The sequence below is a fragment of the Streptomyces sp. NPDC044033 genome (genome assembly GCF_056434425.1).
Genome location: NZ_JBWKFF010000038.1, coordinates 1 through 55,267, shown reverse-complemented (window position 1 = coordinate 55,267; position 55,267 = coordinate 1). Strand labels below are relative to the sequence as shown.

Annotated in this window: 57 protein-coding genes and 3 pseudogenes; 43 read left to right on the top strand and 17 right to left on the bottom strand. The window is 68.8% G+C overall.

Going from position 1 to position 55,267, the window contains the following annotated elements:
* Positions 1–168: 168 nt before the first annotated feature.
* The 7 genes from AC07AB_RS38455 to AC07AB_RS38425 form a co-directional block, all read right to left on the bottom strand.
* Positions 169–309: a hypothetical protein gene (locus tag AC07AB_RS38455; RefSeq protein ID WP_478576924.1), complete on the bottom strand. Its 141-nt coding sequence runs from the start codon at positions 307–309 to the stop codon at positions 169–171.
* A gap of 603 nt (positions 310–912) precedes the next feature.
* A complete protein-coding gene (locus AC07AB_RS38450; protein ID WP_478576922.1) occupies positions 913–1,440 on the bottom strand; it encodes a hypothetical protein in 528 nt (175 codons plus the stop codon).
* 5 nt (positions 1,441–1,445) lie between these two features.
* Entirely contained in the window at positions 1,446–2,582 is a 1,137-nt protein-coding gene (locus tag AC07AB_RS38445) for a hypothetical protein (protein WP_478576920.1), read from the bottom strand.
* Positions 2,579–3,523 (bottom strand): lactate/malate family dehydrogenase, encoded by a 945-nt coding sequence (locus AC07AB_RS38440; RefSeq protein ID WP_478576918.1) that lies wholly within the window; start codon positions 3,521–3,523, stop codon positions 2,579–2,581. The genes AC07AB_RS38445 and AC07AB_RS38440 overlap by 4 nt, the downstream gene beginning before the upstream one ends.
* Positions 3,520–4,740: a phosphotransferase gene (locus AC07AB_RS38435; RefSeq protein WP_478576915.1), complete on the bottom strand. Its 1,221-nt coding sequence runs from the start codon at positions 4,738–4,740 to the stop codon at positions 3,520–3,522. Before AC07AB_RS38435 ends, AC07AB_RS38440 begins: the two co-directional genes overlap by 4 nt.
* A gap of 121 nt (positions 4,741–4,861) precedes the next feature.
* A complete protein-coding gene (locus tag AC07AB_RS38430) occupies positions 4,862–5,335 on the bottom strand; it encodes an NUDIX domain-containing protein (protein WP_478576912.1) in 474 nt (157 codons plus the stop codon).
* A 481-nt stretch (positions 5,336–5,816) separates the two neighbouring features.
* Positions 5,817–6,086 (bottom strand): hypothetical protein, encoded by a 270-nt coding sequence (locus AC07AB_RS38425; protein ID WP_478576909.1) that lies wholly within the window; start codon positions 6,084–6,086, stop codon positions 5,817–5,819.
* A gap of 277 nt (positions 6,087–6,363) precedes the next feature.
* Here AC07AB_RS38425 and AC07AB_RS38420 point away from each other — a divergent pair, with 277 nt between their 5' ends.
* Complete coding sequence (locus AC07AB_RS38420; RefSeq protein WP_478576908.1) at positions 6,364–7,743, top strand: XRE family transcriptional regulator; 1,380 nt, start codon at positions 6,364–6,366, stop codon at positions 7,741–7,743.
* 33 nt (positions 7,744–7,776) lie between these two features.
* The gene (locus tag AC07AB_RS38415) at positions 7,777–8,676 is read left to right on the top strand and encodes a phosphotransferase (protein ID WP_478576905.1); all 900 of its coding nucleotides are present in this window, start codon (positions 7,777–7,779) and stop codon (positions 8,674–8,676) included.
* Positions 8,677–8,799: 123 nt separating this feature from the next.
* Here the strand turns inward: AC07AB_RS38415 and AC07AB_RS38410 are convergent, their stop codons facing one another.
* Both AC07AB_RS38410 and AC07AB_RS38405 read right to left on the bottom strand, forming a co-directional pair.
* A complete protein-coding gene (locus tag AC07AB_RS38410; protein ID WP_478576903.1) occupies positions 8,800–9,468 on the bottom strand; it encodes a class I SAM-dependent methyltransferase in 669 nt (222 codons plus the stop codon).
* Positions 9,469–9,612: 144 nt separating this feature from the next.
* Positions 9,613–10,053: a glycine-rich domain-containing protein gene (locus tag AC07AB_RS38405; protein ID WP_478576901.1), complete on the bottom strand. Its 441-nt coding sequence runs from the start codon at positions 10,051–10,053 to the stop codon at positions 9,613–9,615.
* Between the two features lie 191 nt (positions 10,054–10,244).
* Here AC07AB_RS38405 and AC07AB_RS38400 point away from each other — a divergent pair, with 191 nt between their 5' ends.
* Complete coding sequence (locus AC07AB_RS38400) at positions 10,245–11,534, top strand: helix-turn-helix domain-containing protein (protein WP_478576898.1); 1,290 nt, start codon at positions 10,245–10,247, stop codon at positions 11,532–11,534.
* On the opposite strand, the gene AC07AB_RS38395 is transcribed toward AC07AB_RS38400, so the two are convergent.
* The gene (locus AC07AB_RS38395) at positions 11,535–12,167 is read right to left on the bottom strand and encodes a hypothetical protein (RefSeq protein WP_478576896.1); all 633 of its coding nucleotides are present in this window, start codon (positions 12,165–12,167) and stop codon (positions 11,535–11,537) included. It lies immediately after the preceding gene.
* 63 nt (positions 12,168–12,230) lie between these two features.
* Between AC07AB_RS38395 and AC07AB_RS38390 the strand changes: the two genes are divergently transcribed.
* From AC07AB_RS38390 to AC07AB_RS38200, 39 genes and pseudogenes are all read left to right on the top strand, one after another.
* Entirely contained in the window at positions 12,231–12,596 is a 366-nt protein-coding gene (locus AC07AB_RS38390) for a hypothetical protein (protein ID WP_478576893.1), read from the top strand.
* Positions 12,586–13,017 (top strand): DUF6093 family protein, encoded by a 432-nt coding sequence (locus AC07AB_RS38385; RefSeq protein ID WP_478576890.1) that lies wholly within the window; start codon positions 12,586–12,588, stop codon positions 13,015–13,017. Before AC07AB_RS38390 ends, AC07AB_RS38385 begins: the two co-directional genes overlap by 11 nt.
* Positions 13,017–13,442, top strand: coding sequence for an HK97 gp10 family phage protein (locus AC07AB_RS38380; protein ID WP_478576888.1), 426 nt, complete (start codon positions 13,017–13,019; stop codon positions 13,440–13,442). Before AC07AB_RS38385 ends, AC07AB_RS38380 begins: the two co-directional genes overlap by 1 nt.
* Positions 13,439–13,894 (top strand): hypothetical protein, encoded by a 456-nt coding sequence (locus tag AC07AB_RS38375; protein ID WP_478576886.1) that lies wholly within the window; start codon positions 13,439–13,441, stop codon positions 13,892–13,894. The genes AC07AB_RS38380 and AC07AB_RS38375 overlap by 4 nt, the downstream gene beginning before the upstream one ends.
* Positions 13,895–14,013: 119 nt before the next feature.
* On the top strand, positions 14,014–14,613 hold the full coding sequence (locus AC07AB_RS38370; RefSeq protein WP_478576884.1) for a phage tail tube protein: 600 nt from the start codon (positions 14,014–14,016) through the stop codon (positions 14,611–14,613).
* An 80-nt stretch (positions 14,614–14,693) separates the two neighbouring features.
* Positions 14,694–15,176: a hypothetical protein gene (locus AC07AB_RS38365; protein ID WP_478576881.1), complete on the top strand. Its 483-nt coding sequence runs from the start codon at positions 14,694–14,696 to the stop codon at positions 15,174–15,176.
* Positions 15,131–15,538, top strand: coding sequence for a TFIIB-type zinc ribbon-containing protein (locus AC07AB_RS38360; RefSeq protein WP_478576878.1), 408 nt, complete (start codon positions 15,131–15,133; stop codon positions 15,536–15,538). The genes AC07AB_RS38365 and AC07AB_RS38360 overlap by 46 nt, the downstream gene beginning before the upstream one ends.
* A 350-nt stretch (positions 15,539–15,888) precedes the next feature.
* Complete coding sequence (locus AC07AB_RS38355) at positions 15,889–19,809, top strand: phage tail tape measure protein (protein ID WP_478576876.1); 3,921 nt, start codon at positions 15,889–15,891, stop codon at positions 19,807–19,809.
* Positions 19,806–20,765 (top strand): phage tail family protein, encoded by a 960-nt coding sequence (locus AC07AB_RS38350; protein WP_478576873.1) that lies wholly within the window; start codon positions 19,806–19,808, stop codon positions 20,763–20,765. Before AC07AB_RS38355 ends, AC07AB_RS38350 begins: the two co-directional genes overlap by 4 nt.
* 13 nt (positions 20,766–20,778) lie before the next feature.
* The gene (locus AC07AB_RS38345; protein WP_478576870.1) at positions 20,779–21,708 is read left to right on the top strand and encodes a hypothetical protein; all 930 of its coding nucleotides are present in this window, start codon (positions 20,779–20,781) and stop codon (positions 21,706–21,708) included.
* Complete coding sequence (locus tag AC07AB_RS38340) at positions 21,708–22,823, top strand: hypothetical protein (RefSeq protein ID WP_478576868.1); 1,116 nt, start codon at positions 21,708–21,710, stop codon at positions 22,821–22,823. Before AC07AB_RS38345 ends, AC07AB_RS38340 begins: the two co-directional genes overlap by 1 nt.
* Positions 22,824–23,267, top strand: coding sequence for a hypothetical protein (locus AC07AB_RS38335; RefSeq protein ID WP_478576865.1), 444 nt, complete (start codon positions 22,824–22,826; stop codon positions 23,265–23,267).
* 144 nt (positions 23,268–23,411) lie between these two features.
* Complete coding sequence (locus tag AC07AB_RS38330) at positions 23,412–24,614, top strand: peptidoglycan-binding protein (RefSeq protein ID WP_478576862.1); 1,203 nt, start codon at positions 23,412–23,414, stop codon at positions 24,612–24,614.
* 30 nt (positions 24,615–24,644) lie between these two features.
* Positions 24,645–24,890 (top strand): hypothetical protein, encoded by a 246-nt coding sequence (locus AC07AB_RS38325; protein ID WP_478576860.1) that lies wholly within the window; start codon positions 24,645–24,647, stop codon positions 24,888–24,890.
* A gap of 831 nt (positions 24,891–25,721) precedes the next feature.
* Complete coding sequence (locus AC07AB_RS38320; protein WP_478576857.1) at positions 25,722–25,880, top strand: hypothetical protein; 159 nt, start codon at positions 25,722–25,724, stop codon at positions 25,878–25,880.
* A 172-nt stretch (positions 25,881–26,052) separates the two neighbouring features.
* The gene (locus tag AC07AB_RS38315; RefSeq protein WP_478576854.1) at positions 26,053–26,595 is read left to right on the top strand and encodes a hypothetical protein; all 543 of its coding nucleotides are present in this window, start codon (positions 26,053–26,055) and stop codon (positions 26,593–26,595) included.
* A gap of 89 nt (positions 26,596–26,684) precedes the next feature.
* On the top strand, positions 26,685–26,888 hold the full coding sequence (locus AC07AB_RS38310; protein WP_478576851.1) for a hypothetical protein: 204 nt from the start codon (positions 26,685–26,687) through the stop codon (positions 26,886–26,888).
* A 109-nt stretch (positions 26,889–26,997) separates the two neighbouring features.
* Positions 26,998–27,339 (top strand): hypothetical protein, encoded by a 342-nt coding sequence (locus AC07AB_RS38305; protein WP_478576849.1) that lies wholly within the window; start codon positions 26,998–27,000, stop codon positions 27,337–27,339.
* A 23-nt stretch (positions 27,340–27,362) separates the two neighbouring features.
* Positions 27,363–28,301, top strand: a complete 939-nt coding sequence (locus tag AC07AB_RS38300) for a recombinase RecT (RefSeq protein ID WP_478576846.1) — start codon at positions 27,363–27,365, stop codon at positions 28,299–28,301.
* Positions 28,302–28,315: 14 nt separating this feature from the next.
* Positions 28,316–28,855 carry a hypothetical protein gene (locus AC07AB_RS38295; protein ID WP_478576844.1) on the top strand — a complete coding sequence of 180 codons (540 nt, stop codon included), beginning with the start codon at positions 28,316–28,318 and terminating at the stop codon, positions 28,853–28,855.
* A gap of 108 nt (positions 28,856–28,963) precedes the next feature.
* Positions 28,964–30,097: a PD-(D/E)XK nuclease family protein gene (locus AC07AB_RS38290; protein WP_478576841.1), complete on the top strand. Its 1,134-nt coding sequence runs from the start codon at positions 28,964–28,966 to the stop codon at positions 30,095–30,097.
* A gap of 88 nt (positions 30,098–30,185) precedes the next feature.
* Positions 30,186–31,097 (top strand): hypothetical protein, encoded by a 912-nt coding sequence (locus AC07AB_RS38285; protein WP_478576838.1) that lies wholly within the window; start codon positions 30,186–30,188, stop codon positions 31,095–31,097.
* 103 nt (positions 31,098–31,200) lie between these two features.
* Positions 31,201–31,491, top strand: a complete 291-nt coding sequence (locus AC07AB_RS38280) for a hypothetical protein (protein ID WP_478576835.1) — start codon at positions 31,201–31,203, stop codon at positions 31,489–31,491.
* Between the two features lie 76 nt (positions 31,492–31,567).
* Positions 31,568–32,182, top strand: coding sequence for a hypothetical protein (locus AC07AB_RS38275; RefSeq protein ID WP_478576833.1), 615 nt, complete (start codon positions 31,568–31,570; stop codon positions 32,180–32,182).
* 207 nt (positions 32,183–32,389) lie between these two features.
* Positions 32,390–33,889 carry a DNA cytosine methyltransferase gene (locus tag AC07AB_RS38270; RefSeq protein ID WP_478576831.1) on the top strand — a complete coding sequence of 500 codons (1,500 nt, stop codon included), beginning with the start codon at positions 32,390–32,392 and terminating at the stop codon, positions 33,887–33,889.
* A gap of 26 nt (positions 33,890–33,915) precedes the next feature.
* Positions 33,916–34,644, top strand: a complete 729-nt coding sequence (locus tag AC07AB_RS38265; RefSeq protein WP_478576829.1) for a hypothetical protein — start codon at positions 33,916–33,918, stop codon at positions 34,642–34,644.
* Positions 34,645–34,661: 17 nt separating this feature from the next.
* Positions 34,662–35,069 carry a hypothetical protein gene (locus AC07AB_RS38260; protein WP_478576826.1) on the top strand — a complete coding sequence of 136 codons (408 nt, stop codon included), beginning with the start codon at positions 34,662–34,664 and terminating at the stop codon, positions 35,067–35,069.
* Between the two features lie 30 nt (positions 35,070–35,099).
* A complete protein-coding gene (locus tag AC07AB_RS38255) occupies positions 35,100–35,888 on the top strand; it encodes a hypothetical protein (RefSeq protein ID WP_478576823.1) in 789 nt (262 codons plus the stop codon).
* A 162-nt stretch (positions 35,889–36,050) separates the two neighbouring features.
* Positions 36,051–36,383 carry an HU family DNA-binding protein gene (locus AC07AB_RS38250; RefSeq protein ID WP_478576820.1) on the top strand — a complete coding sequence of 111 codons (333 nt, stop codon included), beginning with the start codon at positions 36,051–36,053 and terminating at the stop codon, positions 36,381–36,383.
* A 62-nt stretch (positions 36,384–36,445) separates the two neighbouring features.
* Positions 36,446–37,039, top strand: a complete 594-nt coding sequence (locus tag AC07AB_RS38245) for a hypothetical protein (RefSeq protein ID WP_478576817.1) — start codon at positions 36,446–36,448, stop codon at positions 37,037–37,039.
* A 34-nt stretch (positions 37,040–37,073) separates the two neighbouring features.
* The gene (locus tag AC07AB_RS38240) at positions 37,074–37,703 is read left to right on the top strand and encodes a hypothetical protein (protein WP_478576814.1); all 630 of its coding nucleotides are present in this window, start codon (positions 37,074–37,076) and stop codon (positions 37,701–37,703) included.
* Positions 37,704–38,002: 299 nt separating this feature from the next.
* Complete coding sequence (locus tag AC07AB_RS38235) at positions 38,003–38,641, top strand: hypothetical protein (RefSeq protein WP_478576811.1); 639 nt, start codon at positions 38,003–38,005, stop codon at positions 38,639–38,641.
* A gap of 61 nt (positions 38,642–38,702) precedes the next feature.
* Entirely contained in the window at positions 38,703–38,996 is a 294-nt protein-coding gene (locus AC07AB_RS38230; RefSeq protein WP_478576808.1) for a hypothetical protein, read from the top strand.
* An 88-nt stretch (positions 38,997–39,084) separates the two neighbouring features.
* Positions 39,085–40,092, top strand: coding sequence for an N-6 DNA methylase (locus AC07AB_RS38225; protein ID WP_478576805.1), 1,008 nt, complete (start codon positions 39,085–39,087; stop codon positions 40,090–40,092).
* The gene (locus AC07AB_RS38220) at positions 40,089–40,616 is read left to right on the top strand and encodes a hypothetical protein (RefSeq protein ID WP_478576802.1); all 528 of its coding nucleotides are present in this window, start codon (positions 40,089–40,091) and stop codon (positions 40,614–40,616) included. The genes AC07AB_RS38225 and AC07AB_RS38220 overlap by 4 nt, the downstream gene beginning before the upstream one ends.
* Complete coding sequence (locus AC07AB_RS38215) at positions 40,613–42,256, top strand: DUF4192 family protein (RefSeq protein WP_478576799.1); 1,644 nt, start codon at positions 40,613–40,615, stop codon at positions 42,254–42,256. The genes AC07AB_RS38220 and AC07AB_RS38215 overlap by 4 nt, the downstream gene beginning before the upstream one ends.
* Positions 42,257–42,309: 53 nt before the next feature.
* Complete coding sequence (locus tag AC07AB_RS38210) at positions 42,310–42,615, top strand: DUF6349 family protein (protein WP_478576796.1); 306 nt, start codon at positions 42,310–42,312, stop codon at positions 42,613–42,615.
* Between the two features lie 831 nt (positions 42,616–43,446).
* Positions 43,447–43,680: a type II toxin-antitoxin system VapB family antitoxin gene (locus AC07AB_RS38205; RefSeq protein WP_073724608.1), complete on the top strand. Its 234-nt coding sequence runs from the start codon at positions 43,447–43,449 to the stop codon at positions 43,678–43,680.
* Positions 43,677–44,081 (top strand): annotated as a pseudogene (locus AC07AB_RS38200) (PIN domain-containing protein); the annotation flags it as partial. The gene AC07AB_RS38205 and the pseudogene AC07AB_RS38200, both read left to right, overlap by 4 nt.
* Positions 44,082–44,634: 553 nt before the next feature.
* Here the strand turns inward: AC07AB_RS38200 and cas2e are convergent.
* From cas2e to casA, 7 genes and pseudogenes are all read right to left on the bottom strand, one after another.
* Complete coding sequence (gene cas2e, locus AC07AB_RS38195; protein WP_478576793.1) at positions 44,635–44,994, bottom strand: type I-E CRISPR-associated endoribonuclease Cas2e; 360 nt, start codon at positions 44,992–44,994, stop codon at positions 44,635–44,637.
* Positions 44,991–45,943 (bottom strand): annotated as a pseudogene (gene cas1e, locus AC07AB_RS38190) (type I-E CRISPR-associated endonuclease Cas1e). Before cas1e ends, cas2e begins: the two are co-directional and overlap by 4 nt.
* On the bottom strand, positions 45,940–46,662 hold the full coding sequence (gene cas6e / locus AC07AB_RS38185; protein ID WP_478576790.1) for a type I-E CRISPR-associated protein Cas6/Cse3/CasE: 723 nt from the start codon (positions 46,660–46,662) through the stop codon (positions 45,940–45,942). The pseudogene cas1e and the gene cas6e overlap by 4 nt, the downstream one beginning before the upstream one ends.
* On the bottom strand, positions 46,662–47,471 hold the full coding sequence (cas5e, locus tag AC07AB_RS38180) for a type I-E CRISPR-associated protein Cas5/CasD (protein WP_478576787.1): 810 nt from the start codon (positions 47,469–47,471) through the stop codon (positions 46,662–46,664). The genes cas6e and cas5e overlap by 1 nt, the downstream gene beginning before the upstream one ends.
* Complete coding sequence (gene cas7e / locus AC07AB_RS38175; RefSeq protein WP_478576784.1) at positions 47,468–48,685, bottom strand: type I-E CRISPR-associated protein Cas7/Cse4/CasC; 1,218 nt, start codon at positions 48,683–48,685, stop codon at positions 47,468–47,470. The genes cas5e and cas7e overlap by 4 nt, the downstream gene beginning before the upstream one ends.
* A gap of 63 nt (positions 48,686–48,748) precedes the next feature.
* Complete coding sequence (gene casB / locus AC07AB_RS38170; protein ID WP_478576926.1) at positions 48,749–49,513, bottom strand: type I-E CRISPR-associated protein Cse2/CasB; 765 nt, start codon at positions 49,511–49,513, stop codon at positions 48,749–48,751.
* Between the two features lie 75 nt (positions 49,514–49,588).
* The gene (gene casA / locus AC07AB_RS38165; RefSeq protein ID WP_478576782.1) at positions 49,589–54,226 is read right to left on the bottom strand and encodes a type I-E CRISPR-associated protein Cse1/CasA; all 4,638 of its coding nucleotides are present in this window, start codon (positions 54,224–54,226) and stop codon (positions 49,589–49,591) included.
* A gap of 957 nt (positions 54,227–55,183) precedes the next feature.
* Between casA and AC07AB_RS38160 the strand changes: the two are divergent.
* Positions 55,184–55,267: pseudogene (locus tag AC07AB_RS38160) on the top strand (helix-turn-helix domain-containing protein); the annotation flags it as partial.

Below are 55,267 nucleotides of genomic sequence, written 5' to 3'. Positions count from 1 at the left end.
GTTCTTCTTCCTCTCCGTTTTCTTCTTCTCCTCCCCCTCCTCCCCCCTCCCCCCCCCCCCCCCCCCCCCCCCCCCCCCCCCCCCCCCCCCCCCCCCCCCCCCCCCCCGATGGCGGGTGCGGGCCCCAAGCGGCGCGTATTCGCGGGGGGCGGGCCGGCGGCGGGAGGGTCATCGGCGCAGCCCTGCGGCGGCGAGTTCCGCGTTCAGGTCGATGACGGTCACGCCGCACAGGCGTCGTACGAGTTGGGTGGCGAGGTACCAGCGGATGCGGGGGTCCTGGTAGGCCACGATGTCTTCGGCGTCGGGCACGCTGTCCAGCTCCGCGTCCTTCTCCGTGGTGAAGGGCAGCCCTTGATTCCGTAGAGGCGCGGGAGTTTTACGCGCACCGCGACGTGGCCCCGCCGAAGGGGCGGGCACCGTTCTACGGAGACCTCGGCATGCCGGAGGCAGAGCGGCGGATGGCGCATCAGCTCTCCTTCAGGCCACCCCGTGCCCGTGCCGCCGTTGGGCTGCTCCAGCAGGAAGAGGTAGCCGTCCTGGGTGCGGCTGGCGGGTTCCCGGCAGCAGATTTGGCACCGCAAACCGAACATCGTCTCCCTCTGTCGGGAGGGGTGGACCTTCGCGTAGAGCGGCGCGCCGGTCGGCTGGCCTGCATTGTCGCGGGGGTTGTGCGAGCGGCGTGCCCAGAGAACACCACTTGGGTCCCGGTCGTGGGGGAGTTCGGGGGCGTAGCAGAGGCCCCGCGTCGGATGGATTCGGAGCATCGTTCCGACTCCGAGTTCCTCTCCGACGCGGGTGGTGATGTACGGAACGACGATCTTGTCGCGCGGGGTTGTGAGCTGCTGGTGCATGGGTGGTCTTTCGCTGATCGCGAGGCAGGTGGTCGGTGGGGTCAGGGGCCGGGCTAGTGCCTCATGCCCGGTGCCATCCCGCTGCGGCGGCGGGGACGGTCACCGGGGCGGGGGTGTGCGGCTGGTGGTTGATGGTCCAGGTGCTGCGGTGGCCGTGGGCGCGGATTTCGACGCTGAGCGTCATGTGGCGAAAGCGCAGGGCGAAGTGGTGGGCGCGGCCGGCGGTGGGGCTGGTGACGAGAAGCTTGAGCAGGGCGGCCTGTGAGGGCGGGAGGGTCCGGGCGGCTTGGAGGATGTTGGTGTGCAGCCAGTGGATCGCGGTGGTGGCGGAGTCCGCCCAGTGCCCGCCGACGGCTTCCACCGCGGTCGGGTCGTCCAGGCTGGTGCGCTGCTCGCACCACAGCGGCGCGACGCGCACGGTGGCTCTCACCGGGGCCGGGTCATCCCAGGACACGGTGAAGCTGCCCGAGGTGAAGCCGCTGCCGTCCGGGGCGGGCTCTTCGGCCTCGTCGAGGTGGAGGGGCCGGAGGCAGAAGTCGGCGGCCGTGGTGGGCGCGCACTGGGGGTCGACGGGGAGCGGAAGACGCATGCCGGTCAGCTCGCCGCAAGGAGGGTGTCGGCGAGGCGGACGAGAGCGCCGGTGTTGGCGTCGGCGTGGTGGCCGAGGACCACGGACTGGCAGGGCAGCGCGGCCAGGCGCTCCCGCACGGGGTCGGGGTCGGGGCGGGTGTCGTGGGCGAGGTGGAAGAGGTCGGGGTAGCGGTCCTCAGTCGCGGCGGAGAAGAAGTCGGCCTCCCCGAGTTCGGCGATGTCCCCGGCCTCCGGGACGGTCATCCCGGCGGAGATGCGGGGGTGCAGGACGGCGGCCGCGGTGGCGTGCGTGGTCAGGGTGCAGCCGAGCCAGGAGGCGAGCTGGTCGGGAAAGAGCTGGCACTTGAGCTCCTTGCTCTTGGCGTCGTTCCACTGCGGTGCGCGGTCGCCGGTGGTCAGGGCGTGGGTGACCTGCGGGTGCTGGGTGGGATGCAGCGGATCGCCGCTCAGGAAGAACTGGCGGACGGTGTCGTAGAGACCGAGTCCGTCGAGGAGACCGAAGCCCAGGGCCGCGGCGGCGGGCCAGGGCAGCAGCCGCACGGTGCCGTCCGGCTCGGGGCGGGCGAAGACGCGGTCGTTGGCGAGCAGGTCCCAGCCCTCTTGCCGGGCCAGGGTCAGGGCGACGGTGCTCTTGCCCGCGCCCTTGGAGCCGACGGTCAGCAGGGCCCGGCCGTTGCGGGCGACGGCGGAGGCGTGCAGCAGCACCCAGCCTTCGCCGAGGAGTTGGGCGCGGATCAGGTCGCGGGCCAGGCGGGCGGCGGCCAGCGCGACGCCCTCGTTCTCCTGCCCGGAGACGGCCACCCATCGGCGGGTGGGGGTGGCGTGGTAGGCGAGGCGCTGGGCGGGCTGGACCGCGTAGACAGCGCCGTCGCTCTCCTCGTGGACGAGGGTGCGGGCACCGGCGTAGGTGACGTCTGCGTGCTCGTGGTCGGTGATCATCCGGGTGATGGAGGTCCGGTGGGAGGCGTCCACCCGGGCGTCGACGGTGGGATGAGCAGCCGGTCGGAAGACTTCGGTGGCGGTGGTGGTCCACCACGGGGCGAAGTACCGCAGCGACCAGCCGGTGATCGCGGGGCGGTTGCTGACGACGAGCGCGTGGGCGCGCTCGCCGGCGGGGGCGATACGGACGGCCGTGGTCACTGGGATTCTCCTCGGGGATGCAGGTAACGGATCTGGTGGTACGCGTCGGCCAGTTTCCGGTCGGCGTCGGCCAGTTGGCGCGCCTCGGACCGGTCGAGCGGGGGCAGAAAGGGAGTGGGGGTGCCGGCGGTGAAGTGCAGCGGCACGCCGTGCCAGGCATCGCCGTGCCGGGTGCTCAGCTCCACCACCGCGTCGGTCAGGCCGAGGGCGGCGCGCAGTGCGGACAGGGCGGCCGCGGCGGGGCCGAAGCGGGCCCGGCCGCCGACGGTGATCCGGCCCGGCCGGGCGGCGAGCTCGGCGCGCACCTCCCGCAGCGGGAGGGTCAGGGGCAGGCCGCCGATGCGGGTGGCGGTGGCGCAGATGACGGCCTGGTCGCCGTGTTCGCCGATCACATACCCGTCCACCGCGGAGACGGGCACGCCGAGCAGGCGGGCGAGGGTCAGGCGGTAGCGGGCGGAGTCGAGGTTCGACCCCACCCCGTACACCCGGCGCGCTTTGGAGACCTCCGCGAACAGCCTGGTCATCACATCGACCGGGTTGGTGACCATCACCACGGTTCCCCGGTAGCCCGAGAGGCGTTCGGCGAGGGCGGCGATGTGGGGGGCGTTGGCCTGGAGCCCGGCCATTCGCACATCGCGGGCCGCGGTGTTGGTGAAGGCGCCCCGCAGGCAGATGACCACCGCCTCGCACGCGGTGAGGTCGGCGACCTCGCAGGACTCTGCCCGTACGGGGGAGCCGCAGAGCTGGGCGAGGTCGTCGAGGTCGGTGACCAGTGCCACCGTGCGGGCCGGGCGCCAGGAGGTGATCCGTACCCGGTGGCTGAGTCTGGCGGTGACCAGGGCGGCGGCCACGCTCTGGCCGACCGCCCCGGCCCCCACGATGCCGATCGCCCCCACCGTCCCCCTGCCGCGCGCGGGGCCCGGCGGCCGCAGGCCGTTCATCGGGCGGCTCCGGCCTCGGCGCTGACCAGGGCCTGGATGTCGTCCAGGAGCCGCGGCCACAGGCGCTGCATCGGCAGGTCCTCATCCAGCAGCGCGCTACCGCGGTCCACGAGCGTGCCGACGGTGAGCGCGCGGTCCAGGAGGCCCGGGGCGGGGGTGGGCAGCGGCAGCGCGCCGGGCGCGGACAGGTAGCTGGAGGTGATGTTGACGGTGTCCATCAGCCACGTGATCACCAGCTGCCGCAGCCACACCTCCCGGACCGCCGGGCGGGCCAGCGCCCGGGCCTGGCCTCGGGCGAACGCGTCGACGCCTTCGATGATCTCGCGCCCCGTCTGCGGGGCGGGCGGGGCGGCCAGCAGGTGCAGCAGGGTGCGGGAGAGGAGCTTGGCGGTGTCGGTGCAGCCGCTGCCGTACTGGAGGCCGGGGTCGAGGAAGACCGGAGCCCCGGACGGTCCGTGGGGGTAGAGGAGGTGTTCGGGTTTCAGGTCGCCGTGCAGCAGCGCCGGACACCGGGGCTGCGGCAGCTTGCGCAGCCGCATCAGCCGCTCCACGGCCGCGGCGAGCAGCAGCCGGGTCTGCTCGCGCACCTGGCCGTCCGGGATGCGTTCTGCGCCCAGCTGCCGCAGGTACAGCTGGCCGGCGGCGCCGCGGAACTTGCGGACGAAGACGGGGCCGACACCGCGTTCAGGCGTCTGCGGAACGGTGGCACCGCGCGGGAGAGCCGGGTGCTGGAGGGCGCGGAGGGTGCACACGACGCGGCCGAGCAGCTCAGCGGTGCGCTCCGGGGCGGTGGCCAGGAGGTCGGCCAGGGTCGGCCCGCTCACCCGGCCGGTGAACAGGACACCGCCCCGGAGCCCGGCGACCGGGACGACGTCGAGCCCCGGCACCTGCCCCATCAGCCGCAGCTGGGTGGCCTCACGGTCCAGCAGGGCGCTCGGCGCGGTGAGGTAGGCGGCCTGGGCCGCCTGCACGGTGGACCAGTCGCCGCGCACCCCGCGCAGCAGCGAGACGAGGGAGACGCCGAGGTAGGAGACCTTCGCGACCAGGGCGCGGCCGCCGACGTCGAGGTGCTGGACGTAGCAGGTCACCGACGGCAGGTGCGCGCCCAGGCGCACCGCGCGGCCCGGCCACAGGGCCCGCGCACCCGCCTCGACGCGCGCGCCCGCGTCGGCGAACAGGCGATCAACGGTGACCGGTTGGTGGAAGGTTGGCTTCATCGGACCTCCGCAAGGTCGTCGTACGCAGCGGGCGGGTGGCGACACCGGGCGCAGGGAATCCCTGGCCCTGGGCCCGGTGTCCGGCACAGAGGGCTCCCTCACCGGACTCCCGGAACAGGGTCTACGCGGCGCGGCGGTACCGGCCCGCCGCCCGGCCGCGCGCCGGGGCGCGGACCGCCCGCAGCGCGGACCACAGCAACTGGCCCTGATCAAACGCGCAGTACGTGGTCAGCTCCGCCGGCAGCGCCCAGACGTAGTGGTCGAACGGCGGCGGCCCGCCCGCAGCGTCCCCGGCGGGAAGGGTGACGGGCGCCTCTCGGAGTGGCCCGACCAGGTAGACGCGGGAACGGCCGCCGTCGATCAGCAGCGGCCCGACCTGCCGCCTGGCGACGGCCAGACCGGTCTGCTCGCGAACGGCGCGGGCCAGCGCCCGCCGCACCTGCTCCCCGGCGCGGAGCGATACGCCGGGGGCGACGTACCAGCGCGGATCGCCGTCCCGGCGGTGCGTGCGGCGCACCAGCAGCACCGCCCCGCGCGCACTGAGCAGCAGACCCTGAGATCTGCCCGTCGTGCTCGTGGCTCTCTCCTCGTGCACGGTGCCTCCAAAAGGAAATGGCATGGCAAGGGATGGGGCCGCCCGCGGTCCCCACCGACGCGGGCGGCCACGCCCCGGTAGCGACCGGGGCGGTCGAAAGGCCGGTGCCGGCTGCCCCGCTATGACGGGGTGGGAGACGGGGCAGCCGACGCAGCCCTGGCTCCCGCGGAACCAGGACCGACCTCCGTCCACGCGAACCGGCGCGGGTCACACGCCCAGCGGGACGGACCGGCGGCCGTGCCACGGAGCCCAGGTGGGAATGGCTCTGATCGCGGCAACGACCGGTCTGAGAACCGCCCGCACCTACCGGCACAGACGATCAAGCAAAACGCGATGACCTACGCGACAGGCGGACCCCGGCGCGCTGCGCCCGTAGGAGGACGCTCCACCCCCGCAGGGCCGTCAACGCCTTCGCCCTGCGGTATGAGGAAGACCGTGCCGCCCCCGCGGCTCGCGACGATCACCATCAGCCAGAGCGCACTCACCACAGCCCCGCCCCGGCGTGCCGCTCAATGAGCCAGAGGTCACGAACCTTGGCGCCCCAGCCCGGGCCCTTCCCGGCGGCCGGGCGCAGATACACCTCGTCCAGCGCGTACGTACCGGGCGGGGCCACCACGACCGCGTCCTGATCGGTGCGCTCGTCGTGGACCAGATCAGTGGCCTCGGGCATGTACGGGCCGACCCTTGGCACGCACGGACGACTGAACTCCGGTCCAGCATCGAGCACTTCGGACTCGTCGGAAACGGGCATTGCTGTGACCCTCCTTATGGGCCGGGCGACAGTCGTCGGGGCGGCGAGCACACGCGCGGCTTGGAAACCGCAGATGTGAGCTGTATTGCTCTTCGTGGTCCGCAACCATCGCCGGACATGAGTCCCTGCTCAACCGGCGTTTCCGTCAGAACCGACGGTGTCAGTCGGAGAGTTGCTCGAATGGAGGGAAGTCCCGACGGAAAGCGTCGGAAAGTTACACAGTGTCGAGTTGAGGAGGGCCGTCGGAGGAGCATCATCGGTCCATGGAGGTACTCCGATGCCCAACAACAAGGAAGCCCACAAGCCTTCCTGTGCTCGTCGAATCCGCGCCAAAGGGGCAGAAGCTGGATGGACTCAAACGCAGATTGCTGACGCGATCTACGGGTGCTGCCAGGTCAGCAAGCTCCGTGCTCATCGCATGGCCCGTGGCCTGACTCTGGCTGAGGCGGGGCAGGAACTGCGGCAGCTTGGTCAAGGGCAGGCACCACGCAGGCCGCGGGCTTCGGATGATCAACTGAGGTTGTGGGAAACGGGAGAGAGGGCCCCCCGCTCGTTGACAATGGACCTGTTGTGCCAGTTCTACGACAGCAATCCGTACGGGCTGGGGCTCGGTGCCGCTGGTGGCCCTGGCTCCGTGGTTTCTGTAGCTCCCAGCCCATCCGCGTTGTATGAGGTCGAGCCGGAAGATTCCTATCTTATCGACCGAGTTGACACAGTTCGTCGCTCCGTGGACCGCAGCCTAGCGGCGGGCAGTGTCAGTTCAGGGCAGATGGATCTCCTTGAGGAACGACTGCTCTTGGTCCGGCAGGAGTACGTCTACACTGCACCCGCCATGATGCTGAAGCAGTTGCTCCTCGATCTTGAGGAAATTGAGAATCTCGCGCAGGAGCGTCAACCGGCTTCAGCCCTGGTGAGACTGGCGGAGATGACTGCTGTCCTAGCCACGCTCATCGCCGACGCGTTGATGAAGATGGGGGATCTACGCCGCTCACGGGCTTGGTACAGCACAGCCAGGCACGCCTCCGACGAGAGCGGCAACATCGGGCTGCGAGCACGAGTACGAGTGCAAGCAGCGATGCTGCCGTACTACTACGGCCCTTTGGATGCTGCCGTCTCGTTGGCGCGCGAAGCTCGCATAATGCTGCGAGGCCGGCGCCCCTCGCCAACATTCGTATTCGCAGCGGTGGCTGAAGCACGAGCTCTGGCCCAGCAAGGCAACATAGACGGAGCTGAAGAGCGCATCCGAGACGCTCAGACAGTCTTCGATCAGCTACCGGCCGGACCGGATGGTGACGCCTTCGCCTTCCCGGAACGCCGGTTCCTGCTCTACCTCAGCGGCGCCTATACCGCCATGGGCCGGAGCTCCCAGGCGCGAAGAGTGCAAGAAGCGGCACTTGCCCTCTACCCGACGCGCACAGGCATCGACCCCGCGCTTCTCCACCTTGAAGCTGCCATCTGCCTCGTGCATGACCGTAGCGCAACCGAGGCGTGCCAACTTGCCGCGGCGACCTACTTGCGAGTCCCTGAAGATCACCGCACTCCGATCATCGGGGCTCGGGCGCGACGGGTGATCGAGGAACTGCCTGGCATGAATAGCAGGACCGCTGCCGCGAGGGAACTCCACGAACTCTTGGAGCTACCCCGGGGCGTGAAGTGACAGCCTTGCCGCTCGTCCGTCAGCCTTGACCTCATGACACTCGTACCTTTGCACGGCGGCTTTGAAGAAGACGAACTCCAGTACATTCTCGACAGTGCATGCACAGCTGTGGGGCTCGACGCCATGGGGGCGCGGCTCTTGCGTGGCCACACGAATGCTGTCGTCCAGCTGAGCACTTCGCCGGTGGTGGTGAAGGTCGCACGCCGTGGTACGAAGCCAGAGGCTGTGCAGCGAACTGTGGATTTCGTCCGGTGGCTCATGGAGTGCGGGTTCCCCACCGTGCCCTTGCACCCCGTTCGGCAGCCGGTCGGCGTCACCGGCCACTCAGTCAGCTTCTGGACCTACCTCCCGCAGCCCGACCGTGCTGTCGCGGCCTCGCAAATCGCGAAGCCCCTGTGCATCCTGCATACCCTTGCCGCTCCACCGGTCCAACTGCCGCATCATGACAACATCGCAGCCATCCGGGCTTCCATCGCCTCCATCACCTCACTGTCCACAGCCATGAACCAGTTCCTTACGGAGCGAGTAGACCGGCTCGCAGAGGAACTGGCCGAAGTCGAATTCCCACTGCCTGAGTCGGTGATCCAGGGGGACCCGCAACATCGCAACGCCCTTCACGACGGAGAGACTGCCGTCCTGTGCGACTGGGACACGGCTGCGATGGGGCAACCCGAATGGGATCTCGTCACGATCGAGGTCCACTGTCGGCGCTTCGGCTACGGCCGCTCGCACTACCAGGAGTTTGCCGACACGTACGGGTTCGACGTCTCTTGCTGGCCCGGCTTCCGAACTCTCCGCGACATTCGCGAACTGCGGATGATTACCACCAACGCGAGGAAGGCGATGCACAACCCAGGAAGCCTGGAAGAGGTTGAACGGCGTATCAATGGTCTCCAGTGGGAGGACGTCGAACTGCCGTGGCGCATCCTCTAGCTGCTGTGAAGGGTGCCCAAGGCGTCTGTGTTGCCGCGCGGCGATGGCCTTCGGGATGCGGTGAAAGGGTTTATGCAAGCGAGAGATTCGGGGGAGCGGAAGGCGTCGGCTAGCTGGAGGGCGTCACTCGGGGAGGCGGGCGTGCACCATGAGCGTGCCGACGTCCTGTGGGTCGGGCGCGGAAAGGATCTGGGTGTCGATGTCGGTGAAGCCCTGGCGCTTGAGGAGGTCGGTCCACCACTCAGGTGAGTAGGACCAGCGTAGGAGGACGAGTTTGCGGCCGGCGAGGCCGTTGCCGTACATCGGCTGGGGGCCGTAGTGCCCCTCGATCGGCTCGGCCTGGGAGAAGGCGAAGACGCCGCCGGGGTTGAGGCGTTGGGCGATCAGGGGGACGAGTTTGTCCGGGTCGGTGAACCAGACGGCGCCCCAGATCGAGAAGATGGCGTCGTAGGCTGTCGCGGTGGTGGCCAGGTGCTTGCACGCCTCGGCTTCCACGAACGTCAGCCCGGGGGTGTCCTGCCACCACCGGCAGGCACGAGCGGTCTGTGCGGTGGAGAAGTCCAGCGCCGTCACCTCGGTGCCGCGCCGCGCGAGGTAGGCGGCCTCCTTGCCCTCGGCGGAGCCCAGCTCCAGCGCCGTACGCGGGCTGCCAAGAAGTTCCGCGCCGGGTCCGTGGCCGTCGTACTGGGTCCACCCGAAGGCATCAGCGGTCGGGGCCGGCTGCTCGCCGTCTCCCTGGTGCGGACGGTAGGTATCCCAGTACTCGGGCAAGGTGGTCGCGGTGTGGGACATGGCACTCCTCGGGGCGGATGCGCCACACCGTACCCGCACGCCCCGTGCTGATACCGGCAGTTGACGTCACTTCACCCGATGGAGGACCTGCGGCGCGCTGAGGCCCGGCAGCAGGGAGATGCTGCCGGGCCTCAGCGCGGGCGGTCAGTGGCAGTTCGCGCCTGGGCGGCACGGGCCGCAGGCGGTGTAGTCCCGTTCCCACAGCTTCCGGTCCACCGCGAAGCCGTGGTCGGCGATGACCCGTGCGGTGCGCTCCACCGAGCCGTCGTATTTGAACGCGATCTCGGGGATGTGTTCCAGGAACCGGCCGTCGAAGTGCTCCGCGCACCACTCGCGGTAGTTGCGGGTGTCCAGGATGAAGACGTGGACGGCCATGTCCACCAGTCGCCCGCAGCACAGCTCCAGGCCCTGGCCCCACGTCTCGATCGCGGTGATCAGGTAGGAGACGGCCGCACCGAACAGGCGCTCGGCCATCACCTCGTCGAAGGGGTGGTCGCGCATGAGGAGCTGGATCTCGCGGTCCCAGACCTCGGGCTGCACGTAGTCCCGTGGGTCACGGACGCGGGTCTCGACTGCTGTCGCCATGCTGTCCTCCGGTTGTCGGGGCCTGACGCCGGGTGCGGGGCCACGCTTCCACCACACCGCGCGCGGCCGTCCGGCAGTGGTCAACTGCCGCTGCGCGCACACCATTTGCAGGTCCCGCACACGCCGTGTACACGGCGTCAAGGGTCTACTACCGTGGGTAGACTGCCCGGCTGTCGGCGTGCGGAGGCCAGATGAGCACGGACGCGCTGTGGAGCACCGACCGGGCCCGCGCCCTCGTCGCCCGCCACGACCCCGGGGGCCTGATCCGCCTGGGCCGGGAGGACCGCGGCTGGACACAGGCAGAGCTCGGCACCCGCATCGGCTGCTCCGCCTCGGCGGTTTCCCGGCTGGAACGCCACGGCAGACACGCCGACCTGACCCTCCTACGGCACGCCGCCGACCGGGTGGGCATGCCGATGCATGTCCTGGCCGCGTCGCTCGGGTTCGGCACCCTCCCAGCCACTACAGTTGCGGCGCAAGAACGCTGTGCCGAGGAGGACCCCATGCGCCGCCGCACCCTGCTCGCCGCCGCCGGCCTCGCAACCCCCATCACGCTCCTCACCGGCGTGGACACCGCACTCGCGAGTGTGCCCGACCGCACCGGATCGACCACCGCGGTCGGCACGCGCCTGGCCACTGCCCGTCGGCTCTTCGACACCGGGCAGCACGCCCGCCTCCTCGCCGAGCTGCCCGGCCTCCTCGGCGACGCCCATGACGCCGCGCGCTCGCGCGACGAGATCGCGCTGGCCCGCCTCTCGTCGTGCTACCGCCTCTCGGCCGAAGTCCTCCTCAAGATCGGCGAATACGACCGGGCCCGACGCGCCGCCGACCGCGCCACCATCACCGCGGACCTCTCCGGCTCCCCGCTCGCGACCGTGGCCGCCGCGCGCTCGATGAGCATCGTCCTGCGCCACCAGGACCAGCCCGACGCAGCCCAGGACCTCATCCTGAACGCCGCGACCCGAACCGAGGCCACTGGACTCAAGACCGGCGCCCAGACCTCGGCCTACGCCCAGATCCTGTGCACCACCGCCTACACAGCAGCCCGCTCCGGCGACCGTGGCCAGGCCCTCTCCCTGCTCGGCGAAGCCGCCCGAGCCGCCCGCCGCCTCCCCGACCAGGCGCCCGCAGGCCGCCTCCTCCCGTTCACCCCGGCACAGGCCACGCTCTACCAGGTCAGCGTCCGCTGGGCACTCGGCGACGCCGGAGCCGCCCTGAACGCCGGCCGCACCCTGCACGAGGACCAGTTCGCTACCCACGAACGCAAGGGACGCATGCACACCGACCTCGCGCGCGCCTGGTGGCAGTGGGGCAAGGCCGAGCAGACCGCCACCGAGCTACTGCTGGCCCTGCGCGTCTCTCCGGGAGAGGTCCGCGACCGCCCGTCGATCCGAAACATCGTCACCGACCTGCGCTCCCGGCACCCCCGCGTACCAGGGGTACGTGAACTGGCCGCCGCCACCGCAGCGACCGCAGTCTGATCAACGTCCCGCTCGGCCCGGCAAACCCTCGGGGGTGCGCTGCTGGAATACGTATGTCCGCTGGTGGGGCGGGTGGGTAACGACGTACCGGTGCTGGGCGCAGTGGAGGGCGGCGGCCTCGACGGCGGGCAGCAGCCGGGCCTCCGCGTGCACGACGACGCCGTCCTCCGCGTACCAGCGGACGGCGTCGTCGACGAGCCGGGCGGACACGAGCCGGGCCGTGCGGCAGCGCCATCCCGTGGCGCTGGCGGCGCGAAGGCGGTCGGCGACTTCTCCGGGCGAATGCTCCGGTGCACCGATGCCGTATCCCTCCCGCAGGCCGAGGCCGATGAGCACACCGTCGGACGCGCACCCGGCGGTCGGAGTCCACCCGGTGGTCGCGATCAGCCGGCGTACGGCGGCGTCGCACGCCGACGTGTCCGGTGTGCCGTACGTGCGGCTCGGGTCCCGGTACAGCATCACCTCGTCCACCAAGTCGTCGGCCTCGCCCGGCAGGAAGGCCGCCACCGGCCACGTACGTGCCAGGGTGGTGAGGGAGTGCTGGACTTGCTCGGCCGGGGCCGCGGCGGGCAGCCGCAGCGTGCGTGTCCAGGCTCCCTCTGCGGCACCGACCTCGATGTAGGGCGTCGTCATGGAACGACTGTGCCGCACCGGCTCACCGTGGTGCTGTCCGTCACCAGTCCTAGGGTCGATGGGATGGACATCAAGGGAGTGCAGGAGGTGCGAATCTCCGCGCAGGGAGAACGCACCTCAATTGAGATCGACGGACGCTCGGTTGGAGAGCAGGTCGCCGCCTACTGCATCGACCAGGCTGCGGGTGAGCTGCCGCAGGTGCTGGTGCACCTGGCCGCGGGGCACAGTGCGGTGGAGTGGGCCGGTGCGGCGCGGGTCTGTGTCGCGGGGCCGCCGGACCCGGGCCCGGCGGCGGCGCTGTTCCTGGCGGCGATCGACCCGGTGGAACTGGAGGCGGCCGCCCTGGCGCGCCTGGACCTCGATTGCGGCCCGCACGCGCTGACGCGGGCGATGCTGGCCCAGCTGGGGGAGTGGGCCAGTGGCGCTTGACCTCGACGGCGCGCGCCGGGTGGTCGAACGCGTTCTGGACGACAAGCTGGAGGCGTGGCGCGACAGCGCGGGGCGCACCGACGACGTGCTGGACGAGGCGACGGGCGAGCTGGTGGCGCCGGTGCCGGACGAAGCCCTGCTCTGGGACGGGCTCGGCGCACTGCTGCCGCTCGGCCGCCCCGCGATCACCACGCCCCTGGACGGGGCCATCGCCCCAACGCCGCCGAGCACGGACTACCAGGCCGTACTGCCGGTGGAGGCCCCGCAGCTACGTCCGGACGACGTGATCCGTGTCGCCGGATCGGTACGACGCGGCGGGCCCCGCGACCCGCAGCTCGTCGGCCGCCGCTTCCGCGTCTCGGACACCGCTGTCGGCACCTACAGCGTGGTGCGCATCGTGCGAGTACAGGTGATCGACTGATGCCCGCCAACACACACCCGAACGCCCACCCCGAGGCGGCGGCATTCCGTGACCCGCTGGCGCTGGCGGCCGCGCTGGCCCGGCTCGGCCCGGCTGCTCGGGCCCGCACCCGTACGATCACCCGCCACCATGCGATGCTGCTGCGCGTCCGTATCCAGCGAAACGCCTCGGGACGGCCGGGACCGCAGGTCATCACCGGTCAGTACCGTGCGTCGTGGGATGTGCGGGTGAGCGGCGGCGGAGGTCAGGTGACGGCGGAGGTGTATTCCGACGCGCCGCAGGCCAGGCGGTTGGAGTACGGCTTCGTCGGGGTTGACGCGCTCGGCCGCCACTACCGACAGCCTCCCTATCCGCATGTCGAGCCCGCGTGGAAGCAGACGCAGCCCGGATTCGTCCGGGCCTTGGCGGACGGGGTCCTGCCGTGACAGCCCGGCGTCTGCCGGTGACGCGGGCCCTGGCCGCGCTGGTGGCGCGGGCGACCGGCCGACCGTGCGGAATCGGTGAGCTGCCTCTCGTGCTGGATGAGAGCGCGGGGGAGTGGCGGCCGGCACCGGTCCCGTACGCGATCCTCGACAGCCTGCCCGCCACGTTCAGCGGCCCGCCGCTGTGGGACTGGCACGCCGACGCGGCGTGGACCTACCAGGTGACGTCGGTGGGTCAGCGCGACGACCAAGTGCAGTGGCTCGCCGACCGTGTGCGCCACGGCGTGGTGGGGCGCAGCGGCGACCGCTGGGCCTACGCCTTGCATGTTCCTGAAGCCCGAGTCATCGATCGGGAGCTGGAGCATGACAGCGGTGGCGAGCCGTCCGTGTCGGCAGCAGGCGGTATCGTTTCCTACGTGCAGCGGTTCACGATCACCGTGTCTTCCGCCGCGTAACTGATTGTCCTCACCGCGGAGGTCCGCGCGGACGCCAGGCCCAAGGCCAGGCGAACCCCCTGGAGTTCAAGGGGCAGGGCCTCGGCACGGGACGCTGCCCCAGAAGTGGGAGCGGACCTGTGTCCCCGAAGAAGCCTGCCGCCCAGACCCGATTTCTCCGGCGCGGCATCTCCAAGATCTACTGGCTCAAGACGATCACCGACCCGAAGTGGCCGACCCGTCCGGAGATCAGTGGCCCCAACCGCGTCGACCTGACCGACTCGGTCAGCGACATCGAGGGCTGGGCGCTGGAGAACGATCCGATCGAAACCCCTGACATGGGCTCGACCTTCAACAGCTCGATCCCGGGCAATGACAAGGCCGAGAAGTCCAGCCTCACGTTCTACGAGGACCAGCACTCCGACGCGATCGAGCAACGGCTGCACAAGGGGGCCAAGGGCTGGATCGCGCTGCTGCGAAAGGGAGACATCCCCGGCTCCCGGTCGATGGACCTCTTCCCGGTGCAGGTCGCCACCCGCGCCGCGACGTATTCGACCGGCAACGAAGCCGCCAAGTTCAAGGCCGACTTCACCGTCGTTGACGAACCGACCCTGGACGCCGTGGTCCCCGAGGCGTACCACACCCTCCCGACGCCGACTGATGACTGCGACGACGATCGTGTCGACCTCACCGTCGTCAGCGCGACCGCTGCCACCGTCCACGAGCACGGTGAGGACTGACGGTGGCCCGCCCCGCACCGGGTCCCGCATCTGCCGAAGGCGCGTCCGCTCCGTCGGCGGAAGGGGCGTGGGCAGCCAAGATGGAACGCCTGCGGCACCGCGCCCGCCCCCGCAACGAGCTGCGTATCTGTGACGACCAGCAGCTGCGCAAGACGGCCGACGAGGCCGAGCGGGCGGCGGAGCGGGCCCGGTTCGTCGCCGAAGCCTCACCCGACGACGAACCGGCAGCCCGGCGCGCCGCCGACGCGGAAGCGGCCAGCCAGGCCGCCCGCGCGGCCGTGGACGACGCCTCCGACTTCCTGACCTTCCTGGCACTGCCGCGCCCGGTGCTGGAGGACCTGATCACCGAGCATCCGCCGACGGACGAGCAGGCCGAGGAAGGCGCGGCGTTCAACCCCGACAGCTTCCCCGCGGCGCTGATCTCGGCGGCGTCGGCCGACGGGATGAGCCAGGACGAGGCCGCTGTGCTGTTGTCGAACTGGTCGGCGCCGGACGCCAATCTCCTCTGGGAAGCAGCTTGGCACGTGCAGCAGGAGAGCCGGGTCGACCTGGGAAAAGGCTGAGCCGTGACGCGGACCTGCGCGCCGAGCTAGAGGTATGCGAGCAGTACCGCATCCCGCATTCGCGGCTGCTCGGCGGCGACGGCCGGTGGACGGCGCTCGATCGCGCCAAGGCACTGGCCTGGGCGGAGTGGCAGCGCACGGTCTGCCCGGAGTGCCACACCCGGCTGGCGGAGTGGGACCGCAAACGCGGCGGTGACCCGCACGCCTACGTCACCGACACCCTCCGCTGCCCAGGCTGTGAACTGATCGAGCAGGAACGCGACCACGTCCCCGCCGACCGGTCCGGCTACGGGGTCAAGGTCCAGCTCCTGCCCCGTGCCAGCCCCGACCCGACCAGCACGACGCAGGAAAGGAGCACGTAACGATGGCCGGGTCCGGGTTCACCCTGACTGTGGCGATGCGCGCCGAGGTCCGCGACCTCATCGCGGGAACGCGCGCTGCCTCGGGGCAACTGCGGACCATGGCCGACCGCACCGCCGCCGCCGACCGCTCCCTCGCCCGGCTCGACGCCAACGGTGCCCGACTCGCGAGCCAGTTCACGGCGATGAACCGTTCCACTCGGGCCGTCGTGCGCGATCTGAACCGCGTCGCGGCGCGCGCCGGAGCAGCTCGTGCAGGTCTGCGGGCGGCCGGGGATGACGGCGCCCGCTCCATGTCCCGGCTCCAACGCGCCACGGCTGGAGCGGGCCGGCGCGGACTCTCCGCCACCAGCATGGTCGCCGGTGGCGGCCTGTTGCTGGGCGCGGGCGACATGATCCAGGAGGGCAACCGCTACCAGAAGCAGATGAACCAGTTCCGGGCGGTGAACGGTGCCGACGCCGGACAGATGAAGCGTGCTGCGGTGGCGGCGCAGCAGCTCGGCAACGACCTGCGGCTGCCTGGCGCGACCGCGGCTGATGCTGCCGAGGGCATGGTGGATCTGTCGAAGGCGGGCTTCCGGGCGGATCAGTCCATTGACGCCGTACGCGCCTCGCTCCGGCTCGCCTCGGCCGCCGACGTCGATGCCGCCACGTCGGCTCGGTATCTGGGCGACATCATGGATCAGTACGGTCTCAGTGCTGATCAGGCGGCGAAGGCGTCGGACGTCCTGGCCGCCACTGCGAACAATGCCTCCGGGTCGATCACCGACATCTACTACTCGATGCGGTACGCCGGCCCGGTTGCCAACTCCCTTGGCGTCTCTCTCCAGGACACCGCCGCCGCGGTCGGCATGCTTGGCAAGTCCGGGCTGCTGGGACAGACGGCAGGCACATCGATCAGAGGAATCTTCGCGAGCCTGTCGGCACCGACTCCGCAGCGGCGGGGGGCACTGAAGAATCTCGGGATCGATGCCTGGGACGCGCAGGGCAAATTCCGGGGCCTGCGCGTGGTTATCGATGGCCTGACGAAGGCCGAACAGAACATGACGCAGAAGGGCTTCTCCGAGAACGTCACCAAGGCGTTCGGCCGGGCCGGAATGAGTGGCGCGACGGCGTTGGCCCATCAGGGCGTCGAGAGCTTCGACGCCCTGTCGGCAGCGGTGAACCGGACGGGGGCCGCCGCCTCCCTCACGGAATCGCGCGCGCAGGGGCTAACCGGCGCGGAGACGCAGCTGCGCACCCAGGCGAAGCAGACAGGGCTGGCGCTCTACAACGGGATGGCGCCTGGCCTTGAGTACGTCACCCGGTTGCTCACACGGGGCATGGCGGGGGCCACCCCGTATCTGACGACTGCGTTGGAGTACGGCCGCAACCTGGCCGTGCTGTACGGGCCGGAGCTGAAGGCGAAAGCGGGTGCCGGGCTCGGGGGCCTAATCGACGAAGCGAAGGGGCTGTTGGGGCCTTTGAAGGCGTTGGGCGAGCACACCCTCGCCACGGGCCTGAATCTGCTGATCAATGCCGGCCGCACGCTGGGTGAGGTGCTGCATAACGCGGCCGACGGGGCCGAGCCCGTCGTCTCCGCGCTCTCGGGGCTGGGGAAGGGCGGGGGTGCCGCGGCAGGGACGCTCGACATCATCGCAACGGTTGCGAACGCGGCGATGGATGCGGTGAGCGGCTTGTCCGCGGTTCTGTCCCCGATCGGGCACGTAGTGGGTGGCTTGGTCAGCTCCTTCGGTGCGCTCCCTGCGCCCGTTCAGTCGGCGGCCCTGGCGATGCTGCTGTTCCGCAGGGCGCAGCCCGGCCTGACCCGCCTCGCCAATACGGTTGCCGGCCCCGTGCGCTCGGGATTTCAGAACTTCGCGCAGCAGATGCGGGTGCAGCAGAGCCTCGCCGCCGCCTCGGGCATGACGATCTCCCGGTACGGCGCGGCGTGGGCCGCGGTACAGGCCCGGGTGGGGTTCCTCGGCAACATGACCAGTGCGTTCCGCAGCGCCAACGGGGCGGGCGTGACGTTCGCGGGAACGCTCAACGGCGTCTCCCGCGCCGCCGGGACCGGCCTGCGTTCGGCCCTTGGGGGCATTTCCAACGCGCTCGGCGGCCCTTTCGGTATCGCCATGGCCGGAGTCTCCGTCGGCCTGGGTCTACTTGCCGCCCGCCAGCAGCGGGCTGCGCAGGCCGCCGCCGAGCACCAGCAGCGCATCTCCTCACTCACCTCGGCACTGCGGGAGTCGCACGGCCAGATCAACGGTGATGTACGCGGGCAGGCCGCGCAGGCGCTGCTGGACACCAAGGTCTCGCAGGGCCAGCTGACCAAGGTCATGGACAAGGCCGGGGTACCGGTGTCCACCCTGACCGACGCCTACCTCGGACAGGGCACCTCTCTGGACGCGCTGCAGAAGAAGCTCCAAGCGACGGCCGAGAACCACAAGGAATACAAGGACTTGGCGGGCGGCAAAGCGTCGGTTCTGGACTACTCGCCCGTTGGCCAGCGGTATAAGGACGCCGCCGACGCCTTGGGCAGCGTCAAGGGCGAGATGGCCGAGTCGGTGAAGAACGCCAAGGAGCTGGCCAAGGCCACCCAAGGCGCCGGTGACGGTACCTCGGCGTACGACCGGCTCAAGAGCGCGGTCGGCGGCCTGGCAGACAAGACCGGCGACGCCGACACCCGCACCCGCTCTCTCAAGAGCGCGCTCGACCTGCTCTCGGGTGGCCAGATCTCCCTCCAGGCCGCGAAGGCGAAGGTGAACAGCGCCGTCCTGGACCTGAAGGAGGGCGGAAAGAACGTCAACCGGGCGCAGGGCTACGGCGGCAAGCAGCTCGTCAACCAGGACAAGACGATCAACACCGGCACGAGGAACGGCCAGCAGCTCTACACCCAGCTCACGTCACTGTCCGACGCGGCGGCCGACGCCTCCGTCGCCACCTACGACTTGGCGCAGCGCAATGGAGAAGCACTGCCCAAGGCGCTGGCGAAGGCACGTGGCGAGATGAGCCGGGCGCGCGGGGAGGCCATCAGGGCGGCCCGAGGCTACGGGCTGACCAAGACGCAGGCCCAGGGCGTAGCGGACAGCCTGGGCCTGCTGCCCTCGAAGGTCTCGCTGCTGCTCCAGACCAAGGGCATGGACAGCACCCTGGCCAACTTGGTCGCTGTTCAGGCCGAGTTCCACCGACTGCCGAAGGCCAAGACGATCAAGGTCGACTCGCTGAGCGACGGCGCACAGAAGAAGCTCCGTTCGCTCGGGTTCACCGTCAAAACGGTTCCGGGTACCCGACAGATCAAGATCACAGCACCGACGGCCGCCGCACGGAAGAACTTGGATGGGCTGATCACCAAGCTCGGCCGGACCCCGAACGGCAAGACTGTGCGGGTCTCCGCGAGCACCGCCGCCGCGATCAAGGGCCTCGCGGCCGTCCAGAGCAAGATCCGAGCGACGCCTGGCGGGAAGTCGGTGACGGTATCCGCCCCCACGGCCAAGGCCCGCAAGGAACTCGAAAGCCTCGGCTTCCGCATCAAGAAGGTCCCTGGCTCCAAGAACGTCAGAGTCCTTGTCCCCACCGGAGGTCCGCGCAAGGCGGCCGACGCGATCCAGCGGCGGATCGACGCGCTGCGCGGCAAGTCGGTGACGGTCACCACCCGGCACGTCACCGTTTTCGACGCGCTCAGCAAATCGAACGACGACGCCGCGAAGGCCGTGCAGCGCCAGGCCGAGACCATGCGCAAGCAGGCCGCCAAGCACGCCCAGGGCGCCGTGGTCGACTACTACGCCGACGGTGGCGTCCGCCCCCGGGAACAGCATGTCGCGCAGATCGCGCCGTCCGGGGACTTGCGCGTGTGGGGGGAGCCGGAGACACAAGGCGAGGCGTACGTGCCCCTGGCCTCCTCCAAACGCGCCCGGAGCAAGGCCGTCGTGGAAGACGTCGTCGGCCGCTTCGGCGGCGAGGTGCAGTGGTTCGCCGACGGAGGCACTACCGGGCGGGCCAGCCGCGCGTACGGCTCGGCGATGGCCAACTCCTTCAAACAGGCGCGGAGCGCGGCCGTCATGGCCGATGTCGTGCGCCGCTTCGACGTGCGCACCGGCACCAACGGTGCCCGCCCGCGCGTGGTCGACGGACGCGCCGGCGGGCGGGTCCAGGTCGTGGTCGTACGCGAGCAGCAGCCCCTCATCGGCACCATGCCGGTCACCGTCAGCGACACGTCCGCGACCCCCGAGCAGATCGGCACCGAGATGATGCGCAACCTGCGCAACGCCCAACGCGGCGGGAGAGTCGGATGAGTACACCACCCAAGCAGCAGGCCACACCGATCCCACTCGCCCCGTGGCAATTTGAGCTCGGCGGCGTCGTCCTCGGCACCGGCACGAAGGTGCCGGTCGGCGACATCGAGGGGCTGGGCGCCCCCGGCATTCGGGCCCAGGACACCGACAACCCAACTGGTGACGGCACCTTCCCGGGCCAGGACTTCTACGGGCCTCGTACGGTCCGGATGGAAGCCGGCATCAAGACCCCTGGCGATCCGGCCGCGGCGGCTGACCTCTTGGCCCGGCTGGAGCTGGCCCTCGATGACCCGGCTGCGCGCACCCGCCCTGAGGGGCAAGCTGTTCTTCGTGGCCGCTGGCCCGGCCACGGCGTCCGTCGGCTGCACGGGAGGCTGCGCCGCATGGAGGCCACGAGCACGGCGACCGCGGCCGCCGGGTGGATACCGCTGGACATCGAGTTCGCCGCCTTGGACCCGCGCTGGCACGCCGACACCCTTTCCCACCTCGTCCTCAGCCTTGACCAGGCAGCTCACCGACAGCACGAACAGAACATGGCGGCCGAGCAGGGCGTCGAGGGCATGCTGAGCGCGGGCGAGGCGGACATGTGCGAGAAGACCGGCCCGGCTGATCGCCCCGGCTGGGTCACCAACGCAGGCAACGCCCCCGCGTGGCCGAGCCTGCGCATCCACGGCCCGTGCACCGACCCCCGCATCTGGAACACGGTCACCGGCCGTGCACTCGAACTGGGCCTGTCTCTGCGTGCCGGTGAGTGGGTGGAGGTGGAGACCCGGCCCCGCTCCTGCTGGGCCCTGCGCAACGGCGTGATCAACGTCGCCAACGACCTGCCCCCGACGTCCCGACTCGACCAGTTCGCCATCCCGCGGGGCCGGTCGGAGATCGGCTGGGGCGCCGACGACCCGACCGGCACCGCCCGACTCGAAGTGTCGTGGCGCTCGGCGTATACGGCCCTGTGAATGGAGATCAGCAGTGACCCTCGTCCAGCCCCCGATGATGGTGAACGGCGGAAGACACCCTGCCCGCGCGATGCGCCTGATGATCCGTGACCTGGCCCGCGGCCGGCCGGGCGTCGCCGAGGCCGAGGACCTCAAGGTCCGTCCGCTGGAGACCCCGGGGCCGGGCGTACGCGTCGGCGACGGCTCGGCGCTGATCCACGGAGCCCGGCCCTGGCAGGGCGCCTACACCCAGAGCAACATCGGTGACGCCACCGTCGATGTCCCGGCCACCGGCCCGACCGCCCGTACGGACCTACTGATCCTGCGCGTAGAAGATCCCGAGTTCGAGGGCGACCGAGACCCTTGCCGCGAGGACGTCGGCTACTTCCACCTGGTGCAGGGCGTGGCTCAGGACGAGACCGACGTGCCGCACGGCATGACCGGTATCCCGCTCGCCCGCCTCACCCTTCCGCGCGCCACCGCGACGGTCACTGCCGACATGATCAACGACCTGCGGCAGGTCGCCAATCCGCGCACCGAGCGCACGCTGCGCATCGCGCACCCGGACGAGACCAAGAAACTGCCCGAGAAGCACGGCCGCTGGATCGCGTGGCCGGAGGAAGCCGCGTGGGACGTGGCCGTCCCGACCTGGGCGACGCACGCGACCATCGTGCTCACCGTGACGGGCCTGAGGGCCGAGGCCGGCAGCATCTACGCCCAGCTTCGCACCCGCTTCGGTGAGCGCACCGCGAAGCCGACCGTGGTGGACGATGACGGCACCACCACCCGCCGCACGACCGTCGTGCTCGCCGACGCACTCGCCGTCCCGGCCGAGTACCGCGGCACCCGCCAGCACCTGTCCGTACAGATCGATCAGATCGACAAGTACGGCGACGGCGATCTGTCCGTGGCCAAGGGGACCACGGTCGTCGCCGAGCTGGAGTTCACGGAAGGCGCACTGTGATGCCCGACTACCGCTACATCGTCGCCCGGGCTGCCACCGGCGAGATCCTGCACTGGAACCTGCCGCTCAGCGAGGTCGAGTTCGGGCCGGAGAAGTCCGGTCCCGGCTCGTTTCACGGCACGCTGAGCCCGAGCTTCGGCCACGGGTTCAGCGACATGCTCGACGCGGGGAACGCTGTGCTCCTCGTCGAGCGGAACTCGAACCTCCTGTGGGGCGGGCTGGTCTGGCGGACCGAGCCGGAGGGCACGAAACTTCCCATCGAAGCGAGCGGGTTCACCAGCTACCTGCATCGCCGCTTTGATCTCCACGAGAATCTGGGTGGGCGCGGTCCGTACATCGAGGCCGACCCCTGCCAGGTGATCCGCGATGTATGGGCGTACGCGCAGGCCCAGCCGGACGGCCACCTGGAGGTCGTCGTGGACGACACGAAGTCGAAGGCGACGATCGGTACGGCGAAGGACCCGTACGCCACGCACAAGTGGGAGGCCCGTAACCTCGGCGAGATCGTGGACGAGATGGCCGAGACCGACGACGGCCTGGAATGGTCCGAGACCGTCGCCTGGCGCGGGCACCGCGCCGAGCGGCGCATCATCCTCGGCGCTCCCCGACTCGGCCGGCGGCGCGAGGACCTGACGTTCACCACCGGCGCCAACGTGATCGGCACCCCGCACATGGTCAAGGACGCTGACGCCTACGCCCAGTGGGTGGTCGGCCTCGGCGCAGGAGAGGGCAAGAAACGCAAGGTCGTCATCGAGGGCGTACGCAACGGGCGGCTGCGCTTGGAGAGCCGGCTGGAGACCAGTGAGAAGAGTGAGACCAAGCTCAAGCAGCGCGCCCGGCGCGAGCGTCTCGCCCGGCAGATCCTGCCGACGCTCACCGAGCTGGAGATCGTCGACCACCCGGCAGCACCGGTCGAGGCACTGCGCATCGGAGACGACGCGCGTATCCGGTTGCACGAGCCGCATACCGCGTACGACGGATGGAACCGCATCATCGGCTGGACCGTGCGGCCCGGTGATGGTGAGACCCCCGAACGCGTGACGCTGAAGCTGGAACGCACGGTCAAACCGGAGGAGTCCGGTGACGACGACGGCGGCGAGGGCGAGGAGCAGTAGATGCCGGACACGATTGCCGCGCTCGCGCGCCGCCTAGCCCGGTTGGAGCGGCGGGTGGCCGCCGTGGAGCGGGCCCGCCGCGCGCCGTACCCGCCATGGCGCGACCTGCCGCTGACCGGCGACACCACGGTGCCGGACTCCGCGCAGCCACCGCAGGTGCGCGCCAACCTGTGGGAAACGGTCGAGTTCAGCGGCCGGATCGGTCTGAGAGGCGGACGGGCGGTGGACGGGGCGGTCGTCGCCCTGCTGCCGGACGGCTGCCGGCCCGCCGTGCCCCGCACGATTCCGGTAACCTCCGACGCCGGTCGCCGTGAACTCCACCTTGATGTCGACCCCGAGGGCCGGGCGACACTGAGGGTCCAGGACGGCGGCAGTGCGAAGGCCACCTGGCTCAGTCTGGACAGCGCCTCGTGCCGCATTGATCGGGACGACGGCGAGGCGTAGCCGCCTCTCGCCATCCCCCTTGGTGTACCTGGCTGGGTACCATGACGAACCGGGCGACCCTCCGCCCGAGCCCAATCCCCGAGGGACCGGCCCGAGACGGGCTCGGCCGAATGCCATTGCGGCGCAGGGGAGAAGGGCAAAGTCATGGCAACGCCGCTGAGCGTGGACAAGTTCTTGTCCACGCTGAAGGCCGCGGGGCTCGGAGTCGTTGAGCACGGGACGTGGCGCACCCACAACCGCTGCGGCCACGGCAGTTGGGGCCCCATGAACGGGGTCATGATCCACCATACGGGCCCGTACTCATCCGAAGCCGACATGGTGGATCTGTGCCGCGTTGGTTATCAGGGTCTTCCGGGGCCCCTGTGCCACGGTGTCATCGATCGGTCCGGAACGATCCACCTGGTCGGCTACGGACGGGCCAACCACGCCGGTATGGGCGACAGCGACGTCCTGAACGCGGTCATCGCCGAAAAGGACCACCTGCCGCGCGACAACGAAGCCGACACCGATGGCAACAGCCGCTTCTACGGATTCGAGTGCATCAACACCGGAAGCCAGCCCTGGCCTTCGGCCCAGCTCGACGCGATGGTTCGGGCCGCAGCCGCGCTGTGCCATGCCCATGGATGGAATGAGCACAGCGTCATCGGCCACAAGGAGTGGCAGCCGGGCAAGCCGGACCCCGGTGGCATTGACATGGACGCCTTCCGGGCACGGGTAGCAGCCCACCTCAAGGGCGGTGGCAAGCCGAAGCCGAAGCCCAAACCGAAGCCCAAACCGAAGCCGGGGCCCAAACCCGAGCCGCGGTACGCCGCGTACCCGGGACCGGACTTCTTTCGCGCGGCCCGGTCGTCCCCGGTGATCGAGGCGATGGGCAAGCGACTGATCGCAGAGGGCTGTGATTCCTACGGCGGGCCGCCGGGCCCGGTCTGGAACGAGGCACACCGCCGCTCCTACGCCGCCTGGCAGATCAAGTGCGGCTACCACGGCGCCGATGCCGACGGCCTCCCCGGCAAGACCAGCTGGGCCAAGCTCCATGTCCCAGCCGGCGCCGGCGGCACCGTACCCGGGAATCCCGACAACGAGAAGAAGAAGCCCGACACCATGCCCCAGGCCCTCGCCGACGTCGCCGAACGCACCGTCGCCACGTACGCCCAGTCCTTCTTCGGACTCCTGCTCGCCTCCGGCACCACCGACCTGGTGTCCTTGTCGTCGCTCCAGGCGGCCGCGGTCTCAGCTCTCCCCGCTGGCCTCTCCGCCCTCAAGTCCGCCTTGGGCACCATCCTGGGCCGGTCGGGTACGGCCTCGTGGCTTCCGACCAAGCGAGACCCGGCCACCCCGCCCCGCTGATGGGCCACGACCGGAGAAGGGAGGGGAACCATGCCGGAAGGTGAGGTGGCCCTGGCGCTCGCTGAACTCCGCAACACCCTGGAAGTCGGCTTCGCGAGAATCGACGGGCAGCTCGCGCTGCTCGTCCAGCGGTCCGATCAGATCGATAAGGCGGTCGAGGAGTTGGAGGAGAGGGTGACGGCGTTGGAGAAGGGGCGGTGGCCGCTGCCCACGCTCGCTGTGCTGGCCAGCGTAACGTCCGTGGTGTTCGCCGTATTCGAGACGGTGCACCGCTGACTGGGAGCCCAGCCGAAGCATCAACTACCCGTAGGGCGAAGCAGGTTGCTATGCTATCCGCAATGGGAGCAGCGCCCCCTGGAGCAGTCGTCGCGCCCACGCCGCGATGGTTCAGCTTGCCCGAAGGTCCCTAGTGGATTGCACGAGCCGATGAGCGTCGTGCAGACGGAAGTGTGGGGAGACCGTCGGGACAGGGGTATTGGTGGTTCGGCACCAAGATCGCAAAATAGCGATCCGGAGGCTGATGAATTCCAGAGATTTGGAATACCAGCCTGCTTTGAGATTGTGGACGCAAATAGAGCGTGTGCGGAATGTTCCGTATCGCGAAATCCGTCTCGGTAAAGGAGACCCCAGGCAGTCCGGTTATATCTACCGAACTGTGCAGGCGCTGTGGGCGGAGGGCCTCTGGTCTGCTTTTGTCGGGATGGGAGAGTGTCAAAGGGGAGTATATTGGCACATCACTAACTTTCGCCCAGATAGTCCAAATTGGAAAATCCAGTGGCGGTCGCACTGTGGCTGGGCACTGCATGACTGGCGAGCCGGCAAGTTCCGTCATCGGCCACTCGGTGGCCGCGACATGGTACCGAGCCCTGCAGCAGTAGCTGTTGAGGCTGCGTACTACATGCAACGCCGCCTAGAGCCTGGCGAGCAGCCTCCTGCGCGGAGCTGGGAGTATCCGAGGGATCCTGCCGATGTCAATTCTGCTCTAAGCCTCTACGAGGACGCGGACCGCAAGAGCTTCAAGGCCCTCGCCTTTGTTCCTGTAACACTGGAAGGGTGGCCGATTTGATGGCGGCTTGCCGAAGAGGGCGAAGGTGTAGTTCACGGCGTATGAGCTGGATCCATTCCGCCTCGGCTTTGCTGCTCGCCGTAACGTCGGTGATCCTGGCAGTGACGGAGCATTCGGCATTTGCTGCGGCGGTTGCGCTTGCAGGTGGGTCGGCTGGGTTCGGCGGCACCGTCCACGTGAAGGTGCACATCCGACGCTGAGTGCAAGAGGGGGCCCCGCTGCATAGGCGGGGCCCCCGGGCCTCTTGGAAGACCTTCTGTCACGATAGCAGCGCCCTACGCCGGGTGTGCGAGCTCTGTGCGGCTATTCTTCCGTCGGCACGCGCGAGACGACATGGCGGAGGGCGAAGCGATGGCGGCAATAAAGCCATACATGGTCGGGCACCAGGAGTTCGCTGCCCTGTACGGGGTGGAGCCGCAGATGGTCGGCCAGTGGCTGAGCAGGGGCGCGCTGGACCCGGTCACCGCCATCGTGGTCTCAGGCGTGCGGTACTGGCCACTGGGCTTCGCGGCGCGCTACGGCACGACCACCCCGCGGTTCAAGCAGGTGCACCGGCGCGTGATGGATCGGCTCATCGCCGAGCAGGGGGAAGGCCGGGCGGCCGACCTCGGTGAGGGACTACCGCCGATCGTGGGCCAGCACGAGATCATCCAGCTCTTTCATCTGCCGGCGCAGGGCAACCTCGCCACGGCCATCGCCTCGGGTCGCTTCGTCGACAGCGACTGGCTGCTGTCCGGCTCGCGGCTGTGGCTGCTGGATACCGTGATCGACGCAGTGCCCGTGCTCCGCGAGAGTGCCCGCAGCTTGCCGTGGGAGGTGGACGAGTCGGTGGTTGCCGCTCTCCGTGACGGCACGTACGACGGTCCCGGATCGAAGGTCCTTACGCGGGGGCGTCACGACAAGAAGGGCCTCTGACCTGCGTAGATACTGTACATAGAACCATTATGCGAATAAGATATATGTAATACCCTTCGGGGTGGCCGTATTCGCATAAGGAGGTAATCGTGCAGTTTGTGGAAACGCCCGCCGGTGACGAGGTCGTCGTCATGCGGTGGGCGGAAGTCCTGATCGTCGAGTTGGCCCTGTCGCGCTATGCGATGAAGAACCCCAACTCCAACATTGCGGCCCGGATGGTCGCGGACGTGTCCCGCGTTGTCCAGGAGAGCGAGGCGCGCGCGGAGGATGTGGCCGAGGCGGGCCCGGCCTGATCGCGGAGGTGTGAAGTCGCGCCCCCTGTCAAGGGGTTGATGATCCGCTGTCGAGCCGTCAAGATAGGTGACATTCCTTCAAGCGGTCACCTGTGGGGAGGGTGCGGCAGTGATCCAGGAAGAGATTCCGGGACTGGTCATCCTGACCGTGCGACAGCCCGAGACCGGCTCCGCAGCGACGATCCAGCAGCGGTTCGCAGAGTTCCATCAGCTCAACCCCTGGGTGCTCGACGCGTTGGAACGGCTGACCGCCGAATACATCGCCCGAGGCGCTCGACGCGTAGGCATCGGGATGCTCTTCGAGGTGCTGCGCTGGCGCTACGTCCAGGACACCAACGGCGACGAGTTCCACCTCAACAACAACTTCCGCTCCAGGTATGTCCGGTTGCTTATCGAGCGCCGCCCGGAGTGGATCAGAACCTTCGAGGTCCGCGCCCTGCGCGCGGATTGAGATGAACCTCTTGGAGAAAGACCGTGAAAGAAACCACCGAGGCCGAAGAGGGCCTGTCCCCTTCGACTGCACCACCTCCACCGCTGGAGGCCACGCCGAGCGCGGTCGTCCTGCGCGCGGACCAAAGCGAGTTCGACCGGAAGCAGGTCAGCGCCCTGGCTCTGATCAACCCCGGCCTCGAACACGCCCCGCGTCCGCAACTGGCTGTCTTCTTCCATTACTGCGTACGCGCTGGCCTGGACCCGTTTGCCCGGCAGATTTACATGATCGGGAGGAAGAACTACGGCAACGACAGCGACGAGAACCCGATCAAGTGGACCATCCAGACCGGAATCGACGGGTTCCGCACCATCGCCCACCGCGCGGCGGAGCGGACCGGAGAGCGCATCTCTTACGAGGACGCTGGGTACTACGACGGCGATGGGCGGGCTCACGAGGTCTGGCTGGCACCTGGTCCCCCCGCCGCAGTGAAGATCACCGTTCTACGGGGGACCAGCCGATTTCCCTTCATCGCACGATGGGGCGAATTCGCCCCGACGTACTGGGACGCCAAGACGAGCCAGTACGTCGTTGCGAAGATGTGGCGCACGATGCCGGCGCACATGCTGCGCAAGTGCGCCGAGGCCGGTGCACTGAGAATGGCGGCCCCCCAGGACCTGTCCGGCGTATACGCCGAGGAGGAGATGGCTCAGGCGGACGCAGAGGTCGTCGCAGGGGAGGCAGACGATGCCGCGCAGCGCCTGCGGGCCGCTGCCGGGTTGGAAACGGATGAGCCGGAAGCAGCGCCGCGGCAGGAGGCGAAGCCGTCTCCGAAGAAACCGGTGAAGGCAGCGCCAGAGGAGAGCGCGCCAGCTGAGGGGAAGCCCAAGTCGCCTCGTAGGCGAGCGCCGCAGAAGAAGCCCTCGCAAGCCGCCGAATCGCACACGGCCGAGTCCGCCACCTCCCGTTCCGACGCACCCTGAGCTGGAGAAGCCACATGACGCACATCAGCATGCAAGAAGAGATTCTCGCTATGGGCGAGTCCTGCCTCGGGGACCGCACCGAGTGGGACGAACGCCCGGCGATTCTGGTACTGCACAGGCACGACGGCGGCGACCTGGAATGGATGGAATGGCCCGTACCTGAGGAGATGTGGGGCGTGATGGATGCCCCGGCTGTCCTCATCATGTACGCCGAGCTGGCCGCCCAGTTGGACCTGCCTCCGCTGCACGTGGAAGCGGTGGCCTTCCGGTACGAAGCGTTCGTCATCTCGCCGGAGAGCAGCCCCCAGGCGGCAGAAGCAATCCAGCGCGGTCGGATAGGCGGTTCAGTGCCCAGCAACAAGGAGATTCCAGGACGCACCGAACAGCGCGTCCTCAATGTCCACGACGTCAACGGCACGCAGTACCTGGTGACAGCCACCCGCCAGCCCAATGGAGGCGCAATGATCACCAAGCGCCACGCCTACCCGGACGGTCCGCAGCTGACCGGCCGGGTTCCGCACGGGCTGGAACTCCTGATGAAGGCGCATAACTGACCGTAGCCAACGTGGTGTCGGGGCACCGAGGGGTGCCCCCGACGGACGGCCCATTTTCACGGTGTCGCCCGCCTCGGAGGGCGGCACCGTGCTTTCCCGGAGATCATTATGACAACGACGATCGCGCGGCCGGTCAGTCTCTGGCCCGCTGCGCACGCGGCGGACGCGCGCCGGCCCCGCTCGCTTCAGTCGAAGATCGGCGCGAGCGATACCGTGTGCGCGCGGCGCGCCGGATACCTCCTGCACGGCCGCACACCCACCGACGGCGGTGAGAAGCGCAAGGCGATCCTCGGCACCTGGCTGCACGCGGGGATGCTCGCCGCCGCACGTGAGGAGTTCGGTTGGATCACGGAGCGCCGCGTCGAGGACGAAACGATTCGGGGCCACATCGACGCCGTGCAGCTCGACGGCGCTGCCGCCCGGCGGTTGCCGAAGAGGTTGCGCCCGAGCCTTCTGGCTGAGGAGACCACGGTGGAGGACGTGAAGACCAAGAGCACCTACCAGTGGGATGACATCCTGCGGTACGGGGCCACCGAGGCGGAGATACGGCAAGTCCTGCTGTACGCCGACCTGTTGCACAGTGAGGGTTTCGCCGACATCGAAGGGCAGCGCCAGCTTGCCCGCCTCGGGCCCGTGAACGTCGGCCGCATCCGCTTCCGGTTCCTCAACAGGGACTCCGGCGACGACCACGTACAGGAGATCGCGTTCAACTCCGAACGCGCCCGCGGGGCGCGGTGGTGGGTCCAGCAGGTGCGCTCCGCGTCGTCCCCTGAGGAACTGCCGCGCACCTTCCAGGGACCCGGCCTGTCGGTCGTGTGCGATCACTGCCCGTTCAAGACGGCCTGCTGGGGGACTGTCGCGGCGGGGCGCCGCCCGCAGAGCATTCTCGTCCAGGACGACGAGGGCCGGGCCAAGACGCTGGCCGAGTATGTCGAGGTCACACGAGAGATGAAGCCGCTCAAGGACCGTCGGGAGTTTCTGCGCGCGATGCTCGACGGTTCCGAGCCGGGGGTCTACGGCGACAACCTCCTGACGTGGAGCGGGGGTAACCCGACCAAGGCCGATGACGTGGACGCCATGGTCGCGCTCTTCCGCCGCGCGAGGCTGGAGGTACCGATGGCTCCCGACGCGGCCGCGATGAAGGCGCAGTTGAAGGCGGCTGGCATCGCGGTGCCCGTGCGGTTGGATCATGAGCGGCGGACGTCGGTGGGGATCAACGTCACCCTGAGCAAGAAGACCTGACCCCGCGCTCCGGTAGGGGCTGGGCCCTGTGTTGGCCCTGCCCCTACCCCGGCGCGCCCCGAACCGGACATCGTATGGAGAGGTACTGGTGAGCATCCAGTTGATGGTGGCGGCGGCCTACCTGCCTAAGGAGGTGATCAACAGAACCCAGAAGTTCGTCCTGATGAAGATTGCCGACTCGGCCGACGATCAGAGCCGCCTGGCCCGGCCGGGTCTGGAACGGATGATGGCCTGGGCCGGCGTGGGCGAGAAGCAGGCCATAACCGTCGTGACCCAGCTGGTCGGGCTCGGGCTGGTCGAGCGTGTCGAGGTCGGCCGCGTGGGGCGCCGCGCCGAGTACCGATGTTTCCCGTACGGGGTACCGCCGATCCCTTCCACAGAGGAGCTGATCGAGCGCCGCCGTGCGGCGCAGCGCGCCCCGAAGAACCCCCGCCTCGCCCGGCAGGTCGCGCGGCGCAAGCCGTCGGCGGCGGCCCGCACGCAAGGCGATGTGGCGGCGCGGGAGGAGGGCCGGGCCGCTTCCGGGGCGCCCGGTGGGCAAGGGTTGCGCCAGGGAAACCCCGGAGAAGAGGAGGCGAGGGTTGCCGAAGGGGAACCCGGCAGGTTTCCGCAGGGAAACCGCGAGGGTTCCGCCGGGGAAACCCCTTGTCTTCCTTCCCCTTCCTCATCCCTTCCTATCCCCCCTCCCCCCACAGCAGCCGCTGCGGGGGAAACGGACGCGGACGACGGGGAACAGCCGTCGGGCGGCTGCCCGAAGCACCCGCAGCCGGCCGCCAACTGCCGGGGCTGCGGCACGAATGCGCGGGCACTGCGCGAGCGGCGGCAGCGTCGCGCCGCCGACCGTGAGCATGCCTCGCAGCAGGATTGGCTGCGGCAGTTCTTCGCCGAGCAGGAGCGCCGGGTCGCCGAGACGGACCCGGAAGCCTTGGCGATGGCGAAGCAGCGGGTGCGTGATCTGGCCCGGATGGGGCGAACACGCTCAGCCAACTCCACTGACTGATAGGCGTTTTCAACGGTCGCCAACTTTGACGCCCGAACGTATGCGAATAAGATATAAATACAGGTTCGAAACCCCTTCGGACCCCGAACCTCTTGGAGATCCCATGATCGCCACCGCCTCCACGGCTTCCGGCTCCGGCGTGTACATCGTCGTCGGCGAAGTCGTCGTCCATGGCCCGCGCACCACCCCCGTACTGACCGAAGGGCCGTTCTGCTCCGTCGAGTGCGCCGCCGTCGGGGTGCGCGAGCTGACCGACTCGATCGGTCGGCGCGAGCACGGTTCGGCGTTCGTCCTGTGGCACCAGGGTCGCCCCGTCGGCTGCTCCGTCACGCGCGGCGGCCGGATGTGGGTCGTGCAGATCTTCGCCGAGCACGAACTGCGCCTCGTGAGCTGAACGCGCACCTCAGATAGGTCACATTGTTCAAAGGCGAGCCACTGGAGCGCCTGCACCACCCCTCTTGGAGACCGAAATGACCATCGCACCCCTGCCCGACCACAATCGCCTCACCGACCCTCTGTGGCTCAAGCTCTTCCATGGTTACCGCCATGTCATCGCGCCGCTGCGCCACAACGGCTGGGTCACCGACATGGAGACGGGCGGCGGCGAGAACCACATCCGCGCGGAACTCGGCGACGGCACCGAGCTGAGCATCGCTTCCGGGCACGACCTGCCCGTCGACCCGAACGAGGTCACCGGCTGGACGGTGATCCGGCGGCGCATCGAGGACGTCTCACGGCACACCGTCCTGTACAACTCCGCCCCCGGCGGGCCGCAGAGTCACCACGGCAACAGCCTCGTCCCGATGTTCGCCCATATCGATGCGCTGGACACCCTGATGGTCACGCGGCGACTGATCGTGTCCGCTACGCACGTCGCGCCCTTCACCGGGGCTCACAACCAGACTGCGGGTATCGAAAGGCCCTGCATGGCCGTCGCCCGCTACTTCGAGTGGACGCAACGGCTGATCTCGGACGAGGGCTACCGCTGCGTCTGGGAGCGGCCCGAGTCGGAGGGCTTCCCGCTCGCGCTCTTCGAGAACATCGGCCACATCGCCACCGTCCGCGTCACCCGCAGCCATGACTGACCGGCCGCGCCGCGTACCGCGCCCACCTGGAGGCGCATGGCGGTGATCTGGCTGCTGATCGTTTGTCTCCTCGCCCTCGGGGCGCTCATCGCCCTGGGGATCGAGGACAGCCGCCACCACCGCGCGCTACGCGCACCGGACCAGTCCTGACCACGGCCGCCCGGCCTCACCGGGCCGGGCGGCCCCGCCTCCTGGAGAACCACCACCGTGCCCCGATCTGTCCACCTGCTCTGCGGAGCAGGCGGAGACCCCACCGGCTTGCGGGAAGCCGGATTCGATCCGGTCCTCGGTATCAACCACTGGCAAACCGCGGTCGATACCTTCGCCCTCAACCACCCCACCGCCACCGCGCGCTGCGCGGACATCCAGAACTACCCCATGCGCTGGCTTCCTCAGGCCCTGATCTTGTGGGCCAGCGTCATCTGCACCGAGATCAGCCCCGCCGGAGGCAAGAAGCGGCAACCCGACCCAGCGCAGGACTCCCTCTTCGAAGAAGAGGAGCAATGGCGGGAACTGCCACCAGAAGCCTTCGAGATGACCCGCGTGACCGCCTGGTGCGTACTGCGCGCCGCCGAGGCCAAACGGTTCCCCTGCGTCGTTGTCGAGAACGTCGTGGAGTTCATCACCGCCTGGCTGCTGTTCCCCGAGTGGACCAGGGCCATGAAGAAGCTCGGATACCGCGCCCAGGTCGTCTCGGTGTCCTCCGCGCACATCGGCTCGGAGACCAACCCGTACGCGCCGCAGTGGCGGGATCGTGTATACATCGTCTTCACCCTGGCCGGCGTCCGGCGCCCCGACCTCGCGCCGCGTCCGCTCGCGTACTGCGTCGGGTGCGGCCAGGACGTCAAGGCCCGCCAGAGCTGGCGCAACCCGAAGGTCCGCGTCGGCAAGTACCAGGTCCAGTACGACTACCGCTGCCCGAACACGCGCTGCGCGCACTCCGTGGTCGAGCCGTACGTGCGCCCTGCATCGGACGTGATCATGTGGGACGACATCGGCCAGCGCATCGGGGACCGCGCCCGGCCGCTGGTGCCGAACACGATGCGCCGTATCGAAGCCGGACTGGCCAAGTTTCCGTACGATCCGAGCCTCGTCACGCTCACCCACGGCAAGGACGGCACCGACCGCGCCTTTGCCCCGCACACGAGGCCGCTGCCGACGCGCACGGCCAAGCTCGGCGAGGCCCTGCTCGTTCCGGTCGGCGGCTCGTGGAACGACACCCCGGCCCCGGTCGGCGTGCCCATGCGCACCCGTACGACGCGCGAGAGCGAGGCCCTGGTCACCGTCGACCCGGAGCCGTTCATCGTGGAGTTCCGCCGCAACTGCGACGCGGCCCCGGTGGACAACCCGCTGAGCACGATCAGCACGGCCCGCCACCACGGGCTGGTAACGCCTGATGGTGTGGCCCGCGACCGAGCCCGCAACACGCTGGTCATCCCGTACCGCAAGGCCGCGCCCAAATCGGCGGACGAGCCCCTGCACACCCTGGCCACCCGCGACTCGGCGGCCGTGGTGCGCAGCGCGCCGGACATCAACGACTGCTACTTCCGGATGCTCCAGCCGCGCGAACAACTGTCGGCACAGCGGTTCCCCACGACCTATGAGGTTCTGGGCTCCAAAGCGGCCCAGACCCAGCAGGCCGGCAATGCCGTGAGCGTCAACGTCGCCCGCTGGCTGGGTGAACGCCTCAAGCGCGTCCTGGCCTGAACCCGAAGAAGAAAGGACACAGCACCATGACCCCTGCCGCGACCAACCCCGATCACCTGGCTGTCGTCGCCCACCGACGAATGGAGTTGAACGCCGAGCGACTGCGTATCGAGCAGGCGCATTGCCTGGCGGTCCTCGACCACATCAGCGCGAGGATGCGCTGCCTCTGCCCGGAGGCCGCTCACGTTGCGTTCGCCTACGACGGCAAGTCCCGGACCCTGGACCTGAAAGGGCTGCTCGGCGCACAGTCCGGCACGCTGGGCGCACGTCCCTGGTTGTGGGACGGCAGCGACGAACGGCACCCGGTTGCCAAGATCTCCGAGTGCATCGCAACCGACGTACAGAGCGCGCTCGCGCCGCACCACTCACCGGCCTGGGCGATGGTGCGGCGCAACAATGTGAGCGAGGACAATAGTTGGTCGCTGGAGCTGCCGCCGCCCGACCGCGCCGTGCGTATCGCCGAGCTGGTGCGCGAGTACCACCCCGAGGCGACCGCCGTCATCGTGGACGGACACCGCGCCGGGGGCCGCATCATTGAGGTCGTCGAAGGTGCTGCTGAGGACGGCACCCAGAACCTCACCACCCGACTGCGTTGGACGAGCGCGTGCGACAACGTTCTCAGACTGCTGGTGAGCGGCGTCTTCGCGATACCGGCCCTGGCCGGTCGCCACCTCACCCCGCTCCACGACTACCGGCACCCCTACGGGTCCAGCAACGATCTCGTGCGGCTCATGACGCTGCCGCCGACCTTGTAAACGGCCGGAAGCATTCGATGAGCGGCACCTGGTGGATCAGCGAGGCACCGTGTGCGGGGGACGCTCGCTTCACCCCCGACGATGCGGACGTGGACTCACTTGAGGCGCCGCAGGTACGGGCCTTGCTGGCCGTGTGCCAGGAGTGTTCGTTCCGGGCGCGATGCATTGCCCTTGTCCTGCCATGGCACAGCGGCTTCGACGGGGTCTGCGGTGGACGCCTGTGGCTGGACGGCAAGATCCGGGCGACCTGCCACGGGGCCCATCCCATGGAACTCGCTGAAGAGGAAGACCCCATCGAGCACGGCACCGAAGGCGGAGCCCGCGCCCACAACCGGCGCGGTGAACGGGTCTGCTCCTGGTGCCGGGAGGCGGCGCGGCTCGTCCAAATCCGCCGACGTGAGCAGAAGCGATCCGCCCGTCCGTAGTTCCCTCACCAACTCGTCCCAAGGAAAAAGATGTTCGCTATCCAGGCGGAGGCACTGTCCGCCATTCTCGACAAGGTCGCCCCGCACAGCCCGGCCGATCCGGTCGAGCTGAACACGGTCGTCCTCGACTGCTCACGGCGGTGGCTGCACGCCATCGCTGGTGGGACGTCTTCGCTCGCCGTGGCCCGTACCCCGGTCGACGGGGAGCACTGGACAGCTTCCCTCGGCCACGAGGACGTCTGCGCCCTGCGCGGCTGGTTGGAGTCCTCCGATCACGTGCACGTGGAACACGGCGCGCATACCGGGCTCCTGGTGCTGCACTTCAGCGAAGGCTCTGCCGAGCTGACGGTGCCCGTCGCCACCTACGCGGCCAGCCTGCCCTGGCGCAGTTGGCTGCTCGCGGAAGCGCAGCCCTCCGCTCGGCAGCGGCAAGCGGTCCGCCTCAGCTCCGAAGACCTTGCCCGGTGGCAGGGCGCCGGCAAGGAGATCGAGCTGAGGCCCGCGGCCGGGCGCGCGGCGTATGTCGTCACGGCAGGCCCGGACTTCATCGGGCTCCAGATGCCGCGTACGCGCGCCCACAGCGGAGACGCGCTGGCAGGGTGGGCCACCTCGGTGCGTGCGCGTCGCTTCCTGCACGAGGGGCTGCCCTACGAGGTCGGTGCCAGTTACGCCGACCGTTCGGGACGCGTCTGGCGCATCAGCGCGCGGCCCGCGTCCGGCGAGGAACCGTTCGTCGTCTCCGTGGACCGCTCGGGTGTGGTCCTGCCCCTGGCGATGGTGCTCATGGTCGGCGGGCCGCTGCTGCGCCTGCCGGAATGACCCCACCACAAGAGATAGGTGACATTTATGAAATCCGGTGAATTCCTTCGGGTAGCCGGTGCCGAGGAAGACCTCGGCACCGGCCTCAGCCCACTTCCATCCGCGTGGCGAGCCCGGCACCGCGCATCAGACCTGTCCTGCGGACGAGGGGAAAGGACCCCAGTGAACAAGGCCGAACTCATCGCAGCCGTCGCCCCTCGGGTCGGCGGCAAGCGCCAGGCGACCGACGCGATCGACGCCGTGTTCGACACGATCGTGCGAGCCGTCGCCGCCGGAGAAGCCGTCTCCGTCACCGGCTTCGGTGCTCTGATCCCCAAGGCCCGACCGGCCAGGGCGTTCCGCAACCCGCAGAGCGGAGGAGAGGTCAAGGTGGCCGCCTCGCGGGTCGTGCGGTTCCGTCCCGGTACCCGGTTCAGCGACCTCGTCTCCGGCCGCAGGCCGATGCCCGCTCTCGGCAACTGCATCCAGAAGGACCCCAAGAGCCCTCGCCCGTAGCCGCCGCACACACAGCGGGCCGCCCCGGCTCTGAGCTGGGGCGGCCCGCCGGAGGAACCACGATGCACAACCCTGTGGGAACAGAGATAGCAGCCACTGCTCAGTGGCTGGAGGGATGCGGGTCTCACGGTGCTGCCGCCGCCCTCCTCCGGGTCGCCCGTCAGCGCGACCAGGCGCGCGAACGACTGGCTGCCGCCTTCCCCCGTCTGAGCCGGTACCGCCTGGCGTGGCGCTCGGCCCGTGCCCGCGCCCGCGCGCACTCGGCCGAGGCCGCCCGGCTCACCCGCCGGCTGGACGAACTGCACGCGCAGGGGCACGGACAGGGAGCCCCCTCGAATCTGCCCGCGGCTGACGCGGCTCGTGAGCGCGCGCTGATGCGCATCGACCTGGCGCGCTTTCAGAACCTGGTCGAACGCGCTGGCTGGATGCCCGACGCCGAACCGCGCCGCCTATGGCGCTGGCGGGACGGCTGGTGGGAGCTGGCATACCGGAAGCGGAACCCCAAGGACGGCTACCACGACAGCGGTTGGTACCTGTGGGGCCCCTTCGAGAGCTACTACGGGGAGTGGGTCGCGCCGCTGAAGGCTGACGCGACGGTCGAGGCGGATCGCCTCATCACCAAGCACCTTGCAGCCGTGGCGGAGGTGTCGCGGTGATCTCTCCGGTCAACCGTCGTTCGGGGGCGGCACGATGACGGCGGCGTTGCAGAGCGCGCCCGTCACCCTGCCCAGCGTCCAGGTGAAGGGGGAGTGGCAGCCGCGGGTGATCGGCCTGGACCTCTCCTTGACCTCTACCGGCGTCGCGGGCGCCACCTGGGCGTTGGCCGCCCGGCCCGGCACGCGGCGCAGCCATGAGCGGATGGACTGGCTCGTGAGCGCCATCGGCCTGTGCGTGAAGGACGATGCCGACCTGGTGGTGGTCGAGGGCGCGGCGTACGCCCAGGGTTCTCAAGCCGGGCATCACGAACTGGCCGGACTGTGGTGGCTGGTGACGCAGTACCTGTGGCGGCACCGTATCCCGTACGCGGTGGTGACCCCCCACGGCCGCACCATCTACGCGACCGGCCGTGCGAACCCTGCCCAGCACCTGCCGCGCAAGGAACGGTCCCGAGTCGCCAAGGGCATGGTGCGCAGCGCGGCCGTCGCACGCTACGGCGTCGCGTGCGAAGGGCCGGGCCGGTACGACATGGCCGACGCCACCATCCTCGCGGCGATGGGGCTGGACTGGCTCGGCTACCCGACGGTCCCGGTGCCAGACACCCACCGGCGCGCACTGGAAGCGGTGAAGTGGCCGGACCTCATTCCAGCAGCCGCGAATTAAGGAGTTGAATTGCGGAAAATTAATTCCCGCCTAATTGCGCACACCTTGCAATTGGGGTATTCGCCATTAAGATATAAGTAAGGAATTCGGAAACGCGGAAACGGAAAGGGAATTGGAAATGGAAAACCAGAACAGCGGCCGATGTGGCTGCGAGTGCAACAACGGCGGCTTCTGCGGCGGCTGCGGCCACGCCGGATGCGGCGGCCGCCGCTAACCGCCACCAACGATCAGGGCATACCGCGCCCCCGGCTCCACCGCCGGGGGCGCACCCATACCCGCACGTCCTCTTGGAGACCCGCATGACCGACTACTCGCCCGGAGTCCGCGAACTCGCCCAACAGCTAGGAATCGACCCGCACCACGTCGCCGAAGCACTGCGCCTGTCGAACCGCCCCCTCAACCACCCCCAGGCCACGGACGCCATGACCGCCGAACAGTTCCGCCGCCTGGCCACCTACAACCGGCACTTCGTCGCCGTCATCGCCAACCTCGCGATGCGCCATGCCGGCCGCCGCGACGACGCCCGGCTTCTCATGGACATCTACAAGGCCAGTGCCGGCCTCACCCCCTACCGGCGCCCCCTCCACACCGGCGTCGGCACCCTGCCCAAGCACCACGGCGACCGGCACGTCCAGGACGCCGTACACATCCTCAGCACCGCCGGCCTCCCGCCCATACACACCGACGGCATCCGCGAACTCCGCCCCGGCTTCCAGATCCTGTCCGACGACACCGGCAAATTGCCCGGCTGGGTGTTCATCGCACCCGACCCCGACGCCAAGAGCCGGACCGGCTTCGCGGGCGGAGAACTCGGCTACCTCGCCGTCATGCACTGGGCCGGATGGGGCGTCATCCCCGAACACCTCCCCGGCCACCTGTACGCCGCCTGCCACCCCGACCACCACCACGACCCCTTCCCCACCCGCCCCACCTCCTGACCCACGCCGTGCCCGGCCGCACTGGCGCGGCCGGGCACGGCCTTCCCGAAAGGCAACGCCCGTGAACTTTCCCGTTGACAACGCCACCCTCGCCTCCTGGTCCGCCCTGCTCGGCCTCACCGAACAGCAGACCACCGAAACCGTCGCCCACATCGAACACACCCTGCGCACCGGCTACGAGCACCGGCCCGAAGAACTGCGCGACGTGACCTTCGAGCAGCTCACCGGCGACATGGACGCCCACGAGGCAGCCCTGCTGTTCCTCATCAGTGGCCTGCACCAGGCCGGATACCCCGAAGCCGCCTACGCCATCGAGGCCCGCGGCATCGGAGCCGCCCTCCAGCAGACCAGCTGAATCCACCCCGCCCCGCCCCACGCCGCCCCGGTCGCGCACCGCGCACCGGGGCGGCCCCATGCGCGCCCGCAGAAAGGTATCCGCAACCATGCCCGACGACTTCTTGCCCCGCGCCGCGCCCTGGGCCCCCGAGAGGCCCGCACCCTCATGGGCGAAGAAGCCCCCGCCCAAGTCCAAGGCCGCCAAACGAAACACCAAGATCACCAAGCGTCCGTACGCCGCCCCACGCGACCCCCACGACCACGCCCACAAGATCGCCGAGAACGTACTCGACGCCTGGTATCAGAACTTCGGCGGCAGCAGCATCGACATCCCCCTCGGCACCGTCGCCGCGCTCTGCCTGCTGCGCAACGTGCCCGGCATAGCCGACTGGGTACTCAACCTCCAACCCGAGGAACTCCCGCACCTGTTCAAGGAGGTCTACCTCGGCCACTGGACCAATCGCCCCGACCTCATCAACCGCGCGATACGCCTCCACGACTGGGCTTGGAACCCCGACCCCGACAAGCAGCAGCTCCGTGCGGCCCACGCCGTCACCCACGCCGCCCTCAACACGGGGCTCTTCGACCTCACCGGCCACGACGACCCCTGGCGCCGCTCCGAAGCCGACGTCCTCAGCCCCCTGCTCACCGGTCTCCGCCACAAGAGCGACAAGAAGTGGCGCGGCGAGTACCACACGCCGGCATCCGTCACGGACGTGATGGCCGCGACGACCGTGGATGAGGGCTTCGTCAAGCCGGGGATGTCCTTTTGCGATCCCGCCGTCGGCTCGGGCACGATGTTCCGTTCCGTCGCCCAGCGCCTGCGCGATCTCGGCCTCAACCCCCACGATTTCCACTGGTACGGCAACGACATCGACGCGTTGTCTGCCGGGTGCGCCGCCGTCAACGCCATCGTCTGGGACCTCGGTCCGCGCTGCCTCATCGGCCACGCCGACTCCCTCGCCCCCGACGACGACTACGCCAAGACCCGCGCCGAAGCCAAAGAAGCCTTCGCGCAACGCGACCGCTACCTGGACACCGCCCAAACCCTCGTCGCCTGGAACCAGGCATTCGCCCTCCTCGACGAGGCCATGCCCGAGGCCGCAGCCGTATGACCGAACCCACCAATCGCATCCGACCCGGCAGGACCCCCACCACCCGCCGCCGCCGACCGTCCTTCGCCGGGCCACGCGACGAGATCGACGTCCCGTCCCTCGACCAGATAGCTCCCACCCTCGAATTGCCCTGGCACCAGGCGTCCACCGACACCCCCGACCGCACCGCCGACTACCGCCATCCCGACGGTCACCACCTCGGCCTGCGTATCCAGTCCCGCGGCCTCGCCATCCAGACCTGGATCACCGCAGGCCCCGACCTGCCGCCCATCCCCGACGGCGCAACCGCCACCGAGCAGGCCGATGCACAGGCCGCCCGCGACGCCCGGCTCCAGCCCGGCTGCACCTGGCACGCCGTCCTCAACACGCGCACCAGCAAAGCCCTGGCCACCGACCTCGGCGCACTCCTGCGCGACCGCCTGCTCCCAGCCCTGACGAACAAGCCGCGAGGCATCCCCGCCCCGCCCCCACCCGCCCGCACCGGGCAGCTCAACCCCGCCTCTACCGAAGGAATCCAGAAGTGAGCCCCGACAACACCGTGCAGGTCACCAGCTTGCCCAACCTCGCCCAGATCTTGCCCTACCTCCTCGGCCACTACCCCGACGACAGCATCGCCCTCCACGCCCCCGGCGAGAACTTCATCGACGGCCCGACCATGACGTGCCCCCTGCCCGACGACCCCGCCGAGTGGAACGCCACCGCCGAACTCGCCGCCCGCCAATTCGTGACCGACGCCCTCCGGCAGGGGCACAACCCCGACCAGGGCGTCATCGTCTACCTGTGCCGCGAACCGCGCCCCGGCCAGACCCCCTGGGACACGGCCGCGCTCCTCGCCCCGGTCAGCGACCGGCTCACCACCACGCTCACCGAACTGCGCGCCACAGTCCTCCAGACGATCGGGCTCGTCGCGAACCGGTGGTGGGCGTACGACTGCCCCACCGAAGGATGCTGCGAGGGCGAGACCCTCCCGTCCCCCGACGACCCCACCAGCGTCACCGCGCAGATGACCCGCCTCGGCCGCACCCCTGGCCCCCGCACCCGCGACATCGTCAAAGAGTTCCGAGCAGTCACGACCGGCCCCGACTTCCTTGAGGACCTGCACACCGCCGCGTCCCGCTTCAACACCCGCTGCGCTACGAGCGCCGGACTCGACGCGACGCTCGCATCGACCTGCGCCCAGATCGACGCGGCCATGAGCCAGTTCCGTACAGGAGCGACCGCCCTCAACCGCGCCTTGACCACACAACTGATCGTCGGCCTGCAAGACGACGGAGCAGTGGAAGCCGGCATGGCCCACGCGGAGGACAACGACCTTCCCCACGCCCGACGCCTGTGGGCCTACCTCGCCCGCCACTGCACAGCCCCGTTCACTCAGGAGGCCGTCCCCATTCTGACGCTGTACGCCTTCGTCGCTTGGCGGCAAGACAACCTCATCGCCGCCCGACTGGCCCTACGCGACGCTCTCACCACCGACCCCGACTACGAACTGGCCGTCGGCATACACCTCGGCACGATCGACGGCGACGACCCCCGAGAACTCCTCGCCACCGCCCGCAAGGCCCAAGCCCACCGCACGGCCTACCTTCAGCACGCAGTCCAGGCCGCCAGCGAGTACCGTCCCACCGACACGAACTCGGACCGCTACCGCGAAGCCCTCGACGCGGCCATCGCCGACCACGACGCCCAGGCCAGCACCAACGACGGACAACTCCTCACCCGCTACGGCACGATTGACATCGTCGGAGGAGCCCTCGCCGACTTCCGCAACGGCCGCGGCCAACTCATGGACGAGGTCGCCGCCCGCATCATCCTCGGCCTGCAAGACCGCGAGACCTGCGACGCCGCCCTGTCCACAGGCAATGAGGGCGATCTCCGCTACGAGCGGCAACTATGGGGATACCTGGCCCGGCGCTGCGTGCCGCCGCACACCGACAAGGCCGTACCGCTGCTCACACTCCTCGGCTGGGTCGCCTGGCGACAGGGCGACACCCTCACCGCCAGCCACGCCCTCTCGGACGCGCTCGACATCGACCCCGGCCACGAACTCGCCACGCTGCTGCTCGACGGCATCCGCATGGAGTGCGACCCGGCGCCGATCCTGGTGATCTACCGCGACGCAGCACAGCGATTCGCCGCCGGCCGAGCCGACTTCGACAACCGCTGACCCCTCACGGCGGCCTCGGCAGGCTCGCCGAGGCCGCCCCCCGGAGGCACCCCATGCCCGCCCCTCCCGACGAAACCCGAGGCGCAGTGGCCCACCCCCAATGGCGAGCCCTGCCTCCACTCCCCGAACAACGCGGCCGGCACTGGCTCACCCACGCCGAGCGCCTCGCCCCCGAGGGCTGGTTCGATGGGGGAGGACCTATACGCACCCTCCGTACAGGTATCGAGAAGCGACACAGGCCGGGAACGGCGCCAGGAGGCGGCTACGACCTCGCGGTCGAGCCCCCGAAGAGGGAGCGGCAAGTGGCGATCAGCGAGACGTTGCCGGTGCCCGAGGCGCGACACGAAGACGCGGACTGACTCGTCCCGTTCGAAGCGATGGCACGCTACGCTTGGAACAACCGGCTGACCTGCGGAGAAGCTGCGCGGCTCTACCCTCGGGCGAAGAGGGTGGAGCCTCTTTCATCGGTAAGGAACTCCGCTGCGTACGAGTTCGAATCCTGGACTGCCCGCACTGTGCAACCTGCGTCGATGCAGCCGAGCGCCCTGAACCGCCTCCGAGGAGAAGCCTCTCAGGGGCCGCCAGGGGACACGCAGGGGACGGAAGGGCCAGGAAGGATCAGGAAGGGCAGGACTAGGCCAGAATGGCTGTAGGCCGCTGACCTGCGAACATAGGAAGATCGAGGCAGGATCGGGAAGCGGCCGGAAGATCCGAAAAGGACTCATAATCCGTCGGCCGTGGGTTCGAGTCCCACCCGCCCCACCGCTTCTTCGTGGTGCAGAAACGTTCTGACCTGCGTAAACGCTTTTTCCCTGGGCGTTTTGCGTGCAGCGGGCGCCCCTCGGGGCGCGGGAACGTGAGCCCTTCGTGTCGAAGCCGAGCCACGAACGGCTGTGGCTTGGGCCTGTGTGGTGACGCGCTTGTGGGAGCGCCAAGAGCGGCCCCACGGCTCCTCCAGTAAGGGGCCCACTTGTACCGAACACCCGCACGCCTGGCTCCTCGGTGATGCTGTTCCGTCTCTTTCGGGTTGCGGATGCCGGGCCGTGGATGTGTGGTGTCCGTGGCTGTGGGTTGCGGGCGCCTCTCGGGGCCGCGTCGTGTCTGCCTCGTGTGCGATGGACTCCGCCGGGAAATGTTGGTGATGTATCGTAGTTATGTACATCATGGACTTGCGGTGAGGGGTGGCTGGTATGTCGGTTACTCAGGTTGATCTCGATGACGAGGCGCTGGCCGAGGCGATGCGGCTCATGGGTGTCTCGACGAAGAAAGAGACGGTCAACGGGGCTCTGCGGGACTACGTGGCGCGCATCAAGCGGCTTGAGGCTGCCGAGAAGCTGGCCGCGCGGGGTGAGCGGGGCGAGTTCGAGGCTGCGGCTGCGGCGCATGCGGCCGCGAAGCGCGCCCGGCGGGCAGCCTTCGAGTGATCACGTACCTCCTCGACACCTCTGCCCTGTGGCATCTCTTCCGTACGCCGGGGGCGTTGCTGCCCTGGGAAGGGCATATCGCCGCGGGCGTGTTCCATCTCTGCGAGCCCACGAGGGCGGAGTTCCTCTACTCGGCCACAAGCCCGGCCCACCGGGATGAGTTGGCCGAAGAGCTGGATGCTCTCTGTCAGTTCTCGCCGGTTCCCAAGAACGCGTGGCGCTGGGTCGATACCGCGCAGTACAAGCTCACCCAGCAAGGGCAGCACCGGGCCGCCGGGGCCATCGGTCTCTTGGTGTGTGCGACAGCGGTCCATCACGGTCACACAGTGCTCCACGTGGACAACGACTTCGCCACTGTGGCATCGGTCCTCAAGGAAGTACAGCAGCGGGACGTACGCGCCTGGCTGCTGGAGGGCGCATGCGGCGCCCTCCCCGCACCCGCGGAGGTCCCGACGAAGGGGCAGCGAAGCAGGGCGGCGACGGCCCGTAGCGAGCTCACTCGCTACGGAAAGTGACCGCGTCGACGGGGGTGCGCTTGTGTGCCGTAGGTCGCGAAGCCTCGTCGCCATCCCCGCATGCACGGGGGCCACGGCCCGTGGTCGTGTAGGGCTCCCCATCATCCGGGACCACCCCCACATGCGCAGGGACCACACACGTCCTCACCTTCATCGTCCCCCACGCCAAGGGACCACCCCCGCACGTGCGCGGGCCACTCAGGCGACCCATGGCGAGCCAGGTGCCGGGACCACCCCCGCATGTGCAGGGACCACCAATGGGCTGCTCGGTCATCGTCGACCTTCCGAGGGCCACCCCCGCATGCGCAGGGACCACAGCGGGTGACCTGCATGTCTATGGGCAGGGGCACCCGATTTTGCTTACTAACCAAGATTCCGACATAAGGCGCAAATGAGGCTTCGTGTCTGTCTGGGAGGGCCAGGCGTTCCGTGGTTCTTGTCAGCCGCCGAACCGTCGTCTCTTCGATGCCTTGCTCCATCCCGAGCGAGGTGGTGACGGCTGACTGTTGTCGGGGTGAGGAGCGGTGAGGGACGGGCGATGGATCAGGGTCAGGCCTTCGTGGTCCACCGGGTGCCAGGCGTGGTCGTGGGTCTTGAAGGCGAAGCCCTGTTCGGTGTCGGTTTGGTAGGCCGGGAGGGCGCGGCCCTGGCCGGAGTACTGGCGTACTTCTGCCCACAGGATGTCTCGTACGCGGGCTGTGGGAGCGCCCAGGAAGACGCCGGGGGAGATCTCCAGGAGCCAGCGGGTGAGGAACCCTCTGAGTCCGGAGGGGCAGTTGGTGAGCACGATGACCGTCACCAGATCGGTTCCTCTGTGCCGTAGTTGCGTCCGCCTTCGAGATGCATGTCGCTGTCTGACTGCACGGTCATGCGGTCCTCGTTGATGTCGCTGGCCGCGCGGGTGCCCGTGTAGCCGAGCAAGTTCTTGATGTCGTGTACACAGCGATCAAGCAGGTTCGTCTGGTTGATGCGGTCGCGCAAGGCCCTGCGGGTTCGGGAGGCGACGTCCTCTGCTCCTTCCGCGGCTGCATCGAACGCTGCTGGGATAGCCACGTCTGTTTTGTAGAGGTCCGCGACGTCGAGTACGAAGGACCGTTCGTTGCCGGAGTGCACGAACCCGAGGGCGGGTGAGCAGCCGAGGGCGGAGACGACGGAGTGGGCGACGCCGTACATGCACCGTGCTGCCGCGGTGACCGCTTGGTTGGGCGCATCGCCGGCCGAGAAGTCCTCTCGGTGATATTCGCGTCGTCGCCATGGGACTCCGGTGCGGGCCGCCTCGCGTCCGTAGCACTCCTTGAGTCGACGTCCCTCCATGCTCAGTAGTTCTTGGCGGGAGTGTCCGGCGGGGTCGTCGTGGGGAAACCGGAGACGGTACATCGCGCGGGCTACTTCGAGCCGGGTGCGTCGGTTTGCCCAGACGGTGGCCTGGGCCTCCGCCAGTGCTGACGAGCGGCTCAGAGCGCGTCCGCCTGCGTAGAAGCGCACGCCGTGCTCGCCGACCCACGTCACGCCTGCTCCGCATTCGCCGAGCAGGGTCATGGCCTGGTGGGTGACTCGGGTGCCGGGGCCGAGGAGCAGTGTGCCGATGGTGGCGGACGGGATGTGGGTCACGCCGTCCGCGTCGGTCGCCGTGATCGCGTTGTCGTCGCGGTGGATGGTGCACCGCTTCAGGTAGACGAAGGACAGTCGGTCCCCGACTCGGGTGAGTCACGCGGTGTTGATGTCGGCCTGCGTCCGACGGTGCTCACTGAGGGGTCACCGGGGCGAGCGTCATCAGTCCGCAGCCGTACGCCTTGGCTTTGCCGAGGCCCTGGGTGAGGGTGCGGCGGAAGGTTTCGGGGTCGGTGATCTGCAATCGCCCGTCGAAGGTCACCCTGGTGAAACGGACGTCTTGGCGCGGTCGTTCTGCCGCAGGCCGGCGGAACTGGAGCGGCAGCTGGTCCCGCACGGTCAGTTCGTGCTCGTCGCCGAACTGAGTCAACTGTTTGTCGGGGGCCTTGCGGAGTACCTCGAAGCCCGCCCTTTCCTGGCGCTCCAGCAGCCAGCGCAGCTGGTGGCGTGGTGTGCGGTGGGCGGTGCGATGGGTGCGGTCGTCTGGTTTGTCCTGGGGCAGGCGGATGTTGTGGACAGGGTTGGCGGTGAGCCTGAAGCTCCAGGTGTCTCCGGCGGCGAGGGCATCGAGGAAGCCGGTGTAGGCGAAGGTGGCCCATCCGGGTTCGTCCAAGGTCGGCCAACCGGCCTGCTCGACGAGGTGCGTCAGGTCGGGCTGGTGGGGACTGACGATGTAGAGCTGGGTTCGTGCCTGGTGGTCGTTGTCGAGGCGCCACAGGACGCGTGGGCCCTGGCCGTCCCGTGCCGGTGGTTCGGGAAATGCCATGCTCACGGCGCCGTGCATCAGGTGGGGCGAGCCGAGGAGTCGACGCGCTCCGGAGCGTGCGGAGTTGAAGCGGAAGCGGGTCAGATACATCAGTGGATCCTCGGCAGTCCGGATTCCGGTGGTGTCGTGTCCGGGGGCCAGGCGGAGGCGGATGGTCCGTCGGCAGGCGGGAGCAGGCTGGTCGGCTCGTGGGGTGGGGAGGAGGGGGCGGCGCGTCGCGGGGGTGCAGGGGTCTCGGGACGTCCTGTACGTACTCCGCGCAGACCGTACTGGCGGTGCCGGGGATCGAAGCTCAGCGGAATGTCCCGTACTGAGAAGTCGGGTACTTCGGCAGGAGGGCAGTCGATCAGTGTGTCCAGGGCCGGATCCGAGGCAGGCGTACCGCTGTCTCCCCGCCGTGCAGCGGATTGCCTGACGTACCAGTTGGCTGCCTGCCACGGGGTTTCGCGCAGGGCCTGCTCCAGCGGAATCTCTTGTGGTGGGCCGATGGTGATGGGACGCGACGGCGGGCATGAGCGACGGCCGAGGAATGGAAGGAACCTCGGGGAGAGGAGCGCCTCATAGAGTTGTTGGATCAGGCGGTTGTCGCCTTCAACCCCGGCCAGGAAGACCGCGTCCGCCAGGTAGAACCGCTCGGAAAGCGGCATGGCCCGGCCCGAGTCGAAGTGGTGGGCCGTGTGGAAGTCCCGCATCCGGGTGCCTGGCTGGTCGATCCTTACGCCGAACCGCAGTGCTGCCAGGTCAGAGAGGTCCTCTTCCCGGCCTCGGCCCAGTGCTGCGGCGAGCAGGCCGAGGACGCCGCTCTTGGTCGGGGCGTTCTCGGTGCTCCGGCGGGCAAAGCGGGCCGCGGCCCCCCATGCCTGTAGAGGTCCGGCCAGCCGGAGCAGCAGGACGCTCATGCTGCCGACCCCGGCGCTCCCAGCCGCTGCGCGATGGCGTCCTCGACGGCCTTGGTCAGGGTGCCCAAGGTGACCCCGGTGCCGAGTTCCGCGAGCGCTCGGGTTTCCTCGCCTACGCGAAAGACCCAGGTCGGCTGGTCGTCGGGGACCCCGTACTGGCGCTCCAGGTCGGGGATGTAGGCCGCGAGACGCTTGCAGCTCTCCCGGACATAGCCACCCTCGGCGGCCTGACGCACTGGTTCTTCGAATGCGCCGACGAAGCTGATGGGCCGCTGCGAACGGAGTTTGACGATCACGACAGCCGGCAGTGTGTGATTGCCGAAGGTGTTGATCTTTCCTGTCGGCAAGGAAGTGATGAACGCTTCGAGGAAGGCGCTCGCTGCCTTCTGTACCGGTGTCGTCGGGTGTTCGTTCTCCTTGAGTCCGGTGCCGAGATTTCGATGGAGTTCGTCGAGGTCCACCGCGGCGTACCGGTAGAGCGTCGCTGAGTTGAAGTCGATGGTGCCGATCATCCCGGCTCCGGATTCTTCATCGGTGCTCCGGTCGTCCACGGCCGTGAAGTAATCCGACTCGATCTCGGAGGGATGTACCCCGATCGCGTGGGCAACCTGGGTGGCCCCTTCCACATTCAGGTCGGGTGAGTCGGCGACCATACGGCCGAACAAGGCGATGTCCACGGAGTGGCGGCTGTCGACTGCATCCCGGATACGGGCTTTGTACTCCTTGTTGTTCTTAAGAGCCTCTTTGAACGCCTTGAGGTCGCCACCGGGGCTGCCCTCCAAAGCGAGGGCTGCCAGCGCGTCGAGCTGACGGCCGCTGAGGAACATCAGGTACGAGGACTCGGGGCTCGGCTCGCGCTCTGTCTCCGCTCCACCTTTGCCCCGGCGCTTCGGTGCGTCGATCTTGGAGCCGGTCGCGGCACGCATGACCTCGGTGGCCAGTTCGACACTCGCGGAGGCTTTAAACGACGGTTCCAGGTCTGTGATCCGTTCGGCGAGCGCATCGGCAACCTTTTTTGTCCGCACGCCGAGTTCGGACGGGGGGAGCAGGTCGGCGAAGGCCCTCCGGGTAGCCCGCTTCCACGCCTGACTGGAGACACGGGCCCGCCGTACGCCACCATAGATGGCAGATTTGGGGGTGCCCGTGTCGTCTCGATTCAGGTTGCTGGGCGGCACGGACTGAAGAATGTGGATGTCAAGAATGCTGCGTGTCAACGCGAGTTCTCCCTGTGAGTGCCAGCACATGCAATGACGAACGCCGGGTTGTGGCCCTGGTCGCTAGTCGTCGGCGTTGAGTAGGTCGTCGAGGCTGGCCCTGTTGTCTCTGCTGGCCGCAGGATCTGTTTCGCTGCGGGAGCTTCGTTGCGAGGACAGGTGGAAGTCACGGCCCCAGGTCCGGCGGACCTCGGCTTGACGGGCGGTGTCCTGCCAAGCAGCCAATTGGTCGGCCAGCCGCGCGTAGTCGAGGGGTATCCGCGCGCCACGGAGCAGCAGCACCACTTCGCGGAGCCTGGTGCCCAGCATCTCGAATGATGTCGAAGTGCCGATCCGTACAAACCGTTTACGGAGAGGCTCGTTCAGCTCCTCGTTCAACTTCGCAGCAGACGTAGCGGGTTGAGGTTCTCCATCACCCGGCTGCCTCTGCGCCAGGTGCCGGACCGATCGGCCCAGGCCCCAGTCACGCGCGTGCATGTTGGCGTCGCGGACGGACTGCTGGTGGAGCGCCCACAACGTGATCGTGAGGAACACTGCTCTCTCCTCGGCGAGTTCACGTTGCTCGCTCCAGCGGCGTTCCTCGGCGGAGTAGTACTTCGCTGACGCTGCGTCCCCCGGCTCGACTTCCTTGGCGGAGTCGTGCTCCGCTCGGATGGCGGACAGCTCCTCCAATCCATCGTTGCCCCAGCTCTCGGGGGCTTCGTGCACGGCCTTGCCGACTCCGCGCCGGAGACGGGCCAGGGCCGCTACGGCGCTCGAATTGTCCTGCCGGTACAGGGCCTGCAGGCGCCCTATGCAACGGTCGGTGGCGCGTCCTGGTGCTTGCAGAGACGGACGAGGCAGCCCACCTCCCGAAGACCGCCGCGGTGTGCTCTTGGGCGATGACGGCATGACGTTGGTCATTCAGTTACCTTCGTCCGGGTCTTGTCGCGGTCGCGGTAGTACCTGGTTCAGCCGCTGTCGGAACCACTGCTCTGCGCGTGCGTCATTGACCCAGTGACGCCCCGAACCGGGAACGTCGGCCACCCGGCCCTCCGAGGCGGCGGACCCCGCGGAGTCGAGCAACTCCAGGCCGATCCCCATGACCTGCTTTCGGACAGTGGCCTGCCAGAGCTCCCGAGCCGCGTGCGGGTCGGTGCCCGGACGCAAGGCGGCAAGCCACTGCCGGTATGGCCCGTCCAGCGCTCCGAAACCGAGGTCGCGGGCGGTATCGCTTGCGGGATCGGGGTTCGAGCCCACGGCACGTGCCAGGTTCCCGGCCAGCTGGCCCAGTGCCGTCACCGCGCCCTGCGCGTCGTGCACCGCATCGACCGCTGTGGCGCCGAAGTCGGGTTTCTCCTCGTGCAGGAGGACCACCGGCAGGACGACCGCGTCATCCACGACTTCGTCCACCACGGACTGCTGCGTGCCATACACCGCGCCTACGAGCCGCACCCGGATCAACGACGTTTGATCGATGAAAGCTTCCGAAGCGAGCATCGAATACCAGGAGACGACTCCGGCAGGAAGCGACTCCGGAGTGCCGCGCCCGGTGTCGTCGCCAGCCGAGCGCCGCGCGGGCAGCAGTGAGCCCAGCCCACGCCAGGCCGCCCGGCTCGGATCATGCTGGCGCGGCATGTATACCAGCGGCCGCCCCTGCTTCTTCTCCTGTGCGGCGCTGCGCCTCCAACTGCACATGGGCTCCCGCTTCCAGGGCGCGTGCGGGGTCAGAGGGTCCCCGTATCCGAGAACGACACCGCGCACCTGCTCGCCGTCGACGTGCAGGCGCAGGCGCCGTGACTGCCAGGTGTACAGGTCACGCAGCCCGACCGGGCCCCGGGCGAGCCGGTCTGTGTCGGCGGCCCCTGCTGTTGATGGGGGGTGGCGCCAGGCGGGCAGATCCCCGTCTTCCTGCTCGACAATGCCCTCGTCCAAGGCAATCAGGTTCAGGAGCAGGGTCTGGTGCAGGGTGGCACCCTCGGCGTAGATACCGCCGAGGTTGCCCAGGGAGCCGACGCCGAGCGGATACACCTTGCCGGACTTGGCCCGAGGGTCTCCCACCATCCCGGACTTGATTCCCGAGGGGTCGTAGGCGTGCGCGTGGACCAGCCAGCGCGCGGCCTCGGCGTAGGAAAGCCGTTCCACGCCGGGACTTCGCATGGTGAAGAAGGGCTCCCCGTTCGGCACGTCGGCGACGAGCCGATTGAGAGAGGCTATTTCGTCCTTCGCTGTGCTCAGACCGGTCACCTGATAGAAGGGCGCATTCGAGTGGAGCAGGTCGAAGCGGTCCCGATGCCGATCGAGGTAGCCGGGGACTTCGCCGAACGGGTCCTGCGACTCCCACAACTGCGCCCAGTCGTCGAGTTCTGCCGGACCGTCGACCGCATCGTGCAAGATCGCCAGCAACAGCCTCAGCAGGGCGAAATCCTGAGTCGGAAGGTCACCCACGAGGCGACGCACATCCTGGGCCTGGGCAAAGATTTCCACGAGCGACAGCTCGTCCATGCTCCCGTCGAGGCGCTGGACCGGCAGCCACGCGGATGTCACGAGGCTGAAGGAGGGAGGACCCTGGAGAGGAGGGCACTTCGGTGGCAAGGAGCTCAGCCCCTTGCCGGTGACGAGCGTGGGGATCGCCCGGTTCGCTGCCCGCTCATCGTCGACTTCCTCCGTCGGTTCGGCCTCGTGCACTGACACGGTGGGGGCACGTGACGCCTCGAAGGCGGTCTGCACCCGCAGTCCGTCGACGACGCTGTACCTGAGAACGAAGCCTGACAGACGGGTCTGACAATTCTCGTCCAGAACGAGCATCAACTCCCCTGCCAACAAAGGGCATTCCTTCACCTGCCAGGCAGGGACCATGAAACGCTCCAGCTCACCGATGGTGCGATCGATCGCACCAGGGTGGGAGAACAGCCGAGGCAGAGCGATCGCACTCGCGGCGACGGCCTCAGCGGCCTGCCGGTCGGGAGGGAAGTCCGTCGGCAGCCTCAGACCACCCTGCTCGCGGGGCAGCCAGGGCACCGTGGCGAGCGTGCCGTCACGCAACTGCTGCACCACCATGACCTCCAGGCTTTCCTGGCTGTCGCGCACTTGAGCTCTGCCCTCACGGGTGTCGTCAGCATCACCGGCGTTGGCCCCGAGCCAGCCGTAGATCGGGCGCCCGGCCCGTCTGACCGGACCGAGCAGGAACGCCTCCGCCTTCTCCCGCTTGTCTGCGAGAACGCGGAAATGTTCCGCCTGCGCCGCGCTCAGTTCCCCTGCCCAACGCGGCGGACCGAGCTCGGCCTCACCGTAAGCGGCCTGGACGAGCGGGCTGATGTGGTGGGGAAGCACCAGCTGTTCGCCGTCGAGATGCGGCCCGAGCACGGCCAGGCACCGAAGCAGAGCATGCCGTCCGTAGACGACCTCCGAGCCGCGCACGGGCTGTGGCAGATCCGGCTCCCACGCGGCACCCGTCACAAGGCAGCGGGCCGTGGCGAGCCTCGTCAGGCGCTGTCGCGGGTGTCGGTGCAGCCGCCCCATGCGCTGGAGCATCAGGTCTACCGGTGCCAGATCGGTGACCAGCAGATCGAAATCGACGTCGAGCGACTGCTCGGCCACCTGGCTGGCCACCACGACGTGTGGGCCAGCAAGCCGCTCCCCGTCCGGCCCGAAGACATCCCGCAGTTCGGCGTCCCGAGCCGCTCGGTCAGCGGCCAGGAACCGGGAATGCGTGACCGTCACGTGCTGCGCACCGAACCGCTCACGCAACACATCGGCCGCATCCAGGACGCGCTGGACGGTGTTCCGCACGACCAGAGCGCAGCCGCCGTCCTGGAGCTCATGCATCAGCCGGTCGGCGAGCTGGTCAAGATCGTCGTCCAAGCGTTCCAATGTCACATCCGTACGGCGTCCCGATGCGGCAGGAGGCTGTATGGACAGGGCCGGGGCGCCTGGCGCAACGGCAGTGATCAGAGGATAGGCAGCGGAGTCCGACCTCATCGCACCGTCCGTGACCGCTTCTCCTGCGTAACTGGCCGCCAGCGCTCGCCTGCGGTCGGCAGGAAGGGTCGCCGACAGCATGATGACCGGAACGCGATACGCGGCGAGCCACTCCAGAACCCGGTCGAGGTATCGGCCCATGTAGGCGTCATAGGCGTGTACTTCGTCGATGATGACGACCTTGCCCGCCACCGCCAGATGCCGCAGTGCCAGGTGTCGGCTCTTGAGCCCGGCGAACAGCACCTGATCGATGGTCCCCACCGCGAACGAGGCGAGCAGCGCCTTCTTCCGCCCCCGTAACCACTGATGAGCCTGTAGCCCGGCAGGTTCGGAACGAGGGGACCGCACCCCGCTCAGCTGCTGTGACCGATCCGGCTCGACCGCTGCGATGGTGCGATGTCCCCGGCGCAAGAGACCCGACCAGACGTCATTGAGCGCTGCTTTCGCATGGGCCAGGGTGACCGTCGAGGAACCGGAGTCGGGCAGGTGATCGAGCCAGTCCAACAACCGCGGGAACATGGCATCACCAGTCGCCCGAGTGGGTAACGCCACCAGACAACCACCGGCCCCGCTCCTGGCGGCCAGGATCTCCGCCGCCGCGAATGCCGCTTCGGTCTTGCCTTCCCCCATCGGGGCTTCGATCATCAGCAGCCCTGGGGAGGGCATCTGACGCGCTGCCCGAACGGCCTCGATCTGGACTGGCCTGATCTGAGCCTCGACGGGGAGAGCGAAGCGCTCGGCGAACAGCGATTCTGCGGAGCGGTCAAATTGCTCAGGCTCCCAGGGGCCCGGCAGGTCCAAACCATCCCAGGCTGCCGTGAGACGGCGAGCTTCGCCGGCCGGGCCGATCGGATGCCAGGAAGCCGGATCGTACGGGAACAGCTCAGCGGAGCTGGCTATCCAGTCCGACAGGATCACGATCGCCGTAAGGAGCACTTGCGCGGGCTGCGTAAGCCGAACATCCTTCCAGCCCGACAAATGCTGGCTGACTCCCGCTAGTTCAGCGCACTCATCCATCAACTCGTACTGCACGCTGCGCCACAGGCTCTCGGCGTCGCCGGGGTGACGCAGGAGCCAGGGGCGGAGTTGGAGGTCATGAATCTGCTGGTGCTCGGGCGGCGTGCCGTGATGCCCGCCCGCCACGACAGCAAACTGCCCGGACACCCTCGTGGTCATGCCAAAGCGCACGCTGAGCCATTCCTGGAGCAGCAACTGCCCGGCGAGCCCATGCGGCGCTGTGCGGCGATCAGTTCCATACTGCGCGGCGGTCGGCATCTCCAGGCCGGCAGAACGCATGCGATCGGCGAGCGAATCGACTTGGCAGGCGAAGGCGCAGGTTGCTTTGCCGACGTCATGGGCTCCCGCAAGGAACATCACGAGCCGTCGTGCACCGCTCTCACCCTCTGGAAGGCCCTTGGCCACAAGGGATTTGATGTTGGCGGGCAGCCACACATCCCAGAGCTTCCCGGCCACGCCGGCGCTGTCGGCCAGGTGCCGCCACAGGGGCAGATGACCATCGGTCTTTGGATCGTGTTTCGCCCAGATAGTGCGGGCAGCCGGGGAGAGCTGCGCGAAGGGCACGTCACCTTCTGGGAATTCTTGAACCACAGGTGTATGAAACACGTCCGAGCCCTCACAGAGACGGTTTTACGGAAGAAGAGGGACTTGGGGCGGTTGGCGTAGTAAGGCGCTGGGGACGCGTCGAAGACCACGTCGGGAACGGTCGGCACCCTGCGTGCCGGATGCCGACCGCGGCAGCTCCGTCAGGCCTGAGCGCTGCCCAACGTTGGCTGCGTGATCACCAGGACGATGACCACGACGACGACGGCACCCCATACCCACGAGGCGTACGGAGAAGGTGCGGTCGGGCAGGCTGCGAGGAGCGCCGCGAGCACAGCGTAGAGAGCGGCGAACGGGCTGGAGGGGCCTTCTGAGCTGCGGCTTGGACGTAATACCATGAGTGCGTTCCTACGATCGTCAGGTGACTAGGGACAGGCCGGGCCCGGCCTCCTCGGTGAGATGGGGAGGTGCAACGGGTCCGGCCGTTTTCTTGAACGGGCCTGTTGCGAGGGCTGGTTGGGGCGATCGTACACGCGGGGCAGGCGGGAAGGGACCCTCTTGGAGAAGATTGATGTAATAAGAGAGATCCCCAGTTGATGCTGACGAGCGTTTAAGCCAGCCCTCCCCACGCGCGGGGGCCACGCGGTTGAGGGCGGGGCGGGCGGCGGCGACGGGGCCACCCCCGCATGCGCGGGGACCACATGGACCGGCAAGTCACCGCAGCCATCTGCTCGGGACCACCCCAAGTTCGAGGGCGAGTTCGACCCGGCCAAGGGACCACCCCCGCATACGCGGGGACCACTCCAAGGTTGGGGGCCCAAGGGTCCTGATGTCGGGACCACCCCGCATACGCGGGGACCACAGGGAGCGACCTGCACGTTCATGGGCTGGGGGAGCCAACTTTGCTCACTAGAGATCATTAACTGTGGGGGTTCTGGCCCTGCTGACGGTTGAGGTCGTGTGCGGCAAGCCGGAGGTATGCGGTATCCCGATGGTGGTGGGCTGACGGCTGAGGAGCGGGCCCGGAGAGAGCAAGTGCGCCTGGCGGCGGCAGAGTTGATT

Excerpts from the sequence above, each read along its gene's own strand:
- AC07AB_RS38340 (WP_478576868.1), top strand. The coding sequence starts at position 21,708 with ATGCCCGACTACCGCTACATCGTCGCCCGGGCTGCCACCGGCGAGATC.
- AC07AB_RS38330 (WP_478576862.1), top strand. The coding sequence starts at position 23,412 with ATGGCAACGCCGCTGAGCGTGGACAAGTTCTTGTCCACGCTGAAGGCC.
- AC07AB_RS38450 (WP_478576922.1), bottom strand. The coding sequence starts at position 1,440 with ATGCGTCTTCCGCTCCCCGTCGACCCCCAGTGCGCGCCCACCACGGCC.
- AC07AB_RS38295 (WP_478576844.1), top strand. The coding sequence starts at position 28,316 with ATGACGCACATCAGCATGCAAGAAGAGATTCTCGCTATGGGCGAGTCC.
- AC07AB_RS38405 (WP_478576901.1), bottom strand. The coding sequence starts at position 10,053 with ATGGCGACAGCAGTCGAGACCCGCGTCCGTGACCCACGGGACTACGTG.
- AC07AB_RS38290 (WP_478576841.1), top strand. The coding sequence starts at position 28,964 with ATGACAACGACGATCGCGCGGCCGGTCAGTCTCTGGCCCGCTGCGCAC.
- AC07AB_RS38415 (WP_478576905.1), top strand. The coding sequence starts at position 7,777 with ATGACACTCGTACCTTTGCACGGCGGCTTTGAAGAAGACGAACTCCAG.
- AC07AB_RS38335 (WP_478576865.1), top strand. The coding sequence starts at position 22,824 with ATGCCGGACACGATTGCCGCGCTCGCGCGCCGCCTAGCCCGGTTGGAG.
- AC07AB_RS38410 (WP_478576903.1), bottom strand. The coding sequence starts at position 9,468 with ATGTCCCACACCGCGACCACCTTGCCCGAGTACTGGGATACCTACCGT.
- AC07AB_RS38235 (WP_478576811.1), top strand. The coding sequence starts at position 38,003 with ATGACCGACTACTCGCCCGGAGTCCGCGAACTCGCCCAACAGCTAGGA.
- AC07AB_RS38435 (WP_478576915.1), bottom strand. The coding sequence starts at position 4,740 with ATGAAGCCAACCTTCCACCAACCGGTCACCGTTGATCGCCTGTTCGCC.
- AC07AB_RS38240 (WP_478576814.1), top strand. The coding sequence starts at position 37,074 with ATGACGGCGGCGTTGCAGAGCGCGCCCGTCACCCTGCCCAGCGTCCAG.
- AC07AB_RS38325 (WP_478576860.1), top strand. The coding sequence starts at position 24,645 with ATGCCGGAAGGTGAGGTGGCCCTGGCGCTCGCTGAACTCCGCAACACC.
- AC07AB_RS38355 (WP_478576876.1), top strand. The coding sequence starts at position 15,889 with ATGGTCGCCGGTGGCGGCCTGTTGCTGGGCGCGGGCGACATGATCCAG.
- AC07AB_RS38350 (WP_478576873.1), top strand. The coding sequence starts at position 19,806 with ATGAGTACACCACCCAAGCAGCAGGCCACACCGATCCCACTCGCCCCG.
- AC07AB_RS38425 (WP_478576909.1), bottom strand. The coding sequence starts at position 6,086 with ATGCCCGTTTCCGACGAGTCCGAAGTGCTCGATGCTGGACCGGAGTTC.
- AC07AB_RS38390 (WP_478576893.1), top strand. The coding sequence starts at position 12,231 with ATGGACATCAAGGGAGTGCAGGAGGTGCGAATCTCCGCGCAGGGAGAA.
- AC07AB_RS38280 (WP_478576835.1), top strand. The coding sequence starts at position 31,201 with ATGATCGCCACCGCCTCCACGGCTTCCGGCTCCGGCGTGTACATCGTC.
- AC07AB_RS38315 (WP_478576854.1), top strand. The coding sequence starts at position 26,053 with ATGGTCGGGCACCAGGAGTTCGCTGCCCTGTACGGGGTGGAGCCGCAG.
- AC07AB_RS38365 (WP_478576881.1), top strand. The coding sequence starts at position 14,694 with ATGGAACGCCTGCGGCACCGCGCCCGCCCCCGCAACGAGCTGCGTATC.
- AC07AB_RS38220 (WP_478576802.1), top strand. The coding sequence starts at position 40,089 with ATGACCGAACCCACCAATCGCATCCGACCCGGCAGGACCCCCACCACC.
- AC07AB_RS38265 (WP_478576829.1), top strand. The coding sequence starts at position 33,916 with ATGACCCCTGCCGCGACCAACCCCGATCACCTGGCTGTCGTCGCCCAC.
- AC07AB_RS38255 (WP_478576823.1), top strand. The coding sequence starts at position 35,100 with ATGTTCGCTATCCAGGCGGAGGCACTGTCCGCCATTCTCGACAAGGTC.
- AC07AB_RS38440 (WP_478576918.1), bottom strand. The coding sequence starts at position 3,523 with ATGAACGGCCTGCGGCCGCCGGGCCCCGCGCGCGGCAGGGGGACGGTG.
- AC07AB_RS38395 (WP_478576896.1), bottom strand. The coding sequence starts at position 12,167 with ATGACGACGCCCTACATCGAGGTCGGTGCCGCAGAGGGAGCCTGGACA.
- AC07AB_RS38225 (WP_478576805.1), top strand. The coding sequence starts at position 39,085 with ATGCCCGACGACTTCTTGCCCCGCGCCGCGCCCTGGGCCCCCGAGAGG.
- AC07AB_RS38210 (WP_478576796.1), top strand. The coding sequence starts at position 42,310 with ATGCCCGCCCCTCCCGACGAAACCCGAGGCGCAGTGGCCCACCCCCAA.
- cas5e (WP_478576787.1), bottom strand. The coding sequence starts at position 47,471 with ATGAGCGTCCTGCTGCTCCGGCTGGCCGGACCTCTACAGGCATGGGGG.
- AC07AB_RS38420 (WP_478576908.1), top strand. The coding sequence starts at position 6,364 with ATGCCCAACAACAAGGAAGCCCACAAGCCTTCCTGTGCTCGTCGAATC.
- AC07AB_RS38245 (WP_478576817.1), top strand. The coding sequence starts at position 36,446 with ATGCACAACCCTGTGGGAACAGAGATAGCAGCCACTGCTCAGTGGCTG.
- AC07AB_RS38205 (WP_073724608.1), top strand. The coding sequence starts at position 43,447 with ATGTCGGTTACTCAGGTTGATCTCGATGACGAGGCGCTGGCCGAGGCG.
- AC07AB_RS38400 (WP_478576898.1), top strand. The coding sequence starts at position 10,245 with ATGAGCACGGACGCGCTGTGGAGCACCGACCGGGCCCGCGCCCTCGTC.
- AC07AB_RS38275 (WP_478576833.1), top strand. The coding sequence starts at position 31,568 with ATGACCATCGCACCCCTGCCCGACCACAATCGCCTCACCGACCCTCTG.
- AC07AB_RS38380 (WP_478576888.1), top strand. The coding sequence starts at position 13,017 with ATGCCCGCCAACACACACCCGAACGCCCACCCCGAGGCGGCGGCATTC.
- AC07AB_RS38320 (WP_478576857.1), top strand. The coding sequence starts at position 25,722 with ATGAGCTGGATCCATTCCGCCTCGGCTTTGCTGCTCGCCGTAACGTCG.
- cas6e (WP_478576790.1), bottom strand. The coding sequence starts at position 46,662 with ATGTATCTGACCCGCTTCCGCTTCAACTCCGCACGCTCCGGAGCGCGT.
- AC07AB_RS38260 (WP_478576826.1), top strand. The coding sequence starts at position 34,662 with ATGAGCGGCACCTGGTGGATCAGCGAGGCACCGTGTGCGGGGGACGCT.